The organism is Microvirga yunnanensis (genome assembly GCF_025460875.1).
On sequence record NZ_JAMXFI010000067.1, the window covers coordinates 1 to 42,621 of the forward strand.

General features: G+C 64.4%; 41 protein-coding genes, 1 tRNA gene and 1 pseudogene. 31 read left to right on the forward strand and 12 right to left on the reverse strand.

What is annotated here, in order from left to right; genetic code table 11:
* A partial coding sequence (locus NF876_RS26740) for an LLM class flavin-dependent oxidoreductase (protein WP_262271402.1) occupies positions 1-982 on the reverse strand: 982 nt, incomplete at its 3' end.
* A 364-nt stretch (positions 983-1,346) separates the two neighbouring features.
* Positions 1,347-2,099 carry an SDR family NAD(P)-dependent oxidoreductase gene (locus tag NF876_RS26745; RefSeq protein WP_262271403.1) on the reverse strand — a complete coding sequence of 251 codons (753 nt, stop codon included), beginning with the start codon at positions 2,097-2,099 and terminating at the stop codon, positions 1,347-1,349.
* A gap of 111 nt (positions 2,100-2,210) precedes the next feature.
* Here NF876_RS26745 and NF876_RS26750 point away from each other — a divergent pair, with 111 nt between their 5' ends.
* From NF876_RS26750 to zwf, 3 genes are all read left to right on the forward strand, one after another.
* Positions 2,211-3,119 (forward strand): LysR substrate-binding domain-containing protein, encoded by a 909-nt coding sequence (locus tag NF876_RS26750; protein ID WP_262271404.1) that lies wholly within the window; start codon positions 2,211-2,213, stop codon positions 3,117-3,119.
* Positions 3,120-3,406: 287 nt separating this feature from the next.
* Positions 3,407-4,402 carry a phosphogluconate dehydrogenase (NAD(+)-dependent, decarboxylating) gene (gnd, locus tag NF876_RS26755; RefSeq protein ID WP_262271405.1) on the forward strand — a complete coding sequence of 332 codons (996 nt, stop codon included), beginning with the start codon at positions 3,407-3,409 and terminating at the stop codon, positions 4,400-4,402.
* Positions 4,399-5,913, forward strand: coding sequence for a glucose-6-phosphate dehydrogenase (zwf, locus tag NF876_RS26760; protein WP_262271406.1), 1,515 nt, complete (start codon positions 4,399-4,401; stop codon positions 5,911-5,913). The genes gnd and zwf overlap by 4 nt, the downstream gene beginning before the upstream one ends.
* A gap of 143 nt (positions 5,914-6,056) precedes the next feature.
* On the opposite strand, the gene NF876_RS26765 is transcribed toward zwf, so the two are convergent.
* The 3 genes from NF876_RS26765 to NF876_RS26775 form a co-directional block, all read right to left on the reverse strand.
* Positions 6,057-6,458, reverse strand: coding sequence for a hypothetical protein (locus NF876_RS26765; RefSeq protein WP_262271407.1), 402 nt, complete (start codon positions 6,456-6,458; stop codon positions 6,057-6,059).
* 134 nt (positions 6,459-6,592) lie between these two features.
* Complete coding sequence (locus NF876_RS26770; RefSeq protein ID WP_262271408.1) at positions 6,593-9,931, reverse strand: M10 family metallopeptidase C-terminal domain-containing protein; 3,339 nt, start codon at positions 9,929-9,931, stop codon at positions 6,593-6,595.
* A gap of 277 nt (positions 9,932-10,208) precedes the next feature.
* On the reverse strand, positions 10,209-10,352 hold the full coding sequence (locus tag NF876_RS26775) for a hypothetical protein (RefSeq protein ID WP_262271409.1): 144 nt from the start codon (positions 10,350-10,352) through the stop codon (positions 10,209-10,211).
* Positions 10,353-11,013: 661 nt separating this feature from the next.
* Here NF876_RS26775 and NF876_RS26780 point away from each other — a divergent pair.
* The 11 genes from NF876_RS26780 to NF876_RS26830 all read left to right on the forward strand — a co-directional run bounded on the left by NF876_RS26780 (position 11,014) and on the right by NF876_RS26830 (position 22,862).
* Positions 11,014-11,673, forward strand: a complete 660-nt coding sequence (locus NF876_RS26780) for a FadR/GntR family transcriptional regulator (RefSeq protein WP_373696723.1) — start codon at positions 11,014-11,016, stop codon at positions 11,671-11,673.
* Complete coding sequence (locus tag NF876_RS26785) at positions 11,670-12,842, forward strand: PLP-dependent transferase (protein WP_262271410.1); 1,173 nt, start codon at positions 11,670-11,672, stop codon at positions 12,840-12,842. Before NF876_RS26780 ends, NF876_RS26785 begins: the two co-directional genes overlap by 4 nt.
* 61 nt (positions 12,843-12,903) lie before the next feature.
* Positions 12,904-14,169, forward strand: a complete 1,266-nt coding sequence (locus NF876_RS26790; protein ID WP_373371383.1) for an ABC transporter substrate-binding protein — start codon at positions 12,904-12,906, stop codon at positions 14,167-14,169.
* 64 nt (positions 14,170-14,233) lie between these two features.
* Complete coding sequence (locus tag NF876_RS26795; protein WP_262271411.1) at positions 14,234-15,166, forward strand: carbohydrate ABC transporter permease; 933 nt, start codon at positions 14,234-14,236, stop codon at positions 15,164-15,166.
* Between the two features lie 10 nt (positions 15,167-15,176).
* A complete protein-coding gene (locus tag NF876_RS26800) occupies positions 15,177-16,016 on the forward strand; it encodes a carbohydrate ABC transporter permease (protein WP_262271412.1) in 840 nt (279 codons plus the stop codon).
* Between the two features lie 11 nt (positions 16,017-16,027).
* Positions 16,028-17,122, forward strand: coding sequence for an ABC transporter ATP-binding protein (locus NF876_RS26805; protein WP_262271413.1), 1,095 nt, complete (start codon positions 16,028-16,030; stop codon positions 17,120-17,122).
* A 294-nt stretch (positions 17,123-17,416) separates the two neighbouring features.
* Complete coding sequence (locus tag NF876_RS26810) at positions 17,417-18,523, forward strand: branched-chain amino acid ABC transporter substrate-binding protein (RefSeq protein ID WP_262271414.1); 1,107 nt, start codon at positions 17,417-17,419, stop codon at positions 18,521-18,523.
* A gap of 257 nt (positions 18,524-18,780) precedes the next feature.
* Positions 18,781-19,812 (forward strand): trans-3-hydroxy-L-proline dehydratase, encoded by a 1,032-nt coding sequence (locus tag NF876_RS26815; RefSeq protein WP_262271415.1) that lies wholly within the window; start codon positions 18,781-18,783, stop codon positions 19,810-19,812.
* Between the two features lie 119 nt (positions 19,813-19,931).
* Entirely contained in the window at positions 19,932-20,300 is a 369-nt protein-coding gene (locus tag NF876_RS26820) for a HigA family addiction module antitoxin (RefSeq protein ID WP_262271416.1), read from the forward strand.
* Positions 20,272-21,768, forward strand: a complete 1,497-nt coding sequence (locus tag NF876_RS26825; protein ID WP_262271417.1) for an ATPase domain-containing protein — start codon at positions 20,272-20,274, stop codon at positions 21,766-21,768. The genes NF876_RS26820 and NF876_RS26825 overlap by 29 nt, the downstream gene beginning before the upstream one ends.
* A 2-nt stretch (positions 21,769-21,770) precedes the next feature.
* A complete protein-coding gene (locus NF876_RS26830; RefSeq protein ID WP_262271418.1) occupies positions 21,771-22,862 on the forward strand; it encodes a sensor histidine kinase in 1,092 nt (363 codons plus the stop codon).
* Between the two features lie 81 nt (positions 22,863-22,943).
* Here NF876_RS26830 and NF876_RS26835 read toward each other — a convergent pair whose 3' ends face one another.
* Entirely contained in the window at positions 22,944-23,393 is a 450-nt protein-coding gene (locus NF876_RS26835) for a helix-turn-helix domain-containing protein (protein ID WP_262271419.1), read from the reverse strand.
* A 67-nt stretch (positions 23,394-23,460) separates the two neighbouring features.
* On the opposite strand from NF876_RS26835, the gene NF876_RS26840 reads away from it, so the two are divergent.
* On the forward strand, positions 23,461-24,864 hold the full coding sequence (locus tag NF876_RS26840) for an MFS transporter (RefSeq protein ID WP_262271420.1): 1,404 nt from the start codon (positions 23,461-23,463) through the stop codon (positions 24,862-24,864).
* Positions 24,865-25,126: 262 nt separating this feature from the next.
* Positions 25,127-25,312 (forward strand): universal stress protein, encoded by a 186-nt coding sequence (locus NF876_RS26845; protein WP_262271421.1) that lies wholly within the window; start codon positions 25,127-25,129, stop codon positions 25,310-25,312.
* Positions 25,313-25,513: 201 nt separating this feature from the next.
* Here the strand turns inward: NF876_RS26845 and NF876_RS26850 are convergent.
* A tRNA-Ser gene (locus NF876_RS26850) sits at positions 25,514-25,603 on the reverse strand.
* A 261-nt stretch (positions 25,604-25,864) separates the two neighbouring features.
* Here NF876_RS26850 and rplU point away from each other — a divergent pair.
* From rplU to proB, 5 genes are all read left to right on the forward strand, one after another.
* The gene (gene rplU / locus NF876_RS26855) at positions 25,865-26,257 is read left to right on the forward strand and encodes a 50S ribosomal protein L21 (RefSeq protein WP_262271422.1); all 393 of its coding nucleotides are present in this window, start codon (positions 25,865-25,867) and stop codon (positions 26,255-26,257) included.
* Positions 26,258-26,290: 33 nt separating this feature from the next.
* Positions 26,291-26,557 (forward strand): 50S ribosomal protein L27, encoded by a 267-nt coding sequence (gene rpmA / locus NF876_RS26860; RefSeq protein WP_152710638.1) that lies wholly within the window; start codon positions 26,291-26,293, stop codon positions 26,555-26,557.
* Positions 26,558-26,735: 178 nt separating this feature from the next.
* On the forward strand, positions 26,736-27,386 hold the full coding sequence (locus NF876_RS26865; RefSeq protein ID WP_262271423.1) for a GNAT family N-acetyltransferase: 651 nt from the start codon (positions 26,736-26,738) through the stop codon (positions 27,384-27,386).
* 149 nt (positions 27,387-27,535) lie between these two features.
* On the forward strand, positions 27,536-28,570 hold the full coding sequence (obgE, locus tag NF876_RS26870; protein ID WP_262271424.1) for a GTPase ObgE: 1,035 nt from the start codon (positions 27,536-27,538) through the stop codon (positions 28,568-28,570).
* The gene (gene proB / locus NF876_RS26875) at positions 28,567-29,682 is read left to right on the forward strand and encodes a glutamate 5-kinase (protein WP_262271425.1); all 1,116 of its coding nucleotides are present in this window, start codon (positions 28,567-28,569) and stop codon (positions 29,680-29,682) included. Before obgE ends, proB begins: the two co-directional genes overlap by 4 nt.
* Here the strand turns inward: proB and NF876_RS26880 are convergent.
* Positions 29,652-30,422 carry a DUF72 domain-containing protein gene (locus tag NF876_RS26880; protein ID WP_262271426.1) on the reverse strand — a complete coding sequence of 257 codons (771 nt, stop codon included), beginning with the start codon at positions 30,420-30,422 and terminating at the stop codon, positions 29,652-29,654. The two genes, proB and NF876_RS26880, sit on opposite strands and share 31 nt — an antisense overlap.
* A 196-nt stretch (positions 30,423-30,618) precedes the next feature.
* On the opposite strand from NF876_RS26880, the gene NF876_RS26885 reads away from it, so the two are divergent.
* From NF876_RS26885 to NF876_RS26920, 8 genes are all read left to right on the forward strand, one after another.
* Complete coding sequence (locus NF876_RS26885) at positions 30,619-31,860, forward strand: glutamate-5-semialdehyde dehydrogenase (RefSeq protein WP_262271440.1); 1,242 nt, start codon at positions 30,619-30,621, stop codon at positions 31,858-31,860.
* Positions 31,857-32,513, forward strand: coding sequence for a nicotinate-nucleotide adenylyltransferase (locus NF876_RS26890; protein ID WP_262271427.1), 657 nt, complete (start codon positions 31,857-31,859; stop codon positions 32,511-32,513). The genes NF876_RS26885 and NF876_RS26890 overlap by 4 nt, the downstream gene beginning before the upstream one ends.
* A 150-nt stretch (positions 32,514-32,663) precedes the next feature.
* Complete coding sequence (gene rsfS / locus NF876_RS26895; protein WP_262271441.1) at positions 32,664-32,993, forward strand: ribosome silencing factor; 330 nt, start codon at positions 32,664-32,666, stop codon at positions 32,991-32,993.
* A 15-nt stretch (positions 32,994-33,008) separates the two neighbouring features.
* On the forward strand, positions 33,009-33,503 hold the full coding sequence (gene rlmH / locus NF876_RS26900; protein WP_262271428.1) for a 23S rRNA (pseudouridine(1915)-N(3))-methyltransferase RlmH: 495 nt from the start codon (positions 33,009-33,011) through the stop codon (positions 33,501-33,503).
* Positions 33,504-33,506: 3 nt separating this feature from the next.
* Positions 33,507-34,874, forward strand: a complete 1,368-nt coding sequence (locus NF876_RS26905) for a murein hydrolase activator EnvC family protein (protein WP_262271429.1) — start codon at positions 33,507-33,509, stop codon at positions 34,872-34,874.
* Positions 34,874-36,190 carry a S41 family peptidase gene (locus tag NF876_RS26910; protein ID WP_262271430.1) on the forward strand — a complete coding sequence of 439 codons (1,317 nt, stop codon included), beginning with the start codon at positions 34,874-34,876 and terminating at the stop codon, positions 36,188-36,190. The genes NF876_RS26905 and NF876_RS26910 overlap by 1 nt, the downstream gene beginning before the upstream one ends.
* Before the next feature lie 218 nt (positions 36,191-36,408).
* Complete coding sequence (locus NF876_RS26915; RefSeq protein ID WP_262271431.1) at positions 36,409-36,957, forward strand: RNA pyrophosphohydrolase; 549 nt, start codon at positions 36,409-36,411, stop codon at positions 36,955-36,957.
* 233 nt (positions 36,958-37,190) lie between these two features.
* Entirely contained in the window at positions 37,191-37,895 is a 705-nt protein-coding gene (locus NF876_RS26920; RefSeq protein ID WP_262271432.1) for a DUF1236 domain-containing protein, read from the forward strand.
* Between the two features lie 179 nt (positions 37,896-38,074).
* Here NF876_RS26920 and NF876_RS26925 read toward each other — a convergent pair whose 3' ends face one another.
* Positions 38,075-38,269, reverse strand: coding sequence for a hypothetical protein (locus NF876_RS26925; RefSeq protein WP_262271433.1), 195 nt, complete (start codon positions 38,267-38,269; stop codon positions 38,075-38,077).
* Positions 38,270-38,749: 480 nt separating this feature from the next.
* The gene (locus NF876_RS26930) at positions 38,750-39,751 is read right to left on the reverse strand and encodes a hypothetical protein (protein ID WP_262271434.1); all 1,002 of its coding nucleotides are present in this window, start codon (positions 39,749-39,751) and stop codon (positions 38,750-38,752) included.
* 212 nt (positions 39,752-39,963) lie between these two features.
* On the opposite strand from NF876_RS26930, the pseudogene NF876_RS26935 reads away from it, so the two are divergent.
* Positions 39,964-40,323 (forward strand): annotated as a pseudogene (locus NF876_RS26935) (phage major capsid protein); the annotation flags it as partial.
* Between the two features lie 2 nt (positions 40,324-40,325).
* On the opposite strand, the gene NF876_RS26940 reads toward NF876_RS26935, so the two are convergent.
* Positions 40,326-41,285, reverse strand: a complete 960-nt coding sequence (locus NF876_RS26940; RefSeq protein WP_262271435.1) for an FkbM family methyltransferase — start codon at positions 41,283-41,285, stop codon at positions 40,326-40,328.
* Positions 41,286-41,428: 143 nt separating this feature from the next.
* Here NF876_RS26940 and NF876_RS26945 point away from each other — a divergent pair, with 143 nt between their 5' ends.
* The gene (locus NF876_RS26945) at positions 41,429-41,722 is read left to right on the forward strand and encodes a COG3415 family protein (RefSeq protein WP_262271436.1); all 294 of its coding nucleotides are present in this window, start codon (positions 41,429-41,431) and stop codon (positions 41,720-41,722) included.
* Between the two features lie 165 nt (positions 41,723-41,887).
* Here the strand turns inward: NF876_RS26945 and NF876_RS26950 are convergent, their stop codons facing one another.
* The gene (locus NF876_RS26950) at positions 41,888-42,235 is read right to left on the reverse strand and encodes a hypothetical protein (RefSeq protein WP_262271437.1); all 348 of its coding nucleotides are present in this window, start codon (positions 42,233-42,235) and stop codon (positions 41,888-41,890) included.
* Positions 42,236-42,621: the final 386 nt, after the last annotated feature.

Below are 42,621 nucleotides of genomic sequence, written 5' to 3' on the forward strand. Positions count from 1 at the left end.
GGATGGCCTCGATGACATGGGCGTTGTAGTCGACACCAAGCTGGTTCGGCACCGTCAGAAGGAGCGTGTCGGCCTCGGCAATGGCTTCATCGGCCTTGAGCTCCTCCACGAGCCTGTCCGGCTCGGCCGCATAGGAGCGGCCGAAGATCGCCCGCATGTCGTCGATGACGCCGATCTGGTCGCTGTCCTTGCCGCGCCCGAAGTAAGCTCGATCGCGATCGCTCACGAGTGCGAAGATCGAGCGCGAGACGGACACGCGAGGCTCGCGGGCGTGCCCCGCCTCTACCCATGCTTGCCTGTAGCGGCGGATCTGCTTGGCCTGCTGAACGTGGAAGGGCTCGCCTGTCTCGTCCTCCTTCAGGGTCGAACTCTGGAGATTCATGCCCTGCTGCGCGGCCCACATCGCGGTGGCGTTCGAAGCGGATCCCCACCAGATGCGCTCGCGCAGGCCCTCCGAATGCGGCTCGAGACGCAGCAGGCCAGGAGGGTTCGGGAACATCGGCCGCGGGTTCGGCTCGGCGAAGCCTTCCCCTTTGAGGACGTTCAGGAGCACCTCCGTATGGCGGCGGGCCATGTCGGCATCGCTTTGACCTTCTTCGGGCGCGTATCCGAAATACCGCCAGCCATCGATCACCTGCTCGGGCGAGCCGCGGCTGATGCCGAGCTGCAGACGCCCGCCGCTGATCAGATCGGCGGCACCTGCATCCTCGGCCATGTAGAGAGGGTTCTCGTAGCGCATGTCGATCACGGCGGTGCCGATCTCGATGCGTTTCGTCCTCGCGCCGATCGCCGCCAGCAGCGGGAACGGCGAGGCGAGCTGGCGTGCGAAGTGATGGACGCGGAAATATGCGCCATCCGCGCCAAGCTCCTCGGCCGCCACGGCAAGATCGATGGACTGGAGGAGCGTATCGCGGGCCGAACGCGTCTGTGACTGCGGCGAGGGCGACCAATGCCCGAACGAGAGGAATCCGATCTTCTTCATGATGCAGTCCTGTGCGAATGCGTTCGATCGATTCGCCACGATAGAGCATCGGACCCACTTTTGGGATTGATTCCGATGCTCCACTCTTGGCCGGCGCATCGTTGAGCGCGGCCCTTCGGATCACGAGCGTGGCCCGCTTTCGTCCGCACGATGCGCTAGAGCCTCGGACCCAAAAGTGGGCACCACTTTTGGGATTCATCCGATGCGCTAGCAGGTCGATAGGGTGTTCGTGCAGGGGCTTCCCCCGCGAGCCCAGCGCCGCCGGATCAGCGAGACCGGGCGAGGGGTGCGCCAGGAGGGCCGGGGGCCTTCGGTGGCCTCGGTCGCTCCGGTTCGGAATCAGGTCGTTCGCCCGCGGGGGACGTCAGATCTGAACCTGACCACCATCGACGAAGAGCTCGATGCCATTGACGAAGCTGGCCTCGTCCGAGGCGAGGAACAACACGGCCCTGGCGATCTCATCAGGCTGACCGATCCTCCCGGCCGGGATGAGGCCGGCGAGATAGTCCTTCGTCCCCTGTGCCTGGTCGCCGCCGCCGAAGAGTTCGTTCAGGCCCGCGGTCTCGGTGACACCTGGGCTGACCGCATTCACCCGGATGTGACGGTCCTTCAGGTCGAGGATCCAGTTGCGGGCGAAGTTGCGCACCGCCGCCTTGGACGCCGAATAGACGCTGAACCCCGGCGTGCCGGAAATGCTGGTCGTCGACGAGGTGAGAACGACCGACCCACCGTCCTTCAGAAGGGGCAGCGCCTTCTGAACCGTGAACAATACGCCTTTCACATTCGTGTCGAAGGTGCGCTCATAATGCGCCTCGGTGATCGAGCCGAGGGGAGCGAACTCGCCACCGCCCGCATTGGCGAAGACGACGTCGATCTGCCCGTGCTTCTGCTGAACCGCATCGTAGAGCCGGTCGACATCGGCCAGCCGGCTCATGTCTCCCCGGATTCCCGTCACATGGCCGCCGATTGTTCTCACGGCCTCGTCGAGCGCCTCCTGCCGGCGCCCGGTGATGAACACCCAAGCGCCTTCGGCCGAAAACGCTTTTGCTGTCGCCAGCCCGATTCCGCTCGTCCCGCCGGTGACCACCACGACCTTGTTGTCGAACCTGTTCGTCACTGTCTTCTCCATGCTTGGCCGTGATTGGCCCCTGTCGACAGAGATGTGACGAGAACGATGATGCGAACAGACCGGTTTTATGGCACATAGCGTTCCATGAGAGGAACGCTGATGCGGAAAGACCTCAACGATTACGCCTACTTTGCCGAAGTTGTGGCTCATGGCGGCTTTGCCGCCGCAGGTCGGGCGCTGAAGGAGCCGAAATCGAAGCTCAGCCGCCGTATTGCCGGGCTCGAGGCCCGATTGGGCGTTCGGCTCATCGAGCGCTCGAGCCGCCGGTTCCGGGTGACAGAGGTGGGGCAGGCCTTCTATGAACGGTGTCGCACCCTGCTCCTGGAGGCCGAGCAGGCCGAGGCCCTGGTCGCCGAGGCCAAGGCGGAGCCGCATGGACGCATCCGGATGAGTTGTCCGACCGGCCTCGTCGAAGTCATCTCCGGGACGATCCAAAGCTTCCTGACGCGCTACCCGAAGGTGAAGCTGCAGCTTCTCGCAGTCGATCGCCCGGTCGATCTCATCGGCGAACGGATCGACGTCGCTCTGCGGGTGCGAACCGCCCTGACGAGCGACGCGGCGCTGACCATGCGTTCGCTGGGCACCTCCCGCCGCATCCTCGTGGCCAGCCCTCAGCTCGCCAGTCGGCTCCGTGCGGACATTCCATCGCTCGCGGCCCTCCCCACGGTCGGAACGAGCGACGACCCTGGAGAGATCGAGTGGACGCTGGAACGCGATGACGGTGCCGTCCATGTGCTGCGGCACGAGCCGCGCATGACGTGCGGGGACTTCGCGGCGGTCCGGGACGCGGCAGCCCATGGGTTGGGGATCGCGCTCCTGCCAGACCACGTGTGCGCGGAACACCTTGCTCGCGGCCAGCTCGTGCATGTCTTGCGAGATTGGAGAGGGCAGCAGGGGATCGTTCACCTGGTGTTCACGACCCGGCGCGGGCTGCCCCCGGCCGTTCGAACCCTTATCGACCACCTGGCGGCAGGCTTTCCCAGAGAGGCCCTCGGGGCCGATCACTGACGATGCGGCGCCTTGGCCTGAGTACGACGCACGACGACGTTTCCTCGTGGCGAGACACGGTTCCCCGGATGGGCGGACCTGCTCCCGTCCCGTCCGCTCGTGACGGTGTCAGTCGCATCACGGGGTCCATACCCTCCGTGGGCCGTCGTATATGGACGATCCGGCTGATGATCCTAAGTCTTGAGCGAGGCCGACAGGTGCCGGTCCATCTGCTTTGCCACCTGTCCCGCGCACCGGAGACATCAGCGCCGACCATTGCGGCTTAGACACAGAGCTGGAGACTGAAGATGCAACTGGGAATGGTTGGCCTCGGCCGCATGGGCGGCAACATCGTTCGCCGTCTCATGCAGGCAGGACACGCGGGCGTCGTGTATGACCGCGACCCGGAAGCCGTCCGCGGTCTGGTCCGTGAGGGCGCTGCGGGAGCCGAGACCCTGGAGGATCTCGTGGCGAAGCTGGAGGCGCCACGGACCGTCTGGCTCATGCTGCCCGCCGGCAGGGTGACCGAAGAGACGGTCCAGCAGCTTGCCGGACTGCTCGAGGCGGGCGACACCATTATCGATGGCGGCAATTCCTTCTGGCAGGACGATGTTCGGCGAGCCGGCCAGCTCCGCAGCCGCGCCCTCCACTATATCGATGTGGGCACCAGCGGCGGGGTGTGGGGGCTCGAGCGTGGATACTGCCTGATGATCGGGGGTGAGCCCGAGGCGGTCGAGCGCCTGGATCCGATCTTCGCCGCCTTGGCGCCTGGGCGTGGCGATCTGCCGGTCACCCCGGGACGGGAGGACGGAGATCCGCGGGCAGAGCAGGGCTATCTCCATGCCGGGCCGAACGGCGCCGGGCACTTCGTCAAGATGATCCATAACGGCATCGAGTACGGCCTGATGCAGGCCTATGCCGAAGGCTTCGATATCCTGCGCAACGCATCGAGCCCAGCTTTGCCTCCCGAGCATCGATTCGACTTCAAGGTCGCCGACATCGCGGAAGTGTGGCGCAGGGGAAGCGTGATCACATCCTGGCTGCTTGATCTCACCGCCACCGCCCTGTCCGCAGACGAGCACCTCAGCACCTATTCGGGATATGTCGAGGATTCCGGCGAGGGGCGCTGGACCGTCCAGGCTGCCATCGATGAAGCGGTCCCGGCCGAGGTTCTGACAGCCGCCCTCTACGCCCGGTTCCGATCGCGCCAGGAGCACACCTTTGCCGAGCAGATCCTCTCGGCCATGCGCAAGGGTTTCGGCGGTCACATCGAGGCGAAGAGGCCGGAGGGAGAAAAGGCATGACGCAGTCTCACGCACCGGCCGCCGACCCGTGCTGTTTCGTGATCTTCGGCGCCTCCGGGGATCTGACAAGCCGCTTGCTCCTGCCGGCTCTCTACAATCTCGCCGCCACTGGCCTGCTCCCGGAGCGCTTTGCCATCGTGGGCGTTGCCCGCAGCGCCCGAACGGCCCACGAGTTCCGGGAGGATCTTCTGACGGCGTTGAAGGCGCATGCCACCCGTGAGGTGGACCCCGACTTGGCCCACAGGCTTGTCGCTCATGCCGCCTACGTGTCCGGCAGCATCGACGACGGCGAGACCTTTCTCCAACTCAAGGCGGTCCTGGGGGAGCTTGAGGCAACGGCAGGCACGGGCGGCAATCGCCTGTTCTACCTGGCCATGCCGCCGGATACGTTCGAGCCGATTGCGCGCCAGCTGGCAAGGGCCGGTCTGTCCGACGAGGGCCCCTCAGGCACTCCGTGGCGCCGGGTCGTCGTCGAGAAGCCCTTCGGGACGGACCTGGCCTCGGCCCGGGCTCTCAATCGAGCCCTTCTGGAGGTGCTCGCGGAAGATCAGATCTACCGCATCGACCACTATCTCGGCAAAGAGACGGTCCAGAACATCCTGCTTCTTCGCTTTGCCAACGGGCTGTTCGAGCCGATCTGGAATCGGGATCACATCGATCATGTGCAGATTACGGTGGCCGAAACCGTCAATGTCGAGAGGCGAGGGCGCTTCTACGACAGGACGGGAGCCTTGCGGGACATGGTACCCAACCACCTGTTCCAGTTGCTGGCGCTGATCGCCATGGAGCCGCCGGCCCGGTTCGAGGCGGAGCGCGTCCGCAATGCGAAAGCTGAAGCCCTGGCGGCCATCAGGATCCCGAGCGAGGCCGAAGCGCTCGCAAACTCGGTGCGCGGTCAGTACCGCGCCGGCCGCGTCAATGACGAAGCCGTGGTGGCCTACCGGGACGCCGAGCACGTGGCGCCCGGCAGCACCACGGAAACATACGCGGCTCTCCGGCTTGAGATCGATAACTGGCGATGGGCCGGGGTGCCGTTCTACCTGAGAACCGGCAAGGCCCTCACGGCCCGCCGGACGGAGGTGGCGATCAAGTTCAAGCAGGCGCCGATCTCGATGTTCGAGCAGACCTCCGTCGATCGGCTGGGGCAGAACTTCCTCGTCTTGCGCATTCAGCCCAACGAAGGGATCACATTGCGCTTCAACGCGAAGGTGCCGGGACCTGTGCTCGCGGCGGAGAGCGTCGATATGACGTTCAAGTACAAGGATCACTTCGATGTCGCTCCGAGCACCGGATACGAGACCCTGATCTACGACTGCATGACGGGCGACGCCCTGCATTTTCAAAGGGCCGATGGAGTCGAAGCGGGATGGGCCATCGTCCAGCCGTTTCTCGATGCCTGGGCGAAAGCAGGGGCCAGGGGGCTTGAATACTACCCTGCGGGCTCGTCAGGGCCGGAGGAGGCAGGGTTCCTGCTGGCCCGCGACGGACGCCGCTGGAGGATCATCGAGTAGCGACGATCCACCCTCGCACGCCGTTGGCGACACGAACGACGGGGCGGAGATGGTCTCTCTGCAGAGCGTGAGGGACGCCGGGGCTCCAGGCGGTCTCCAGGCGGGCCTGCAATGCTTCGGGCGTCACTCCAGCCCGCAGCGCTTCAGTAGGTTGCGGCGTTGAGCGTGACAGGAACAGGCGGGCCGGCCGTGAACGGTGCGCTGCCCCGCGCGAGCAGCCAACCATCCGCACGCTCCAGGCGTGCAACGATCTGCAGCGTGGGCGAAGGAGCCAGGTTAGCCGGCGCCGAAAACGAAAAGGCGAGCGTCCTCGACGTGCCGTCGGTCTGGATGCGCGTTCCGGCCGCGCGACGGCGCGCTTCGTCCCGGATCGACCGGTCCTCGAGATAGATCTCGAGCTGGCCTTGCGGAATCGCCGCGCCTCCTTCGAACGTGACTGCGCCGCGGATCTCTTGCGATTGTGCTGCGGCGGGCCCTGCCGCGGCAGCGACGGCCGCAACGCCGGCGGCCATCCATAAAGTGCGGCTGTCGGTCGGGCGTTTCATCACAGGCTCCATGATCGCCCCGCAGGACTGGCGCATTGGGGCTTTTGCCGCTCCGCGTGTGGTTCGGACACGAGAGACGGTTTGCCATCCAACGAGAAGGCGGGGCGCCTGGAAGCGGCCCGCCAGGGTATGGGTTAGATGATGACGAAGTCGGTCGCCGCGACATTCAGATTTTTGCTCAGCCGCGCAAACTGAACGGCTGCACCCTGTCCCGACCCGTCGGCGTCGTAGAACAGGGCCCCGCTATCGGTATCGTAGATGATCCGATCGTCGGCGTCATGAGCAACGCCCGCCTTGCTTTTGTGGAACGCCCCCAGGGCGAGAGCGCCATCGCCACCCACGTTCCCGAAGATGAGGTTGTCCAGCAGGAACGTGTCATCGCGGACCTTGAAGTCCGTGATCCGGTCGACGTTGCCGTTCCCGAGCGCCGTCGAGAAGCGGAAGCTGTCCTCTCCCGCGCCGCCGGTGAGCGTGTCGGCTCCCAGACCGCCGTCCAGCAGATCGCTGCCGCTGCCGCCGTTGAGCTTATCGGCTCCAGCAACGCCCGGCTGAGCCGGCGCAGGGGGGAACTCGACCGACACGTTCACCTTGTAGGTCGAGCCTTGCGGCACGGCTTCGGACCAGCCGTCGCCCGGCGCCGTGTCTGACCAGCTGCCCTCTAGGACGTAATAGGTACCGGTCTCCTTGACGACGAATACCAGGCTCGAGTCACGGTTGCTTGTGGAGCCGGGATCACTGCCGCCGTCGTCGTTCTGGGCGATGATGTTGCCGCTGCTGTCGAGCAGCCTGAGCCAACTGTCATGGACGTTCGGATCGGCGATGCCGTCGATGTCGATGGTGATGACGGTGCCGGCCGCCAGATCGATCTTGTAGTATCCGCCCTGGCCGGTTCCGGTGGCGTTGACGGTCGTATGAAGAACCGTCGTCGAATCGAAGATGTCGGGATCGCTGGCGAGGGAGAAGTTGTTGGAGAGGTCGAACGCAGTGGCGATCGAGTTGTTCGTCGCATCCGGTCCCAGCGTGGCATAGCCGGTTCCGAGCCCCGGGCGAGGGGGCGCGTCGCCCTGATAGGCGAAGTCGCCGAGCAGGATGTCGTCGCCGCGGCCGCCGTCGATCGTGTCGTTTCCGCCTTGGCCGGTCAATACGTTGGCTGCATTGTTGCCGGTCAGTCGGTCATTGTGTCCTGAACCTGCCAGATTTTCGATGGAGACATAAGTATCTCCGCCAGACTTGCCCCCTGCAAGAGTAAGCCTGACGCCGCTCGTCGCGCCGGCATAATCCGCCGTGTCGCTGCCGGCTCCGCCGATCAATCTGTCGGCCCCGCCGCCACCGGTCAACGTGTCGTTGCCCGCACCACCCGAGAGCTTGTTCGCCCGGGCATTGCCGATGAGATGGTCGTCGAAGGACGAGCCGACGGCATTCTCGAAGCCGGCAAGAATATCGTGCCGGATCGTCGTGCCTCGGCCGACGATCTGCACCGGACCGTCAGCGTCGCCGCCGCTGGCCGTGCCGTTCGCAAGATCGATCGTGACGCCATCGGAGCTGCCTGTGTAGACGACCGTGTCGGTGCCGGAGCCGCCATCCAGGTAATCCTGGCCGGCGCCGCCGATGATCGTATCGTTCCCGGCTTCTCCGTAAAGGATGTCGCCGTCGTTGCCGCCATCCAGGATGTCGTTGCCGCCGCCGCCGTTGAAGTAATCGCCGCCGCCACGTCCCCAGAAGTGGTTTGCCGCGGATGTGCCGATGAACCGGTCGATGCGATCGTCGGAGCCGATCAGGTTCTCGATGCTGTCGAACGTGTCACCCGACGCGGTGCCGCCGCTGGCGGTATTGGTCGCCAGATTGACGAGCAGCTGGAAAGGGCTTTCCTTGCTGTAATCGACCGTGTCGACGCCCGCGCCGCCCCTGAAGACATCCACGCCGTCCTGGCCGCTCAGCGTGTCGTCGCCGTCGCCGCCATCGAGGATGTCATTGCCTTGGCCACCGAGAAGGGTGTCGTTGCCGCGGCCGCCGTAGAGCGCATCGTTGCCGTCGTCGCTTTCGGTCTGGTCTTCGAGATCTTCGACATCGATCGTGTTGTTGATATCCCGGCTGGCGAGCGAGTCGCGGCCGCCGATGATGAGGTCGTCGCCTCCCTGCCCGAAAATCGTGTCGTCCCCGGCGCCGCCATCGAGCGTGTTATTTCCATTGTCGCCGAAGGTAATGCTTGTCAGCGTGTTGTCGCCGGCGCTGGGCGGGGTCTCGCCGCCGCCACCGGGCTGAAGGGTCGACACGTCGGCGTAGATGATGCTTTCGACGTTGGCGATCGTCCTGATCCTCAAGTCCCTGGAGAGGAGGATGACCGTGTCGTTGCCCCCATTGACTTCCTCCCGGACGATGTCGTCGAGCGAATCGACGAAATAGATATCGTCGCCGCCGTTGCCCGCCATGCGGTCAGCCCCGCCGCGCCCGTCCAGGACGTTGGCGCCGTCGTTGCCGATCAGGATGTCGTCATACCGGCTGCCGACGCCGTTCTCGATGTAATAGCCGGTTCCATCCGCGTTGTGGCCGGCGAAAATGGAGACGTTGTTGCTGTGTCCGTTGACGCTGGAGAAACGTCCCGGACGCAAGTCGAGGATCGTTCCCGCCGTCGAGCCGGAGAAGTCGATCGTGTCCGTTCCGCCCGTATCATGAATCGCAAAGCCGATGTCATGGCGCATGCCGGAGGAGGTCAGCCGATAGCCGAGCTGCGTGCTGCCGAAGCCATAGACGTTGTCGCCGGTGTTCAGGTCGATCTGCTGATAGGTGCGCACCCCGTTCGCGTCGACGGTGGAGAAAAAGCGGCGAATGACAGCCTCGATGTCGGCCATGAGCGGCGACGAGGCGGACCAGCGGCTGGTCTCGCCGACGTCGATCCCATCGAAATAGGACATGACGCTGTATTGCTGGCGATCATAGGTCCAGGTCGCGTTGTTCAGATAGTTGATCTGCACGCCTCCGGGGCCGCTGTAATTGTAGAGCCCCGGGTGGTTGAGGCCGAACTCATGGCCGAATTCATGGATGAAGGAATCGAAGACGTACCCGCCCACGTCCGTCTTGTTGGGTTCGGTGTCGTGGAAACGCTGACCGATGCTGACATAGCGGTTGCTCGAATAGGCGCTGCCCTCGTCAGCTTCTCCCAGCTCCGGGCTGACGACCTCGATCCAGTCCGTTGCGCGGTTGAACGGCGCGTGGTCGACGATCTCGAATTTCAGTGGTGTGACCGCGGACCACATCTGAAGGGCTCCGATCGCGGCCGCCTTATAGTCGGGGTGGTCATTGAGTTCGTAGACGTTGATCCTCAGCGTTCCTGCCGCGAGCGCGGGGGTCAGGCTGCGGCCCAAGGCGCCCAGATAGCCCAGAAAGGACTCGTAGTCCTCGCTCTTGCCATAAGGGTTGTCCGGCGTCTGATCGTTGACCCACCACTGATCGCTGGCTTGGCTCGGTTGCGGCATCTCGGGGTTCCTCTCTGACTGATTGTGCGCTGCCGCGAGGCCGCGCTGGTTTGACGTACCAATGTCCCCCAGGCATGCGTTGCGCGTGCCTGTCAGCCCTTCACGCTTCGCAAGTAATGTGTCCGGAATTTTTGACTTGTCTACCCCTGAGGAAGTACCCTTTTTTCTCGAAAGACGTCGGGAGGATTCGCATCGCACGCGGACATGACGAAGAGGTTCGGCAGTAAAGGCCACAAGCGGCGGAGTAAGTGACTGATCGAAAAAGCTTAAGCCCTGCTCAAGCGGGCATGAGGCCGATTGGGCCGTGAACGACGGCCCGTTCCTCGAAGCCGAACAGAAGCGGCGAATGCCGTGCTGACGTCATCATCGCGGTCGCGCGTTCACGATCGGCAACTGTGAGGCCGGCGGCGGTATTCGCCATCTCGGCTTCGAGGGATCGGGACTGCGGGTGGAGATGCGCGGCGGAATTCGGTGTTGTCCGGCGGAGGAAGAAGGTGCGCCCTGTCATGGATTGACCCGAAACGGTGCGCCCGATCTTCTGATCTGCGTTGCTTTCTGGCGCCCTCCTGGGGCTGCATCTGGTTGATCCCTGTTCGAGGCATCATCGGTTGAGACTCGGTGCCTGCGGTGCCCCATAGGCTGATTCCGGCACCCGCTACCTGCCATGGTCCGCGGGGCGACGCCCCACGGTTGCGCCCCGTGAAATCCTGCCCGACCTTCCTGGCCCGCCGATACAGCGTTTCATGATGGGCCGAGATCCCACCGGCAGCCAACCCTGCCGGGATCCAGAGGCTCGCCACGCAACACAGACACAAAGATCAGGCAGAGCCGTTCTCCTTGCGCCCGTCGAGGCGGCTCGTGAGGTCGTCTCCTGGCCGGTGAAGTCGGACCGCCTTCAACCGGGGGCCGCACCTTCATTGTCACGCCTTGTCTTGACATCGAGGACGCGCTGATCCAGCCTCAAAGTTGTCAGACCAATTCCGGAGCGCGTCTGCTTTGGGGTGACGCAGCTCGGTATCGGAGGCTGGGGCGCAGTGGAACCAGAATGGGGAACTCAGGTCCGTCGCACCACGTCCGCACGCATGTCGGGCGCGATGCAGGCCATCGCCGAGTATATCGGCCATTCGAATCTGCAGCCGGGAGATTGCCTGCCTCCCGAGCGTGAGTTGATGGGTGAGCTCTCGGTCGGCCGTTCCACGATTCGCGAGGTTATCCGTCACTGGCAGGCTCTCGGGGTGGTCGAGAGCCGCAGGGGCAGTGGCACTTACCTCCTGCGTCGGATCTCGCCCGAGACCATGCACCTTCCGCTTGCGGTCGACAGCGGGCAGAACGGCCTTCTTCAGATGCTGGAGGTTCGCCGTGGCCTGGAAGTCGAGGCAAGCGCCCTCGCGGCCATGAGGGCCGGTGCCGCCGACCTCGAGCGGATCGAATCCAAGCTCCTGATCATGGAGGCCGTTCACCGCGAGAAAGGCTGCGCTGGCCCCGAGGACCTGGCATTTCATCTCTCGATTTATGACGCCAGCGGCAATCCGATCTTCAACCAGCTCCTGTCGCAAATGCGGGAGAGCGTGCAGACGCTGTTCGGCATGTCGCGGGTCCGGGTGGATTTCGCCGCCCGATCCTTTCCGTTCCATCGCGAGCTGTTCGAGGCCATCGCGGCCAAGGACCCGGATGCAGCCCGCTCCAAGACGCTTTCGATCCTCGCCATCGTGGAGGAGGACATCAAGGACATGATCAGATGAGCACCTCCGTCGATCCACTGGCCCGTGCCATGGCCATCCTTGCCCATGATGGCGAGCATGCCTACGAGGCTGTCGTGCCTCCGATCGCGCAAACCTCTCTCTTTACCTTCAGCTCATATGCCGAGATGGAGGAAACCTATCGCGGCCAGAAGGTGCGTCCCACCTATACCCGCGGGCTCAATCCCACGGTTCGTCTGTTCGAAGAGAAAATGGCCGCCCTGGAATGCGGGGATGATGCCATCGGATTTGCCAGCGGCATGGCGGCCATCGCCTCTACCGTCCTGGCATTCGTCCAGCCGGGCGACCGGATCGTATGCGTGGAGCACGTCTATCCTGACGCGTACCGGCTCTTCCAGACCTACCTCAAGCGGATGAACGTGACGGTCGACTATGTGGATGGTCGTGACCATGACGCAGTCAGACGCGCCCTGCCCGGCGCCAGGCTCTTCTACATGGAGAGCCCGACGAGCTGGCTCATGCATGTCCACGACGTAGCGGCGCTTGCCGGAATCGCACGCGAAAATGGTGCGATCTCGATCATCGACAACAGCTGGGCGAGCCCCATCTTCCAGCAGCCGCTGACCCTCGGGGTCGACCTTGTGGTCCATTCCGCCTCGAAATATATCGGCGGCCACAGCGACGTGGTGGCGGGCGTCGTCGTGGGCTCGGGTGGGCTCATTGGAGAGATCCGATCCCGCATTTATCCCTACCTCGGCGGCAAGCTGTCCCCATTCGATGCATGGCTTCTGCTGCGTGGTCTTCGCACCTTGCCGATCCGCATGAGAGCCCATGAGGCAGCGGGTCTGCACGTGGCGCGTGAGCTCGCGAAGCGACCGGACGTGGTGGCGGTCTATCATCCCGGCCTGAGCAATGGGCTGCTCGACGGGCTGCAAGGCACATCCGGCCTGTTCTCGTTCGAGTTCGACGGCAGCGTCGACATCGCCCGGTTCGCGGACTCGCTCCGGTTTTTCAAGCTCGGCGTGAGCTGGGGCGGACATGAGAGCCTTGTGGTGCCTGCCCAGGTGGTCCGGGCCCAGGCGGCAGGGCCCAATTCGGCGATCGATTTCGGCGTCTCCGATCGTGTCGTGCGGCTTCATGTGGGCCTCGAGGGCCAGGATGCCCTCGTGGCCGATCTCTCACAGGCCATCAGGGAGGCGAAGATGAGCTAACCAAACTGTCGTCAGGAGCGGTCGAACACGTTCGAGACAAGATCAAAACAGAGGGAAGACCATGATCCAACGCCTGCTGCTCGCTACTGCGCTCGCCACGACCTTCGTCGGCAGCGCCCTTGCCCAGACCACCCTGAAGCTCACGGAAGTCATCACCAGCCCCGAGCGGACAGAAACGCTCAAGGGCATTGTGAAGGGTTTCGAGGAGGCAAACCCCGGCGTGAAGGTGGAAATCACGTCTCTGCCCTGGAGCCAAGCCTTCGAGAAATTCGCCACCATGGTGTCCGCCGGCGATACGCCGGACGTTGTCGAGATGCCGGATCGGTGGCTTTCGCTCTACGCGAACAACGGCGCCCTGGAGAGCCTCGAGCCTTACCTGAAGGCTTGGGCCCATACGGGCGGGTTGAACGAGAGAGCCCTGGAGGTCGGTCGCAGCGTCAAGAATACCGCCTACACGATACCCTACGGCTTCTATCTGAGAGCCATGTTCTACAACAAGAAGCTTTTCGAGCAGGCCGGCGTGAAGGAGCCGCCGAAGACCCTGACGGAGTTCGAGGAGGTCTCCAAGAAGGTTTCGGCCATCCCGGGCAAGTACGGCTACTGCCTGCGGGGTGGTCCCGGCGGCCTGAACGGCTGGGTGATGTTCGGCGCCACGATGGCCGGCGACAACGCGTTCTTCAAGCAGGACGGGACCTCGACCTTCGCCGATGAGGGATGGGTGAAAGGCCTCGCCTATCTCACCGATCTCTACAAGAAGGGCTACGCTCCGAAGGACAGCGTGAACTGGGGCTTCAACGAGATCGTCGCCGGGTTCTACTCCAGCACCTGCGCCATGCTCGATCAGGATCCTGATGCACTGATCGCCATCGCCGAGCGCATGAAGCCGGAGGAATACGGAGTTGCGCCTTTCCCCAAGGGCCCGGCAGGCAAGGCCTTCCCCACGCTGGGCTATGCGGGTTGGTCTATGTTCGCGAACAGCAAGAACAAGGAGCTGTCCTGGAAACTGCTTGCTGCGCTCGCCGGCCCTGAGGGCAATATCGCCTGGAACAAGAAAACGGGTGCGCTGCCGATCTACAAGTCGGCCGAGAACGATCCGTTCTATTCCGGCCCGCAGTTCAAGGGATGGTTCGAGGAACTCGCCGACAAGAACGTCGTCCCGACGATCATGCCGACCTACCTGCAGGAATTCGCCTTCTTCGCGGACTCGCTCGCGGTGAAGACCAGCCAGCAGGCTCTTCTTGGCCAGCTCGCCCCGAAGGACATGGCGGCTCAGTGGGCCGATTACATGACGAAGGCACAGAAGAAGCACCTCGCTTCGAGCAAATGAATCCGGATCGGCGCGGCGTCCTAGCCGCGCCGTCCGCTTGTCTTGTCCTGTCAAGGAGCGCCGCATGTCAACGATGCCCCTATACGAGGAGGCTGCAGGCCGCCGGCGTGCGCCGCTGCGCAGGCTCGTGTCAGGCCTCGAGCCTTACCTGTATATCGCTCCCTCGGTCGTCCTGATTGCGGTCATCATGCTCGTGCCGCTGACGATCGGCTTGTCCTACGCGTTTCGGGACATGCAGCTGATCAACCCCTTCAGCGGAGGCTTCGTCGGTCTCGAGCATTTCCGGACTCTCTGGACGGATGCGGCGTTCTGGCTTTCCATGAGGAACACCCTTGTTTGGACCTTGGCTTCGGTTGTCCTGCAATTTGCCTTCGGCCTCGTGCTGGCACTCCTCCTCAACAATTCTTTTCCGGGGCGCGGCGTCATCCAGGCATTGGTTTTTCTGCCCTGGGCAGTGCCGACGTTTCTATCCGGCCTGAACTGGGCCTGGCTGTTCAACCCTGTTGTCGGTCCCCTGCCGCACTGGATGGCGGCCCTCGGAATCCTGCCTGCTCCCGAGAACATTCTGTCGGACCCCCATCTCGCGATCTGGGGGCCGATCGTCGCCAATGTCTGGTGGGGCATCCCATTCTTTGCCATCACGCTGCTTGCGGCCCTGCAGTCGATCCCGCAGGACATCTATGAAGCGGCCGCCATCGATGGCGCCGGTGCCTGGCGGCGCTTCATCGACATCACCCTTCCGTTCCTGGCGCCCACCATCGCGATTACGGTCATGCTGCGGACCATCTGGATTGCGAACTTCGCCGATCTGATCATCGTCATGACCAATGGCGGCCCCGCGGATCAGACGCAGATCGTTTCGAGCTACATCTTCACGCAGGCATTCCGGCGCCTCGATTTCGGCTACGCATCCGCGATCGCGATGGTGCTGCTCGGGCTTCTGCTGGCCTATTCCTTCGTCATCATCCTGATGCGGCAGTCCCTGCTGAGGCGATGAGGAGAGCCCTATGACATCGTCCGCCCGCAGCACCCCGTACTGGATCCTTCACTATGGGCTGCTCGCCCTCTATGTCGCTTTCGCGCTCTTTCCCCTCTACTGGCTGCTCAAGGTTTCTGTCACGCCGAACGACCTTCTCTACAGCGAGGGCATCCGGCTATGGCCTTCCCGCTCTTCCCTGGCACACTACACGTTCGTCCTCGCCCATAGTGACTTTCCGCTGTTCTTCAAGAACAGCCTGATCGTCTCGGGCAGCACGGCCGCGACGGTGACGCTGATCGCTGCTCTTTCGGGCTATGCGATGTCACGGTTCGATTTCCGCGGCAAGATGTGGCTCGTCGGGCTGATGCTCATCACCCAGATGTTTCCGCTCGTCATGCTGGTGGCCCCGATCTTCAAGCTTTTCTCGCCGCTCGGGCTCACCAACAGCCTCACCGGTCTCGTCATCGTCTACACGGCCTTCAACGTGCCGTTCGCGACGTTCCTGATGCAGTCGTTCTTCGACGGGATCCCGAAGGATCTGGAGGAGGCTGCGATGATCGACGGCGCTTCGCGCTTCCGTGCCTTTCGGCAGATCATCCTCCCGCTCACTCTGCCGGGCATCGCTGCAACCCTGGGCTTCGTTTTCACGGCAGCCTGGAGCGAGCTGCTCTTCGCCCTCATGCTGGTGTCGAAGGCCGATGCGAGCACGTTCCCGGTTGGTCTGCTCAGCTTCGTGTCGAAGTTCTCGGTCGATTTCGGGCAGATGATGGCGGCAGGCATCCTGGCCCTGATCCCCGCATGCCTCTTCTTCCTTCTCATTCAACGCTATCTCGTCCGGGGTCTGACGGCGGGCGCGGTCAAAGGCTGAGGGTTAGCATCATGGCTTCCATCGATATTCAGGGTGTCGGCAAGTCCTATGGGGCCGTGCCTGTCCTTCACGAGGTCGACCTGTCGATCCAGGATGGGGAGTTCGTCGTGCTGGTCGGGCCTTCGGGATGCGGCAAGTCCACGCTCCTGCGCATGATCGCAGGACTGGAGGGCATCACCCGCGGGGACATCCGCATCGCCGGGAGGGTTGTGAACGAACTGGCGCCGAAGGACCGGGATATCGCCATGGTGTTCCAGTCCTATGCCCTCTATCCGCACATGACGGTTCGCGACAACATGAGCTACAGCCTCAAATTGCGAGGAACGCCTTCGGAGCGGATGGCCCAGGTCGTGAATGCGGCCGCCTCCAAGCTGGGGCTCGAGTCCTTCCTCGACCGAAAGCCCCGCACCCTGTCGGGGGGACAGCGGCAGCGCGTCGCGATGGGGCGCTCCATCGTGCGCAAGCCGAAGGCGTTCCTGTTCGATGAGCCGCTGTCCAATCTCGATGCGCGTCTTCGCGAACAGATGCGCGTGGAGATCAAGAAGCTCCACCGGGAGCTCGGCACAACGTCGATCTATGTGACCCACGATCAAGTGGAGGCCATGACCCTCGCCGACCGGATCGTCGCGATGAACGCAGGCGCCGTCCAGCAGGTTGGAACGCCGCTCGATCTTTACGAGCGCCCCACGAACCTGTTCGTCGCCAGCTTCATCGGGTCGCCTGCCATCAACGTGCTCGACGGCACCCTGCATGGTGACGGCGAACGTCGGTTCGTCGCCCTCGGGTCAGGCGAGACAATGCCGGTCTCCGATCGTGTCCAGGGCCGGGACGGCCAAGCCGTGAGGGTCGGGGTGCGCCCTGAGGACGTTCAGGTGTCGACGAGGGGGGAGGGGGATCATACGGGTCAAATCGAGCTGGTGGAGCCGATGGGCCTGGGGACGATCCTCCATATCAGAACCGTCTCTTCCGCTCTGAAGGCATTCGTGCTGGAGCGGGCGCATTACCAGATCGGCACGGACGTCGCCTTCAGCCTGCCCGCGGCCAAGCTCCACATTTTCGATGCCCAAACAGGTCAAAGGCTTCCGGATCAGGCCGTCTCTCCTTAGAAAGCGCGGATTTCTCTGCTTTGAGTGGCAGGGCCCAGAGCATTTTTCGGTGAAGTGGATCCGGTTCACCGTTAAAAAATGCGACGAGAGCCTCGGACGTGAAGAGTGGACACCACTTTTGGGTCCGAGGCTCCTTCTGTTGACCGGCGCATCGGATGAGGCGGACCCAGCGGGTCGCTGACGCGGCCCTCTGGGTCCGTCCGATGCGCTAGGCAAAGAAGAGAGCTGCTTCCACGTGAGTGGAAGCCGCGCTAGCCCAGTGTCTGGCACGCAGCCCCAAGGAGGAAACTTCCCATGGCCACCAAACACCGTCGGATGCTTCTGCTCTCGACCGCCCTGCTGATCGGCTCCGCCCCGGCCTTCGCCCAGATCAGGATCGCCGTCGCCGGGCCGATGACCGGCAGCTCGGCCACGTTCGGCGACCAGATGAAGAACGGCGCCCAGGCAGCCGCCGATGCCATCAATGCCTCGGGCGGGGTGCTCGGACAGAAGCTGGAGATCGTCGCCATGGACGACGCCTGCGACCCCAAGCAGGCGGTCTCGGTCGCCAACAAGATCGTCGGCGAGGGCATCAAGCTCGTCTTCGGGCATTTCTGCTCCGGCTCGACCCTCCCGGCCTCGGAAGTCTACGACGAAGCCGGCATCACCAGCATCACGGTGTCCAGCAACCCCAAGGTCACCGAACGGGGCATGAAGACGATCTTCCGAATCACCGGACGCGATGATCAGCAGGGTCCGACCGCGGCCGATTACGTGATCAAAAACCTGTCCGGCAAGAAGATCGCCCTTGTGCACGACAAGAGCCCGTTCGGCACCGGCCTCGTCGGAGAGGTCAAGAAGAAGCTTGCCGACGGGAGGCAGTCGGTCGTGGTGGAGGCCGGCATCAATCCTGGCGAGAAGGACTACACCGCGCTGATCACCCGTCTGAAGACGGCCGGCGTCGAGGTGCTGTTCTTCGGCGGCTACCATGCGGAGGCTGGTTTGATCCTGCGTCAGGCGGCCGACCAGGGCCTCAAGCTTCAGCTCATCGGCGGCGATCCGATCTCGACCCAGGAGCTCCTCTCGATCGCCGGACCCGCCGCCGAGGGCACCCTGTTCACCTTCGGCCCCGATCCGCGCAAGGACCCGGCTGCGGCCGATGTGGTGAAGGAGATGCGGGCCAAGAACATCGAGCCCGAAGGCTATGTGCTTTACGCCTATGCGGCCGTCCAGGTCCTTGCCGATGCGCTCAAGAAGGCCGGCAAGGTCGATGGCCCGGCGGTGGCCCGGGCCATTGCGGCGAACACCGTCCCGACGGTGGCTGGGCCGATCGGCTTCGATCCCAAGGGCGACAACAAGCAACCGGGCTTCGTGGTCTATCAGTGGAAGGGCGGCAAGGCGGATTATGCCCCGGGAACCTGATCCCGGTGGATCGTTCCGTTCAGCGGCGCCCGCAACAGGGCGCCGTAACCCTTTACCCACCGGGTGCGAGCCGCTCGTGCTCCTTTGATCGAAGCAAGGTTAGGCGGCTGTTCCGAGCCCCTGCCAATCAGCCTTCCGGCCATGCCAGTCTCCAGAGCCCTGGACGCGACCCAGAGGGCCGCGTCAGCGACCCGAAGGGCCGCGTGAGCGAAAATTGGACACCACTTTTGGGTCCGATGCTTTAAGGAAACCGAACGATGCGCTCCTCGAAAATCATCCACGTGGTCAGTTGCCATGCCGAAGGCGAAGTGGGCGACGTGATCGTCGGTGGTGTCGCGCCTCCGCCCGGAGAGACCGTATGGGAACAGTCACGCTGGATCGCACAGGACAAGACGCTGCGGAATTTCGTCCTCAACGAGCCGCGCGGCGGCGTCTTCCGTCACGTGAACCTGCTGGTGCCCCCCAAGAACCCCAGGGCGCAGATGGGCTGGATCATCATGGAGCCGGAGGATACGCCTCCCATGTCCGGCTCCAACGCGATCTGCGTTTCAACCGTCCTGCTGGACAGCGGCATCATCCCCATGACCGAGCCGGAAACCCGCATGGTCCTGGAGGCTCCCGCGGGGTTGGTGGAGGTCGTCGCGGAGTGCCGCAACGGCAAGGCTGAGCGGATCACGGTCACGAACGTGCCGAGCTTCGCCGCCAGGCTCGATGCGACGCTGGAAGTGCCGGGGCTGGGTACGATGACGGTCGATACCGCCTATGGCGGCGACAGCTTCGTGGTCGTCGAGGCCGAGACGCTCGGCTTCAGGCTGGTCGCGGACGAGGCCCGCGCACTGGCCGAAATCGGCATCAGGATCACCAATGCCGCCAACGAGCAACTGGGCTTCTCCCATCCCGAGGATACCGGATGGAATCATATCTCCTTCTGCGCTTTCGCCGGGCCCTTATATCGGGAGAACGGACGATTGATGTCGCGCTCGGCGGTCGCCATTCAGCCAGGCAAGATTGATCGGTCGCCGACCGGCACGGCGGTATCGGCCCGGATGGCGATCCTGCATGCCCGCGGCCTGCTCAAGGAAGGGGAGACGCTGACCGGCGTCTCGATCATCGATACCCAGTTCATCGGCAGGATCGTGCGTGAGACGACGGTGGCTGGACAGACGGCGATCGTTCCGTCGATTTCCGGGCGCGCATGGATCGCCGGAACCTCCCAGCTCATGCTCGACCCGTCCGACCCGTTTCCCGGAGGGTACAAGCTGTCCGACACTTGGCCGATGCTCAAGTAGGCGCCCCCTGGACAGCCAGATTTCTGGTCCGCACGATGCGCTCGTCTTCCAGGGCTTCCTCTTGCTTTCTGGCCGCTGTCACCCATAACGCTACAATCCGCCTTGCCGAAAGCAGGATCATGGCCTCACCACGCGATGCCTGCCCTCAGGCTCCGCTCCATCCCGGTGGCATGCTGCGCGATCAGGTGCTGCCCGGGCTCGGCCTTTCCGTAAGCCAAGCCGCCCGCGAACTTCGCATCGCCCGCCAGACGCTCCACCGGGTTCTCGCCGGCACGGCCGCGGTCAGCCCCGAGATGGCGACCCGCCTGGCCCGCTTGTCGGGAACCGCCCCACGGCTTTGGCTCGATCTCCAGCAGCGCTATGATCTCTGGCATGCCGAGCAGGCCCTGGCCGGGGTGTTGACGCTGATCCCAACCCACATCCTGCCTCCGGTCATCCTGGCCGAGATCGGACTTTCGAATGACCACACCATTCAAGCCCCGCCCTAAGGCGAAAACCGGAGTCGAGGGGCTCGGTGACATTCTCGTCGGCGGCCTCGCGCCAGGGCACGTCTATCTCCTGGAGGGCAGCCCCGGCACAGGCAAGACCACCATTGCGCTCCAGTTCCTGCTGGAAGGCGCCAAGGTGGGCGAGACAGGCCTCTACATCACCCTCTCCGAGACCGAGCAGGAGCTTCGCAATGGCGCGGCCTCCCACGGCTGGTCCCTGGACGATACGATCCATGTGTTCGAGCTCGTGCCGCCCGAAAGCCTGCTCGACGAGGAACATCAGCAGAGCCTCCTGTACTCGTCCGATCTCGAGCTCGGCGAGACCACCAAGGCGGTGTTCGCGGCCATCGACCGAGTCAAGCCGGCGCGCATCGTCCTGGACAGCCTGTCCGAGATCCGCCTCCTGGCCCAGAGTTCGCTGCGCTACCGCCGGCAGATCCTGGCGATGAAGCACTACTTCGCCCAGCAGGGGGCAACGGTCCTGATGCTCGACGACCTGACCACGGATACCAACGACAAGACCGTGCACAGCATCGCCCATGGGGTGATCCGCCTGGAGGGGATGACGCCGATCTATGGGGCCGAACGCCGTCGTCTGCGGGTGGTCAAGTATCGCGGCCAGAGCTTCCGAGGCGGCTATCACGACTTCACGATCGCCGAGGGTGGGGTCCAGGTGTTCCCGCGCCTGGTGTCGGGTGAGCACAAGACGGGCTTTGCCCGCGACGTGCTCACCAGCGGGATCAGGGAACTCGATGCTCTGCTGGGCGGCGGCATCGAGCGGGGCTCCAGCACCTTGGTCATGGGTCCGGCCGGAAGCGGCAAGTCGCTCCTCGCGGTGCAGTTCGCGGTCTCCGCCGTTCAGCGGGGCGAGAAGGCGGCGTTGCTCGTTTTCGACGAGGAGCTCGGTCTCCTGCTCGACCGCACCAGGCTGATGGGAATCGACCTGGAGGCGATGTGCGCAGCCGGCAACCTGTTCATCGAGCAGGTCGACGCCGCCGAACTCTCGCCGGGCGAGTTCACGCATCGGGTCCGGGCCCAGGTGGATGAGCATGGGGTCAAGACCATCGTGATCGACAGCCTCAACGGCTATCAGGCGGCCATGCCGGAGGAGCAGTTTCTGATCCTGCACATGCATGAGCTGCTGCAATACCTGAACCGGCAGGGCGCCTCGACCTTCCTGCTCGTGGCGCAGCACGGGCTCGTCGGCGACATGAAGGCGCCGGTCGACGTCACCTACCTGGCCGATACGGTGATCCTGCTGCGCTACTTCGAGGCCTTCGGCCAGGTGCGGCGGGCCCTGTCCGTCATCAAGAAGCGGTTCGGCTCGCATGAGAGCACCATCCGCGAGATGCGGGTCGACGGCAGCGGGATTGCCATCGGCGCGCCGCTCAGCGGCTTCCAGGGCGTGCTGCGCGGCGTGCCGGTGATGGCGGAGGAGGACCGCGCCTCCCTGCTCGAAGATCGCTGAGCATGGACGCCGTGTCTCATCTGCACTCCATGCGGGCTCTCATCCTGGCCCCGCATGGGCGGGATTCTGCTGTTGCCGCCGATCTTCTGCGCGCGGTGGGGATTGCCGCTGAGGTCTGCCCCGACCTGCCGGGGCTGGTCCGGGAGCTCGAGCGGGGAGCGGGCTTCGCGCTCATTACCGACGAGACGTTCCGCACGGCCGATTTGAGCGATCTGTCCCGCTGGTTGGCGGACCAGCCGCCCTGGTCCGACTTTGCCTTCGTGCTGCTGACCCAGCGTGGAGGAGGGGTCGAACGCAATCCGGCCCTCGCTCGCCTCACCGAGATCCTCGGCAACGTGACCTTCCTGGAGCGCCCCTTTCACGCCGGGACGCTGGTCAGCGTGGCGCGGACGGCCCTGCGCGGCCGGGAGCGGCAATACGAGGCGAGGGCGCGCCTGGAGGAAATGCACACGGCGGAAAAGCGTCTGATGGCCGCGCTCGACCAGGCGAGGCGCGCCGCCGAGCACCAGGCATTGCTCATCGGCGAGCTGAACCACCGCGTGAAGAACACCCTGGCCACGGTGCAGTCCATCGTCATGCAGACCCTGCGCACGAACGTCACGTCCGCTCAGGCAAAAGAAGCCATTCAGATGCGGCTGTTGGCCCTCTCGCGGGCGCACGATGTGCTCACCCGTGAGAGCTGGGAGGGTGCCGACCTGATCGAGGTCGTCACGCGCGCGCTCGAGCCCTACGAGGCCGTGAACGAGAACCGGATTCACATTGCCGGGCCGCATGTGCGGCTCACGCCCCGCATGTCGTTGGCCCTGGCGATGGCTCTGCATGAACTGGCGACCAACGCGGTCAAGTATGGCGCCCTCTCGAACAAGCTCGGCATCGTGGACGTCTCGTGGACGGTGCAGCAGAGCGCGGGAGCGCAACCCCGCCTGAGCCTGCGCTGGACGGAAAGCGGCGGCCCGCCTGTGAAGGCTCGCTCTCGCCGCGGCTTCGGATCACGCCTCATTGAGCGAAGTCTCGCGCAGGATCTCGATGGCCAAGTGGAGATCGCGTTTGAGCCGACGGGGGTCGTATGCACGGTCGATGCTCCGGTCGCATAGGGCGCGGCTCCCCGCCGATCGATGATCTTCAGGGGCATGTTTCGCGCCCGATGCTTCAAGCTTTTGTTTCAAAGCATCTTTTCACGCGAAACCGGTTTCCACTTTCGCGGCCGATGCTCTGGACGCCGGACGGGTGACGCGTCTGCGCGTCGCTGCTTTCAGGAGCTTGCGGAAGGTTGGGCATTCCAGGTGCGACGGGGCGGGGCACTCGGCCACGTGCCGAAGGGCATCCCGCAGCACGCGCAGGTCGCGCATCTGCCGCTGCAAATCATCCGCCTTGGCGTGCAGCTGATCGCGGGGAATGTCAGGCCGGCCGTCCTTCCCGAACATGCCCGCGATCTCGGTGAGGGAGAAGCCTGCCGTTTTCCCGAGTTCGATGAGGGACAGCTTCAGGAGGACGTCGGCATCGAACTGCCGCCGTAGCCCATGCCGGCTGATCGACCGGATCAGACCGATCTCCTCGTAGTAGCGCAGTGTGGAAGGTGGTACGCCTGACCGTTGAGCAACCTCGCCGATATCCATCATTCCCATGCTTGACCTCAAGTCGACTTGAAGTCGTACCGTGTCTCGAATCGTCACTTCGAGCAAGAGGTCAGCCATGAACGTCACCACGATTTCGAGACAGACGCAGGTCTGGCGGGATCCGCGAGCGATCTCGCTGCTGATGGCGGCATCGCTCACGACCATGGCCAATGCCACGATCAGTCCCGCGCTCCCCGGGCTCGAGCGCCTGTTCGCCGAGGATCCGAACGCTGCGATGCTGGTACGCCTGCTGGTACCGGCGCCCTCCATCAGCGTCGCCATCCTCGCGCCGTTCGCCGGTCTCGCCGCCGATCGGTACGGCCGGCGGCGGATGCTCCTGGCGGGGGTCATCCTCTTCGTCGCCGCGGGATGCGCGGGGCTGTTCCTTCCCGACCTCCCGAGCATCTTCGCCAGCCGCTTGGTGCTGGGGCTGGCCGTCGCCCTCATCATGACGGCCCAGACCGCGCTTGTCGGCGACTACTTCACCGGAGACGATCGGACCGCGCTGTCGGGACTACAGATATCGGCCCGGAACTTCGGGGGGCTGGTGTTCATCTCACTCGCGGGATGGTTTGCGGCGATCTCACCGCGTCTGTCTTTCGTCATCTACGGAGTGGCCGCGCTCTTCCTGCCTCTCATGTGGAGGGTCATCGTCGATCCGCCGAGGACCCCGCCTATCGTCCATGCCCGCCTGGAGAGCAACGCCTCCCATCCTTTATCATGGCGTTTCGCCATCGGGCTGCTCGCGCTTCTTCAAGCCGCCACGAACATGATCTTCTTCGTCATGCCGACCCAGTTGGCGTTCTACTTCGCAGAATCAGGCTACAGCAGCCCAGTGATGACCGGCTCGGCGCTCGGAGGCCTGATGCTTTCCGGCGGCTGCCTGGCGCTGCTGTATGGCCGGGTCCAGAGGGCCATCGGTTACGGTGGCGTTTTCGCTCTGGGGTATGGTGTGATGGCACTCGGTTTCGTGTTGCTGGCCCGTGCTATGAGTCCTCCGGCTTGGTTCGCCGGAGCCGCGGCCATCGGTGTAGGCTATGCGCTGGTGTCGCCGAGCTTCGTCACCCTCGCCCTGGGGCTTGCCCCGCTCTCCCGGAGGGGGACGGCCGGAGGCATCCTGACCGCCTCCGTGTTCATCGGCCAGTTCTGTTCGCCTCTCGCGAGTTCACCATTGGTTGCGGCATACGGTTACGAGGGGCTCTTCTCCATCACCTCATCGCTTGCCGCCGCGATGGCGGGTGCGGCGGTCTTGAAGGGCTGCGCGAGGGGACTTCAAGCCTTGAAACCCGCGCTTCCAACGATGGACTGGCATCACCCGACGAAACCAGAGGCTGATCCCGGGCCGAATTCTAGAGCATCGGACGTGAAAAGTGGACCCAGGTTTGGGATCGATCCGATGACCAACCCCTTGAGCGGCGCATCGTTCGGCGCGGACCCAGCGGGCCACGCCAGTGACCCGCTGGGCCGCACGATGCGCTAGGACATGACCCCTTTTGGCATTTCTCGGAAGTCAATCCAGAATCGGCTCTCGCCAGGGACATCGGGCGTTCCTGGAGACCGGGGAGCCGGCAGAGGATGACCCGCGCCGGCCGATCCCGACGTTCAGCCTTCCGCCTGGGCGGCGTGTGTCTCGCCATGACCGTTGAACTCACCAGATCGGGTAGCGGCGGCTCCTGCCGCTGCTACCCTGCGACGGCCATGCGCGACAACTCCGAGCCCTCGAGACGACAGGAGACGAGCCCATGCACATTCTGGCGGCAACGGACTTCTCGACCCGCTCGCAACGGGCCGTGCGGCGCGCCGGCCTGCTCGCGCGGGATTGCGGCGCCGAGCTCACCCTCGTGCACGTGGTCGACGACGACCAGATTGCCGCCGTATTGCCACCCGTTATGACCGAAGGGCCGCAAACTTCCTCAGCTTCATTCTGATCGCCGCGGCACTACAATGGATGCGCTGAATGTCGATTCAGCCTAGCCTGAGAGGAAGAGGGCTGATTCCAACTTGGCCATATGTCCAACAAGAGCCAGATTAGCTTTTTACAAGCCACGGCATAATGTGGGGTGCGATGAGGGGCACAGGTTCGCTTGAACCCTTAATCCCTTGTAAAATAAGGTATTTTAAGGAAGAGTTGGCGGAGAGGGGGAGATTCGAACTCCCGATACGGTTGCCCGTATGCCGCATTTCGAGTGCGGTGCATTCAACCACTCTGCCACCTCTCCGGGGTGCGAAGGCCTCAGGCCCGCTGGTTGAGGCCGGGTGGATATCATGGGCTTGGCGGGTCTTCAAGCACCAAAAAACAGGTTTTTGATTGACAAAGGAGAGGGCAGCCCGTAGGTAGGCGTCATCTATGAGCGGGCCCGCGTGCCTGCTCGTATCCATGCGGCGGCTCAAGCCCGCCGTGAACCGAAGCCGGAAACTGCCAAAAAGCCAATCCGGTGGGGCTTCCCCCGCTGAGAATTGGGTTTGAACACGAGGATCAGATGTTCGCAGTGATCAAGACCGGCGGCAAGCAGTATCGCGTTGCCGCCAACGACGTCATCACCGTCGCCACGCTCGCAGGCGAGCCTGGCACCGCCGTCACCTTCGACCAGGTTCTCATGGTCACGAACGACGGTTCGACCCAGGTGGGCGCTCCCCTCGTCGAGGGCGTGACCGTGGCGGGCGAGGTGGTGGAACACACCCGCGGCGAGAAGGTCATCTCCTTCAAGAAGCGCCGCCGTCAGAATTCGCGCCGCAAGCGCGGGCATCGCCAGGACTACACCGTGGTGCGGATCACCGAGATCCTCGCCGGTGGCGAAACGCCCAAGAAGGCTGCGGCGAAGAAGACCACCAAGGCTGCGGCTGACGAGGCTGCGCCGGCCACCGCTGAATAAGCGCAAGGCAACACAGGAACACGGGAGTAACCCATGGCTCACAAAAAAGCAGGCGGTTCGTCTCGCAACGGTCGCGACTCGGCAGGCCGTCGTCTGGGCGTCAAGAGGTTCGGCGATCAGCAGGTCGTCGCCGGCAACATCATTATTCGTCAGCGCGGCACCAAATGGCATGCCGGCGCCAATGTCGGCATGGGCAAAGACCATACCCTCTTTGCCACGGCCGATGGCCGAGTCCGATTCCTGACGCGTCAAGGCCGAGCCTTTGTATCGGTCGTACCGGCCCAAGAGGCCGCAGAGTAAACGGCGAGAGCGAAACGAAGGAGCTCCCGCCGGCATCACACCGACCCGGCGGGTGAAGAGCTCCAGACAGGCCCAAAAGGCCAAGCTCCAATCCGAAACTGACAGGGGAGGTGGGATGTCCACCTCCCCTTCGTCATTTCTCGGGCCCAGGGAGGGCCCACCGGATCGGAGCAAGACGATGTTTCCCGACCTCACCCGTGACGATGTTTTCCGCCTCGAGACCCGCGGCCTCTGGCTCCGCTGGGCCCGTCTCGCGGATGCCCAAGCCATCGTACGCCTTGCCGGTGAGAAATCGGTCGCGGAGATGACGGCGCGCATTCCGCATCCGTATCACCCGGACGACGCCGAGCGATTTATCTTCATGTCCCGGCGGTCCAATGCGGACGGCCATGGCCTGCAGCTCGCCATCACGCCCAAGGGCAAGCCCAACAGCCTGATCGGCATGGTGGGCATCGGACCGGACCCGGAGACGGGCAAGCCCAGCCTCGGCTACTGGCTCGGCACCCCCTACTGGGGAAAGGGCTACGCCACCGAGGCGGCGAGAGCGCTGATCGACGCCTTCTTCGCCTATGGCGAGGGGGATGAGCTCACCGCGTCGACCCGGGTCATCAACCCGGCCTCCCGGCGGGTCCTGGAGAAGTGCGGCTTCGCCTATCAGGGCGCCGGCCTGGTCGAGCTGCCCGCCCGGGGAGGGCTCTACCCGGCCGACCATTTCCGCCTCGACCGGCGGGCCTGGGAGAGCCTGAAAAGCTGGAGCCATACCGGCCTCGTGCGGGAGCCTCTGTCCGTCGAGATCGAGGTGGACCGGGGGCTGTCCCTCGCGAGCTGAAACCAAGGGAGCGCTCCCGTGATCACGGGAGCGCTTCGCTTTTATCCGCGTTGCTCCCGCAGACCATCGCGGACGGGAGCCTTGTCTGAACCGGAGGGCCTGATCGGCTCTTTGCGAAAAATGCTCCAGTCCCGTAAAGGATGCGGGTTATGAAATTTCTCGACCAAGCCAAGATCTATATCCGTTCCGGCAACGGCGGCGGCGGCGCCGTGTCGTTCCGCCGTGAAAAATTCATCGAGTTCGGCGGGCCGGACGGCGGCGACGGCGGCCGCGGCGGCGACGTCTGGGCGGAATGCGTCGAGGGTCTGAACACCCTCATCGACTACCGCTACCAGCAGCACTTCAAGGCCAAGACCGGCGGCCACGGCATGGGCAAGAACCGGCACGGGGCCAAGGGGGCCGACGCGATTCTCAAGGTGCCGGCCGGCACCGAGATCCTGGAGGAGGACGGCGAGACCGTCATCGCCGACATGACCCATGTGGGCCAGAGGGTCCTGCTGGCGAAGGGCGGCAACGGCGGCTTCGGCAACGCCTATTTCACCACCTCGACGAACCGCGCTCCCCGCCGGGCCAATCCCGGCCAGGAAGGCCAGGAGCGCACGCTCATCCTGCGTCTCAAGCTGATCGCCGATGCCGGGCTGGTCGGACTTCCCAATGCGGGCAAGTCCACCTTTCTCGCCACCGTGACGGCGGCCAAGCCCAAGATCGCCGATTACCCCTTCACCACCCTCCACCCGGGGCTCGGCGTCGTGCGCGCCTACGGGCGCGAGTTCGTGCTGGCGGATATTCCCGGCCTGATCGAGGGAGCCTCCGAGGGCGTCGGCCTGGGCGACCGCTTCCTGAGCCATGTGGAGCGCTGCCGGGTTCTGCTGCACCTGGTCGAGGGGACGAGCGAGGATGCCGGGGAGGCCTACAGGACCGTCCGCCACGAGATCGAGGCCTATGGCCACGGCCTGTCGGAGAAGCCCGAGATCGTTGCCCTGTCCAAGGCCGACGCCCTGGACGAGGAGACGCTCAAGGAGCAGCTGAAGAAGCTCAAGAAGGCCTCGAAACAAACCCCTTACGTCGTCTCCTCGGCGTCCGGGCAGGGTGTGCAGGAGGTGCTCCAGGCGCTGCTCACCGTGATCGATCAGGCCAGGGCCGAAGAGGAGCCCGCCGCCCCGCAGGCGGAGTGGCATCCGTGACCCCGGAGCTCGGCCAATTCCGCCGCGTCGTCCTGAAGGTCGGATCCGCCCTGCTGGTCGACCGGGCCCGCGGACGGCTGAACCACGCCTGGCTTGCGGCGCTCGCCGAGGACATCGCGGATCTTCACGCGAGAGGCGCCGACGTTCTCGTGGTCTCCTCCGGGGCCATCGCCATGGGGCGCACCGTTCTGGGGCTGCCCTCCGGCCCCCTGCGCCTGGAGGAGAGCCAGGCTGCCGCGGCCGTCGGGCAGATCGCGCTCGCCCGCACCTGGTCGGAGGTGCTGGCGCATCACGGCATCACGGCCGGCCAGATCCTCGTGACGCTCGCCGACACCGAGCAGCGGCGGCGTTACCTCAATGCCCGGGCCACGACCCTGAAGCTCCTCGAGATGCGGGCCGTGCCGGTGATCAACGAGAACGACACGGTTGCGACCTCGGAGATCCGCTACGGCGACAACGATCGCCTGGCGGCGCGCGTCGCCACCATGATCGGGGCCGATCTCCTGGTGCTGTTCTCCGATATCGACGGACTCTATACGGCGCCGCCCGCATCCAATCCCGATGCCGAGCACATTCCGGTGGTCGAGCGGATCACGCCTTCCATCGAGGCCATGGCCGGCGGGGCAGCCTCCGAGCTGTCGCGCGGGGGCATGCGCACGAAGGTCGAGGCGGGCAAGATCGCGACAGCCGGCGGCACCCATATGATCATCGCGGACGGCCGCACGAAGAACCCGCTGAAGCGCATCGCCGAGGGCGGGCGCTGCAGCTGGTTCCTGACACCGTCCAATCCGGCGACGGCGCGCAAGACCTGGATCGCCGGCGCGCTGGAACCCCGCGGGACGCTCTACGTGGACGAGGGCGCCGCCCGCGCGCTCCAGGCCGGCGCGAGCCTGCTGCCGGTGGGGGTGCGTCGGATCGAGGGCAGCTTCCATCGCGGCGATGCGGTGACGATCCGCAGCGAGACCCGGGTGCTCGGCCGGGGCCTCGTGGCCTACGATGTCGAGGATGCGGCGCGCATCATCGGCCGCCCCAGCCGCGAGATCGAAGGAATCCTTGGCTATCCCGGCAGGGCCGAGATGATTCACCGGGACGACATGGCGCTGAGCGACTGATCGGACGACAGAAGCTGCAGCAGAGCCTGGGCGTCCCCGGGAGCGGCACTCTTGATGTCGTTGTCGAAATAGACATAGACGCTGCGGCCGCCGCGCTGCCATTCGCCGGCCCGTCGCGACCAATCCTGCAGGGTCTCGGTCGAATAGCTGCCCGCATAGCGTCCGTTGGTTCCATGCGCCCGCACATAGACGAAATCCGCCGTCGCCACCCAGGGCGCCGGCGCATCCGCGTGGTCGGAGATGCAGAGCGCCGCGTTATGGTCCCGCAGGATGCGGAACACGGATTCCTCGTACCAGCTCGGGTGGCGGAACTCGAAGGCGCAGCGGCGGCCCCCGGGGACCAGCGACAGGCAGCGCGCCACCCGCTCCCGCGTCTCGTCGTCGGCCCTGAACGTGGGCGGCAGCTGGAACAGGACCGGGCCGAACGTGTCGCCCAGGCCGTTCATGCGGCCGAAGACGAGATCGATGCTCTCCTCGATCCCCTTCAGCCGCTTCATGTGCGTGATGAAGCGCGACGCCTTCCAGGCGAACAGGAAGCCTTCCGGCGTGGCGTCGTGCCAGGCCCTGACGGCCTGCTCGGTCGGGAGACGGTAGAAGGAGTTGTTGATCTCGGCGCTATCGAAGCGCTGGACGTAATAGGAGAGGAAATCCTTGATCTTCAGGCGCGCCGGGTAGAAAGGTCCGTGCCAGGACCTGTAGTGCCAGCCCGATGTCCCGATCCGGATCTCCGTCTTCGTCATGGCCGATGAGACCGGGCGGCTTGGCTGTGAAGCCGCCGGACGTGCTATGGGTGCTGAGTGGCGTATTTCCCCTGCGACCGTCAGGGGCCGGGACTTGGACATGGATGAGATTCGCGCCTTGATTGCAGAAGTGCTTGCCGACCACCTCAACGCGCCAGGTGCGCCATTGGTTGGAGATCCGGACGTTCCGGCCCTCATGGCCGAACTCGGCCGGCGCGCGCGCGCCGCGGCCAGGCAGGTCGCGCTGGCAAAGGCCGACGACAAGAACGCGGCGCTTCGGGCGATGGCGGCCTGCATCCGCGCCCGGGCGGATGCCATCCTGGCCGCCAATGCCGAGGATCTCGCCGACGCGACGGCCAAGGGCCAGAGCGGCGCCTTCATCGACCGGCTCGTTCTCGACCCGAACCGTCTCGAAGCCATCGCGGGGGCCGTCGAGAGCATCGCGGCGCTCCCGGATCCGATCGGGCGCGTGCTTGCGCGATTCGAGCGGCCGAACGGGCTAGTCATCGAGCGGGTGGCGACCCCGCTCGGCGTGATCGGCGTGATCTTCGAGAGCCGTCCCAACGTGACGGCGGACGCGGGCGCCCTTTGCCTCAAGGCCGGCAATGCCGCGATCCTGCGCGCCGGCTCCGAGAGCTTCCGCACGTCGCTCGCCATCGCCGAGGCGATGGGCGAGGGGCTGGAACGGGCCGGCCTGCCGCGGGACGCGATCCGTCTCGTGCCGACCCGCGACCGGGCGGCGGTCGGCGCCATGCTGTCGGGGCTCGGCGGCCATCTCGACGTGATCGTGCCCCGGGGGGGAAAAAGCCTCGTGGCCAGGGTCCAGGAGGAGGCGCGGGTGCCGGTCTTCGCGCATCTGGAGGGCCTCAACCACGTCTATGTGCATGCCGGGGCCGATCTCGAGATGGCCAAGGCCGTCGTGCTGAACGCCAAGATGCGTCGCACGGGCGTGTGCGGCGCGGCCGAGACGCTGCTGGTGGATCGGGCTTGCGCCGAGACCCATCTGGGGCCCCTGATCTCCATGCTGCTCGATGCGGGCTGCGCCGTGCGCGGCGACGAGGCCGTGCAGGCGGTCGACCCGCGCGTGGCGCCGGCCACGGAGGACGACTGGCGCACCGAATATCTCGACGCGATCATCGCGGCCCGGGTTGTGGACGGCCTGGAGGCGGCAACCGCCCATATCGAGGCTTACGGCTCCCACCATACGGATTCCATCGTGACCGACGATGAGGCGGCGGCCGAGCGCTTCCTGGCCGAGGTCGATTCCGCCATCGTGCTCCACAATGCCTCGACCCAGTTCGCGGACGGCGGCGAATTCGGGTTCGGCGCCGAGATCGGCATCGCCACGGGGCGCATGCATGCCCGGGGGCCTGTCGGCGTCGAGCAGCTGACCTCGTTCAAATACCGCATCCGCGGCGCGGGCCAGACGCGCCCGTGAAGCCTGCCTCATCCCGCTTCCGCCTCAGGCCCTCTGGCCTGACCCGTCTGCCGCGGGCCGCCGCCGGCATGCGGATCGGTCTCTACGGCGGATCGTTCAACCCGGCCCATGCCGGGCATCGCCACGTGAGCCTCATGGCCCTGAAGCGGCTGGGTCTCGACCGGGTCTGGTGGATCGTCACCCCGGGCAATCCCCTGAAGGATACGGGCGAGCTGGCCACGACCGAAATGCGCGTCGAGGAGGCCAGGCGGGTCTCCGACGACCCGCGCATCGACGTGACCGCCTTCGAGGAGGAAATCGGAGCCCGCTATACGGTCGACACCCTGGCCTATCTCAAGCGCCGGTATCCGGGGGTTCGGTTCGTCTGGATCATGGGCGCCGACAATCTGGCGAGCTTCCACCGGTGGCGGGGCTGGCGGCGCATCGCCGGGATGATGCCCATGGCCGTGATCGACCGGCCCGGCTGGACCCTGAAGGCGGCCCGCTCCCGCAGCGCCACCGCCCTGTCCTCCAGCCGGATCGGCGAGAACGAAGCCCTTGCCCTGCCAGGGCTCGAGCCGCCGGCCTGGGTGTTCCTGCACGGGCCCCGATCCCACCTGTCATCCACGAAGCTGCGCCAGATGAGACGAACTTCTCCTGTCGGAAGGCGTTGAAAATTGGGGCCTTCCCGCATTATCTTAAGGGTCGGCACCCTCCGAGTGCCGTTGAGAAAGGGTCTGAACCTGAACCGACTATCTTCCGTCGAAGCGGACAAGAACCCGCTTCCGCCTCTCTCCGGAGCGGACGCTCCGCACGATGAGGACATCCGGGCCGTCGCCCTGGCCTCCCTCGAGGACATGAAGGCCGAAAACACGGTCGAGATCGACCTGGCCGGAAAGACCTCCCTTGCCGACACCATGATCGTGACATCGGGCCGTTCCGATCGCCATGTGGGCGCCATCGCCGACCGCGTGATCAAGGACCTGAAGGACAAGGGGTTCGGGAATGCGCGCGTGGAGGGGCTGCCCGCCTGCGACTGGGTGCTGATCGATGCCGGCGACGTGCTCATCCACGTTTTCCGTCCCGAGGTGCGTGGCTTCTACAACCTCGAGAAGATGTGGGGCGCCGACCGTCCGCAGGACCGCGTCAGCTAACACAAGGCAAGATTCGTGCGACTGAGCTTGCTGGCCGTGGGCCGACTCAAGAGCGGCCCCGAACGTGAGCTCGTCGAACGTTACAAGCAGCGGGTCGAGGGCATGGGTCGTGCCCTGGGCCTGGGCGGGTTCGACATCGTGGAATTGCCCGAGAGCCGGGCACGCCGCGAGGACGACCGGCGCGCGGAAGAGGCCGAGACCCTTCTCGACAAGGCAGGCTCGTCCGTGCTGATCGTCTTCGACGAGCGCGGCAAGAGCCCTTCGAGCGAAGCCTTCGCCGAGCGCATCAGGCAATGGCGCGACGAGGGCCGCTCCGGCGTCGCCTGCGTGATCGGCGGCCCCGACGGGCTCGATCCCCGGCTGAGACGGCGGGCCGACCTGGTCGTGTCCTTCGGGGCGCTCACTATGCCGCACCAGATCGTGCGGGCGCTCGTGGCCGAGCAGCTCTATAGAGCCCTGACAATCCTGGCCGGACACCCTTATCATCGCGCCGGCCACGACGATTCCTGACGGATGAAACGCTTCGACTCCTTCTTTTCCCGCAAGGCCTATGCCCCCATGGCGCTCGGCCTTGCCGCATGGATGGTTGCCGCCAGCCTGAGCCCCGCCGGGGCCCAGCAGCCGGCGCCTGCGCCGGCGCCTCAGCCCGCTCCCGGCGGACCGGCCGAGGAGAAGGCCCAGCGGGATAGGGACCTGAAGGTTCTGGAAGACGCGATCGCGGCCAATGCGGAGTCGCGCAAGCGTCTCGAAGCCGAGATCGACGACATCAAGGCGGACCGGGCGAAGCTCAATGCCGCCCTGATCGAGACCGCAGACCGGGTCCGCGGCACCGAGGACCGGATCCGCGGACTGGAGCAGAGGCTTCAGACGCTCGGATCCAGCGAGGCGGCCATTCGCCGCTCCCTTCAGAGCCGGCGCGGCGTCATCATCGAGGTTTTCGCAGCCCTCCAGCGCATGGGCCGCCGGCCGCCGCCCGCCGTGCTGGTGCGGCCTGAGGACATGCTCGAGGCGGTCCGCGCCTCGATCATGCTGGGGGCGGTTTTGCCGGAACTGCGCCAGGAGGCCGAGATTTTGGCCGGCGACCTCGCCGAGCTCGTGCGCCTCAAGGATGCCATCACGGCCGACCGCGCGACGCTCAACGGGGAGTTGACCGCCCTCAACCGGGAGCAGGAGCGCCTCGCCGCCCTCATGGACGCCCGGCAGAGCCGCATCGCCGAGGTCGAGCGCAATGCGGGCGCCGAGCGGCAGAAGGCCGAGGAGCTTGCCCGCCGGGCCGGCACCCTGAAGGAACTGGTCGACCGGATGGAGGCGGAGATCGCCGGGGCCAGGCGCGCCGCCGAGGAGGCTCGCAAGGCCGCCGAGGCCCAGGAGCGGGAAACCCGGGAAAAATTCGCCCAGCTGGCCTTCCGGGATCCGGCCCGACTCGCCCCAAAAATCCCGTTCTCCGAGGCGCGGGGCCTGCTGCCCCGTCCCGTCAGCGGCGAGACGGCCCTGGAATTCGGGGCCGCCGACGGCTATGGCGGAACGACGCGTGGCATTTCGATCACGACGCGACCCAAGGCGAGTGTGGTATCACCCGCCGACGGGTGGGTGTCCTTTGCCGGCCCCTTCCGGTCCTATGGTCGACTCTTGATCATCAATGCCGGTGGGGGATACTATGTTCTTCTGGCAGGGATGGACCATATCAATGTCGATGTGGGGCAGTTCGTGCTCGCAGGCGAACCCGTTGCGACCATGGGGGAGGCTCCTCTCATGAGTTTGATCGGTGCCGCCATAGAAAAGAACAATCCCGTCCTCTATGTTGAGTTCAGGAAAGACGGCGGTTCAATTGACCCAGGTCCCTGGTGGGCAAAATCGCAAAGCGAAAAGGTTCGCGGATAATGCGCAAACTATCCCTTTTGATTCTCGGTGCGGCCATCGGCGCCGGCGGCGCGACCATGGTGTCGCAGACCAGCCTCCTGTCGGGCATGAGCGCGGTTGCCGCCTCGGCTGACACGTACCGCCAGCTGAGCCTTTTTGGAGACGTCTTCGAGAAGGTGCGGACGGATTACGTGGAGAAGCCCGAAGAGTCGAAGCTGGTCGAGGCCGCCATTAACGGCATGCTGACCTCGCTCGACCCGCATTCGAGCTACATGGACGCCAAGAGCTTCCGTGACATGCAGGTGCAGACCCGCGGCGAGTTCGGCGGCCTGGGCATCGAGGTCACCATGGAGGACGGCCTCGTGAAGGTCGTGACTCCGATCGACGAGACGCCCGCCTCCCGCGCCGGAATCCTGGCCAACGACGTCATTACCCACATCAACGACGAACCCGTTCAGGGCCTCAACCTGAACCAGGCCGTCGACAAGATGCGCGGCCCGGTCAATTCCTCGGTCACCCTCAAGATCCAGCGCAAGGAAGCCAAGGATCCGGTGGTGGTGAAGCTGACCCGCGAGACCATCAAGGTCCGCCCGGTTCGCGCCCGCGTGGAGGGCGACATCGGCGTCCTGCGCGTCACCCAGTTCAACGAGCAGACCTTCGACGGCCTGCGCTCCGGCATCGAGAAGCTCACCTCCGATATCGGCGCCGACAAGGTGGCGGGCTTCGTCGTCGACCTGCGCAACAACCCGGGCGGCCTGCTCGATCAGGCGATCATGGTGTCCGACGCCTTCCTCGACCGCGGCGAGATCGTCTCGACCCGCAGCCGCAATGCCGAGGATACCCAGCGCTTCAGCGCCAAGGTCGGCGATCTGGCCAAGGGCAAGCCCCTGGTGGTGCTCGTCAACGGAGGCTCGGCTTCGGCCTCGGAGATCGTGGCCGGCGCCCTGCAGGACCACAAGCGCGCGACGGTTCTCGGAACCCGCTCGTTCGGCAAGGGCTCCGTGCAGACCATCATTCCGCTCGGCGGCAACGGGGCCGTGCGCCTGACGACGGCGCGCTACTACACCCCGTCCGGCCGCTCGATCCAGGCCAAGGGCATCGATCCGGACATCGAGGTGCTGCAGGACGTGCCCGACGAGCTGAAGGGCAAGGACGAGACCAAGGGCGAGGCCGGTCTGCGCGGCCACCTGCAGAACGGCGGCGAGAAGGAAGAGCGTGGCGGTTCCTCCGCCTACGTTCCGCCGGATCCGGCCAAGGACAAGCAGCTCCTGGCGGCCTACGACCTGCTGCACGGCGTTCGCAAGGGCGCTGCCAACACCACGACGACGCCCAACTGATCGGCGACGTCAGCAAACGATTCATGGCTGCATCTGGGCCTGGCGGAACCATCCCGCCGGGCCCATTTCTCATTCAGGCGCCTACAACCGTTCCGGGAGGCTTGTGCAAGGCTCGGTGAAGCGGCACTCTCTTTGCCTGCTTCGGAACCATGCGTCAGCGTCGGCAGTCTTCAAGAACCGGCCGCAGCGGGTTTCGTCATCGAGGGAGTGAGTGTCGGATGAGGAGCGCAAAAGGATCACAGGCCAGAAAGGATCTGCCCTACCGCTCCTGTGTCGGCGTCATGCTGATCAACAAAGACGGCTTGGTTTTCATTGGCCGCCGCCGGTCCGAGGCCGATGCAGCCTCCGACGGCTATTCCTGGCAGATGCCGCAGGGAGGCATCGATCCCGGCGAGGAGCCCTACGAGGCCGCTCTGCGCGAACTCTACGAGGAAACCAGCGTCCGCTCCGTGAGCCTGCTGGCCGAAGCTCCGGACTGGTATGCCTACGACCTCCCGTCCATGGTGGCGGGCCGGGCCTGGCGCGGGCGCTATCGCGGGCAGAACCAGAAATGGTTCGCGTTCCGGTTCGAGGGCGAGGAGAGCGAGATCAACATCCATCAGCCCGGAGGCGGCGGACACCGGCCCGAGTTCGACGAATGGCGCTGGGAGGAGATGCACCGGCTGCCCGAGTTGATCATTCCGTTCAAGAGGCCCGTCTACGAGAAGGTCGTTGCCGCGTTCTCGCCGCTCTCCTCCCACAGCCTCCAGACGTCCAACCCTGTCTGATTGGGCTGAGCTTAACCTGCCGATGGCGCAGGTTAAGCTTGGACCCGCGACGTCTATACAGTTGATCAGCAAGGCAGCTTGGCGGCGCAGAATGTTCATGAAGATGAACGGGAGCTGTACGTCTTCTCACCCGAACGAGAGTGACGGAACCCCGCCGAAAAAGTCTCGTTGATACGCATCGCAGAGCGCTCATGCGAGCGCTCTATTCATGGGAAATTTTGGGAGATCTTGCGATGCGTACGACCTTGATGGCAACGATGACAGCGGCTGCTCTGTGCCTGAGCGTGGCAGCGATGGCTCAGACGAGCGGCGGTTCAGGCGGGAGCTCCGGTGGCGCTGCAGGCGGCGCTGCAGGCGGCGCTTCGGGCGGATCTTCGGGTGGATCGACGATCATGACTCCCGGCGGCTCGTCGGGCTCCGGCGGGGCCGCGTCCGGGTCGTCGAGCGGAACCTCTTCGGGCTCCGCGTCGAGCGGCACGAGCGCACCCTCGGGCGGCCCGGGCGGCTCGAACGACAGCGCCTCGTCCGGCGCATCCGGCGGAACGAGCGGCTCTGCGTCCGGAACGGCCTCCGGCGGAACGAGCGGAACCACGAGCACGACCGGCAATACCGCGGGTCAGAAGGGTGGAACCGCCAATACGACCGGCAGCACCACGTCCTCCGGCAACACGAGCGTGAACGTGACGTCCGAGCAGCGCACTCAGATCACCGAGTCGTTCCGCAGCGTGCACGTTCAGCCGCTCAACAACGTCACCTTCAGCGTCAGCGTCGGCTCGACCATTCCGACATCCGTGACCACCCTCTACGATTGCCCCGACAACGTCGAACGGATTCTGACCGGCCTGCCGGAATGCAAGTACGTGGTCGTGCGCGACCAGATCGTGATCGTGGAGCCGAGCTCCCGCCGGATCGTCACGGTGATCGAGCACCGAGGCTGATCGGCGTCATCCTTCGCGGACATGGATCGAACAAGCCGCGTCCGCAGCCCATCGGCTGCGGACGTTCGCATCCGGAAGGGTGACCCGCGTGCTTGCGACGGCAACCTCGCGGCCGTCGCGCGGCGGGATGCGAACCCTATCGTGACCTGTCGGAATCCGTGGAATTCCGCGAGGATGCCTCACGCGGCATAGGGAAAGATGCAGATCTCGGCGTCAGGTATCTGTCGCTTGCGGTGGTCCGCGAGCAATTCCAAGGCGATCTGCGCGTAGAGGCGGAACTCGTCCTTGACGCTGTCGCGTTCCTGCTCCCAGGCATGATGATCGTCTTCGGCGGTGTAGAGCGCACGGGCAACGAATTCGATTTCAGCTTCCATCACAAGCCCCTCCTTGGCTCTGAAGGCAATTGATGATGTATGCCGAAAATTCCCCATGGCGCAGGTTCGCGCCGCCCCGATCACAATCCGCATCTCTCTTCGGCGGCGCCATTTGTTCCAAAGAGAATGCCGCCTGCAAGATGGCAGATGGGGTAGCCCGAAAGCGCTAGCGCATCGGACGGACCCAGAGGTCTGCCTCATCCGATGCGCCGGTCAAGAGAGGGAGCCTCGGATGAATCCCAAAAGTGGTGTCCACTTTTCACGTCCGAGGCTCTAGCACCGAGTGTGGAGATCAGGACCGGGCCGTGGGCCGGCTGGCGGGCCGCCGCCACACCGGCGCGAGTCCATGCTGCTCTACATGGCTTCAGACCACTTGCGCCCGAACGCGCGAGGCGGACGAGGTCTTGTCAGGGTTCGAAGCCTGCCCGGTTGGCCCATCATCCACGCCTCCCGGGAAGGAGCAGCGGCGAAGCGATCCTCCTAGGGAAGCCTTCGCAGCGCCGCGGCGATATCGGCCTCAATCGCCTTAGCAATGGGCTGCCGATAATGCGACGTATCGAAAAACAGGTCCGACACATGGATTTCGGGCCTATCGACCAGCCAGTCAACCACAGCTGTCCTGGTGTGGTCTCGTTGGACCGCCTGCGCCGCTGCCTTGCAGGCGTGCAGCAGGAATGCCTGCTCAGTTCCAGGCGGCGGGAGGGCATTGCCGTAGACGGGCGGCATCACCAGGAGCAGAGCGGTTTCCTCGGGCAGTGTGACGGCGAGTTCCCTGAGCCTCGCAACTGCGGGGAACCGCCTCTCGGCGTTCTTGGGGTCATGGTCATAACGGACGGCGTCGGCATAAGGCTTCTGATCCAAGCGCCGCCGAATGCCCGGATCCGTCGTATAGCCCAGCCCAATGTATTCAGGCTCATAGTCCCAGTAACCGTCCGGCCGGGCTCGCTCGGATGCGGCTCTGAAGAGATAGTCGATACGCTGCGACACCTCTTCCAGCACGTCGAAACGCACAAGCCCTCTGACATATTCCAGAGGATTGGCGCTGTAGAGCCAGAAAGGAAACGGTTTGTCGTTTGGCAACTCCGGATCGGACCTGCACCAGAAATCGTCGATGCTCACGACGACGGCCTTGGGTGCCTCCTTTCGATGTCGCAGAAACCAGTCGATCAGCTTCAGATGCTCCTTCGCCCCTGACGCCGGTGTCGCCAATTGAACGAAGTTCAGCCCGGTGAGATGCTTCAGGCGATCGGGAGCAAGGAGCTGGATGTGAGAATTTCCGACAATCACGGCATTGAAGGCCTGGTCCCGGCCACGGCTGGCATTGGCCGTTCGGGGCCCTTGAGGGCGTACGCCCGGCTTCGTGAAGAGAGACGACCGACCGGTGTCGTAGGGATCAATGACATAGGCGAGAGCGACGAACCCCGTCAGGAGGATTGCAGCTGCGCCCAGGAGCGTGATTGCGAACTGTCGCCAAGGAGCCATTTCAGAGCGGAATGGAAATGAGTTGATGCTTAGCAATATTGCTAGTCGCGTGGATAAGACCATAAGAGAGCAGCGCGGACCATCCTAATTGGTCGTATCGGCATTGACATGTTGAATTTGGCGCGGGCGCAGAAGCATCTGCCTGCGGCGGCGGGATCGCATCGTGAGACCTGCCAAGACAGTGCTGATCGAGCCGCTCGCGCCAAGCAGCGGCTGTCCCCGGCCAAGAGGGCCTCGCCATTCTGCCCGGTGACGGCGTGAACAAGCCGCGGGGTCTGTTGACCGACACGAACACAGTCACGCCAATCCATCCGGGCGGTGCTCGCACGGTTGTGCAGATCCCGAACTTGGGCGTGTCTGCCATCACCGATGGACTGATCGATTTCGTGTATGGGCTGCCCGCGCCGTATCGTCAGAACGCCCGCTGGCTGATGAACTCTATGGCGGCAGCCTTCCTCGCGAAGCTGAAGGATAGCACCGGCGATTATCTCTGGCGTGAGACCTCTATCGCTGGGCAGCCCGCCGCTCTCCTCGGCGATCCAATGGAGGCGGCGCGAGCTGAGACTTTCTGAACTCAATGCAGAAACAGGAGCCAGTCCTCGCCAACGTTCTCCGACATGATGCGCTCCGACGTGACATCATGGAGGGCGCCATCGGAACCTAGGTACTTCAATGTGCCATGCGTCTCGAGGATCAGGTCCATGAGTGCAGCAGCACCTTCACGGACAGCATTGAACTCAAGGACGATCATGGGGCGGTCACGTCGGATGATCTTCTCCATACCTTGATAGATTTGGTACTCACCGCCTTCAGCGTCGACCTTAATGAAGTCAACTTTGCGCTCGTTGCAACAAATCTCATCGATTGTAACCGTGGGGACCTGGATGATCTCTGCATCAGGCGAGATGTAGCCTGCGGGTACCAACCTTGCATTCTTTGGCTCGTTGTAAGGGGTGCTGAAAGTCGCTGTGCCGGAAGTATTCGACACCGCCGAGCGCAATACGATACTCCGAGAGCTAAAGCCGTTCACGTTCAACGAGGCCTCGGCGCTGGCGGCGGCAATAGGATTCGGCTCGAAAGCGATCAGTTTCCCGCTCGGTCCGATCAGATCGGCCATAAGAACAGAGTAGTACCCGAAGTTTGCCCCGACATCTAAGACAAACATTCCTTCCTTGATCGTCTTGGTCATTAACCGTGTAAGCGACATCTCCCAGAAGCCGTCCGTGAGGATGTGGGTTGCAAAGCCCACGTCGCGGGTGTCGGTGAAGAATTTATACCGGGCGAGGATCGTGCTCACGGCGCGATGGTCGCCCAGGTACAGTGGCCGTACGCGTTCCCGCGACAGGCTTTCGGCTTTGTGGCGCGGGAGGGACAAGAGTTGGCGGGGTGGGATTAGGGTGGCTGAGTCCTTGAATGCCAGCCTCATCAAGGTCAAGCCCAGGGTCGCAAGTTCCTGCGATACATCGGAGAGCTTTGCGGATGAATCGGGCGACAACGCCTGCGCTAAGATCCGACGCATCCTCGATAGCAACATCGGCATTCTCCGGACCCTGTTCTCGGAAAGCTCAGATGGGCTGCTTATGATGTATAATCCAGAGCCTAAAGCGCGTTTGAGCTGGACTCGAATCCATTCGGGTATGCTGTGCGTTGACGGGAATATGGCCCGGGAGGCGAGCCATGCACCAGCCTTATCCTCCTGATCTGCGTAAGCGTGTTCTGGTTGCCTGCGAGCCGGGCGACCTTCCTCAGGTCGAGATCGCCCGCCGCTTCGAGGTTTGTCCGGCGATCGTGTCGAACTGGCGCCGCCCAGAATGCGAGGAGGGTCGGCGTGCTCCGAAGCCGCACAGCGGCATGCCCTCGCGACTGAATGCGGCGGTTCTCGAGGTGCTGCGCGAGCTGGTCGTCGAGGACAATGACGCGCTGCTGCGCGAGTACCGCGAGCACCAGGCCGAGCGTACCGGCGTGCTCTGAAGCGGGTGACCCTCCCTATGAAGGCGGGATCAGCGCGCAAGCCTGCCCGGCTTCTTCCATATCGTCTGATGATGAGTTCTGGCCAGATCTCGTGGCTGCGGCAGAGCAGGCTTATGGAGTGGAGCGGGCGGCCGAAGTCATGGCGCCCGCGTCCTGGATCATTGCTCAGAAGAGGTTCGAGAGCGCGCTTAGCAAGCCGACCGGGACAAAGACTGAGAGCACAACCAGCCCAAGCGCCGTTTCGGCGAGAAGCGTCGTCCGGCGTACGATTGCCAGGAAGAATACGGCCAAGGCTGAGGCAAGAAAGCTGAAGTCGAAATGCGGCTGCAGCCACAGAAGAAAATAGCATGCCGCGGCATAGGCAAATGCCCGCGCGCCTCTGAACAGATAAGGGCTCGCCTTTTCTAAGATTGCGAGAAACTGCTGAAGTTCCGGATCTTGCGAAGTGATAGTGGTAAGATGTCTTGGATCTACGTGCTGCATGATGATGCCCAGCCCCTGAATAGCAGCCACATACCCTTACAGGGTGGTTATTCCTAGATACCAATCGGTCACACTCGGGTGTTTTTTACCACCTCTGTCCAGGCTCGGCCCCGTGCGCGAACCTCACCAAACGCTACAGTCGACGCTCTGACGTCGTCGGGCTCGTCCGGCAACACGTGCGAGATGGTCGATTGAAGCTTCGCGTCTTCAAGAACCGCCTGCGTAAGCATGTTGAGGGTGAGATCCCTGTGCTGCCCGAGTTGCGGGAGGTCATCGACACCACCCCTGACTAGTGTTGTGACTCTAACGCTTGTTTCGCACGGGCGACCTTTTCCAGGATCGCTGAGGCCGGGGCGGTCCAGACAAAGGGGCGAGGGTCGGCATTATGGTGCTCCAGATAGGCCATAATCGCGCGC

Coding starts and splice junctions, on each gene's coding strand:
- NF876_RS26795 (WP_262271411.1), top strand. CDS start 14,234: ATGTCAACGATGCCCCTATACGAGGAGGCTGCAGGCCGCCGGCGTGCG.
- NF876_RS26775 (WP_262271409.1), bottom strand. CDS start 10,352: ATGGCGAATACCGCCGCCGGCCTCACAGTTGCCGATCGTGAACGCGCG.
- NF876_RS26815 (WP_262271415.1), top strand. CDS start 18,781: ATGCGCTCCTCGAAAATCATCCACGTGGTCAGTTGCCATGCCGAAGGC.
- NF876_RS26940 (WP_262271435.1), bottom strand. CDS start 41,285: ATGTTGCTATCGAGGATGCGTCGGATCTTAGCGCAGGCGTTGTCGCCC.
- NF876_RS26770 (WP_262271408.1), bottom strand. CDS start 9,931: ATGCCGCAACCGAGCCAAGCCAGCGATCAGTGGTGGGTCAACGATCAG.
- obgE (WP_262271424.1), top strand. CDS start 27,536: ATGAAATTTCTCGACCAAGCCAAGATCTATATCCGTTCCGGCAACGGC.
- NF876_RS26945 (WP_262271436.1), top strand. CDS start 41,429: ATGCACCAGCCTTATCCTCCTGATCTGCGTAAGCGTGTTCTGGTTGCC.
- NF876_RS26845 (WP_262271421.1), top strand. CDS start 25,127: ATGCACATTCTGGCGGCAACGGACTTCTCGACCCGCTCGCAACGGGCC.
- NF876_RS26830 (WP_262271418.1), top strand. CDS start 21,771: ATGGACGCCGTGTCTCATCTGCACTCCATGCGGGCTCTCATCCTGGCC.
- NF876_RS26915 (WP_262271431.1), top strand. CDS start 36,409: ATGAGGAGCGCAAAAGGATCACAGGCCAGAAAGGATCTGCCCTACCGC.
- NF876_RS26820 (WP_262271416.1), top strand. CDS start 19,932: ATGGCCTCACCACGCGATGCCTGCCCTCAGGCTCCGCTCCATCCCGGT.
- NF876_RS26790 (WP_373371383.1), top strand. CDS start 12,904: ATGATCCAACGCCTGCTGCTCGCTACTGCGCTCGCCACGACCTTCGTC.
- NF876_RS26805 (WP_262271413.1), top strand. CDS start 16,028: ATGGCTTCCATCGATATTCAGGGTGTCGGCAAGTCCTATGGGGCCGTG.
- NF876_RS26905 (WP_262271429.1), top strand. CDS start 33,507: ATGAAACGCTTCGACTCCTTCTTTTCCCGCAAGGCCTATGCCCCCATG.
- rplU (WP_262271422.1), top strand. CDS start 25,865: ATGTTCGCAGTGATCAAGACCGGCGGCAAGCAGTATCGCGTTGCCGCC.
- NF876_RS26785 (WP_262271410.1), top strand. CDS start 11,670: ATGAGCACCTCCGTCGATCCACTGGCCCGTGCCATGGCCATCCTTGCC.
- NF876_RS26840 (WP_262271420.1), top strand. CDS start 23,461: ATGAACGTCACCACGATTTCGAGACAGACGCAGGTCTGGCGGGATCCG.
- zwf (WP_262271406.1), top strand. CDS start 4,399: ATGACGCAGTCTCACGCACCGGCCGCCGACCCGTGCTGTTTCGTGATC.
- NF876_RS26920 (WP_262271432.1), top strand. CDS start 37,191: ATGCGTACGACCTTGATGGCAACGATGACAGCGGCTGCTCTGTGCCTG.
- NF876_RS26865 (WP_262271423.1), top strand. CDS start 26,736: ATGTTTCCCGACCTCACCCGTGACGATGTTTTCCGCCTCGAGACCCGC.
- NF876_RS26885 (WP_262271440.1), top strand. CDS start 30,619: ATGGCCGAACTCGGCCGGCGCGCGCGCGCCGCGGCCAGGCAGGTCGCG.
- NF876_RS26880 (WP_262271426.1), bottom strand. CDS start 30,422: ATGACGAAGACGGAGATCCGGATCGGGACATCGGGCTGGCACTACAGG.
- NF876_RS26825 (WP_262271417.1), top strand. CDS start 20,272: ATGACCACACCATTCAAGCCCCGCCCTAAGGCGAAAACCGGAGTCGAG.
- NF876_RS26930 (WP_262271434.1), bottom strand. CDS start 39,751: ATGGCTCCTTGGCGACAGTTCGCAATCACGCTCCTGGGCGCAGCTGCA.
- NF876_RS26750 (WP_262271404.1), top strand. CDS start 2,211: ATGCGGAAAGACCTCAACGATTACGCCTACTTTGCCGAAGTTGTGGCT.
- gnd (WP_262271405.1), top strand. CDS start 3,407: ATGCAACTGGGAATGGTTGGCCTCGGCCGCATGGGCGGCAACATCGTT.
- NF876_RS26925 (WP_262271433.1), bottom strand. CDS start 38,269: ATGGAAGCTGAAATCGAATTCGTTGCCCGTGCGCTCTACACCGCCGAA.
- NF876_RS26910 (WP_262271430.1), top strand. CDS start 34,874: ATGCGCAAACTATCCCTTTTGATTCTCGGTGCGGCCATCGGCGCCGGC.
- rpmA (WP_152710638.1), top strand. CDS start 26,291: ATGGCTCACAAAAAAGCAGGCGGTTCGTCTCGCAACGGTCGCGACTCG.
- NF876_RS26810 (WP_262271414.1), top strand. CDS start 17,417: ATGGCCACCAAACACCGTCGGATGCTTCTGCTCTCGACCGCCCTGCTG.
- NF876_RS26835 (WP_262271419.1), bottom strand. CDS start 23,393: ATGGGAATGATGGATATCGGCGAGGTTGCTCAACGGTCAGGCGTACCA.
- NF876_RS26765 (WP_262271407.1), bottom strand. CDS start 6,458: ATGAAACGCCCGACCGACAGCCGCACTTTATGGATGGCCGCCGGCGTT.
- NF876_RS26780 (WP_373696723.1), top strand. CDS start 11,014: ATGTCGGGCGCGATGCAGGCCATCGCCGAGTATATCGGCCATTCGAAT.
- NF876_RS26800 (WP_262271412.1), top strand. CDS start 15,177: ATGACATCGTCCGCCCGCAGCACCCCGTACTGGATCCTTCACTATGGG.